This window comes from Paraburkholderia sp. J41, assembly GCF_905220235.1.
In the GTDB taxonomy this organism is placed as follows: Bacteria; Pseudomonadota; Gammaproteobacteria; order Burkholderiales; family Burkholderiaceae; genus Paraburkholderia.
Genome location: NZ_CAJMZE010000021.1, coordinates 1 through 56,977, shown reverse-complemented (window position 1 = coordinate 56,977; position 56,977 = coordinate 1). Strand labels below are relative to the sequence as shown.

49 protein-coding genes (1 of these 49 cut by a window edge) are annotated in these 56,977 nt (G+C 66.8%); 15 read left to right on the top strand and 34 right to left on the bottom strand.

The features are described from left to right. Positions 1 to 311, bottom strand: partial view of a pyrimidine 5'-nucleotidase gene (locus U5805_RS21250; RefSeq protein WP_322105467.1) — the 5' portion only. The gene continues 442 nt to the left of window position 1, outside the view; 311 of the gene's 753 nt are visible here — the first part of the coding sequence; the start codon lies at positions 309 to 311; its stop codon lies off the left edge, out of view. 187 nt (positions 312 to 498) lie between these two features. Further along, on the bottom strand, positions 499 to 1,398 hold the full coding sequence (argB, locus tag U5805_RS21245) for an acetylglutamate kinase (protein ID WP_028203194.1): 900 nt from the start codon (positions 1,396 to 1,398) through the stop codon (positions 499 to 501). Positions 1,399 to 1,977: 579 nt separating this feature from the next. On the opposite strand from argB, the gene U5805_RS21240 reads away from it, so the two are divergent. Further along, on the top strand, positions 1,978 to 2,205 hold the full coding sequence (locus U5805_RS21240; protein WP_322105466.1) for a cysteine-rich CWC family protein: 228 nt from the start codon (positions 1,978 to 1,980) through the stop codon (positions 2,203 to 2,205). Between the two features lie 40 nt (positions 2,206 to 2,245). Here U5805_RS21240 and U5805_RS21235 read toward each other — a convergent pair whose 3' ends face one another. Next, complete coding sequence (locus U5805_RS21235) at positions 2,246 to 3,889, bottom strand: hypothetical protein (RefSeq protein WP_322105465.1); 1,644 nt, start codon at positions 3,887 to 3,889, stop codon at positions 2,246 to 2,248. Positions 3,890 to 4,008: 119 nt separating this feature from the next. Between U5805_RS21235 and U5805_RS21230 the strand changes: the two genes are divergently transcribed. Both U5805_RS21230 and U5805_RS21225 read left to right on the top strand, forming a co-directional pair. Then, positions 4,009 to 5,448, top strand: a complete 1,440-nt coding sequence (locus tag U5805_RS21230) for an ATP-binding protein (protein ID WP_322105464.1) — start codon at positions 4,009 to 4,011, stop codon at positions 5,446 to 5,448. Between the two features lie 18 nt (positions 5,449 to 5,466). Next, a complete protein-coding gene (locus U5805_RS21225) occupies positions 5,467 to 6,009 on the top strand; it encodes a response regulator transcription factor (protein ID WP_322105463.1) in 543 nt (180 codons plus the stop codon). 161 nt (positions 6,010 to 6,170) lie between these two features. Here U5805_RS21225 and hslU read toward each other — a convergent pair whose 3' ends face one another. The 9 genes from hslU to U5805_RS21180 form a co-directional block, all read right to left on the bottom strand. Beyond that, a complete protein-coding gene (hslU, locus tag U5805_RS21220; protein WP_322105462.1) occupies positions 6,171 to 7,514 on the bottom strand; it encodes an ATP-dependent protease ATPase subunit HslU in 1,344 nt (447 codons plus the stop codon). Positions 7,515 to 7,544: 30 nt separating this feature from the next. Next, the gene (gene hslV, locus U5805_RS21215) at positions 7,545 to 8,081 is read right to left on the bottom strand and encodes an ATP-dependent protease subunit HslV (protein WP_322105461.1); all 537 of its coding nucleotides are present in this window, start codon (positions 8,079 to 8,081) and stop codon (positions 7,545 to 7,547) included. 383 nt (positions 8,082 to 8,464) lie between these two features. Then, complete coding sequence (gene dksA / locus U5805_RS21210) at positions 8,465 to 8,884, bottom strand: RNA polymerase-binding protein DksA (RefSeq protein ID WP_027815854.1); 420 nt, start codon at positions 8,882 to 8,884, stop codon at positions 8,465 to 8,467. 606 nt (positions 8,885 to 9,490) lie between these two features. After that, positions 9,491 to 10,591 (bottom strand): GTP-binding protein, encoded by a 1,101-nt coding sequence (locus U5805_RS21205; RefSeq protein WP_322105460.1) that lies wholly within the window; start codon positions 10,589 to 10,591, stop codon positions 9,491 to 9,493. 232 nt (positions 10,592 to 10,823) lie between these two features. Then, on the bottom strand, positions 10,824 to 12,026 hold the full coding sequence (locus tag U5805_RS21200; RefSeq protein ID WP_322105459.1) for a class I SAM-dependent rRNA methyltransferase: 1,203 nt from the start codon (positions 12,024 to 12,026) through the stop codon (positions 10,824 to 10,826). Between the two features lie 68 nt (positions 12,027 to 12,094). After that, entirely contained in the window at positions 12,095 to 13,015 is a 921-nt protein-coding gene (gene xerC, locus U5805_RS21195) for a tyrosine recombinase XerC (protein WP_322105507.1), read from the bottom strand. A gap of 109 nt (positions 13,016 to 13,124) precedes the next feature. Then, positions 13,125 to 13,820 carry a DUF484 family protein gene (locus U5805_RS21190; RefSeq protein WP_322105458.1) on the bottom strand — a complete coding sequence of 232 codons (696 nt, stop codon included), beginning with the start codon at positions 13,818 to 13,820 and terminating at the stop codon, positions 13,125 to 13,127. Positions 13,821 to 14,018: 198 nt separating this feature from the next. After that, a complete protein-coding gene (gene dapF, locus U5805_RS21185; protein ID WP_322105457.1) occupies positions 14,019 to 14,885 on the bottom strand; it encodes a diaminopimelate epimerase in 867 nt (288 codons plus the stop codon). Between the two features lie 39 nt (positions 14,886 to 14,924). Further along, entirely contained in the window at positions 14,925 to 15,809 is an 885-nt protein-coding gene (locus tag U5805_RS21180) for a lipid A biosynthesis lauroyl acyltransferase (RefSeq protein WP_322105456.1), read from the bottom strand. Positions 15,810 to 16,080: 271 nt separating this feature from the next. On the opposite strand from U5805_RS21180, the gene metK reads away from it, so the two are divergent. Next, positions 16,081 to 17,268, top strand: a complete 1,188-nt coding sequence (gene metK / locus U5805_RS21175; RefSeq protein WP_322105455.1) for a methionine adenosyltransferase — start codon at positions 16,081 to 16,083, stop codon at positions 17,266 to 17,268. Positions 17,269 to 17,400: 132 nt separating this feature from the next. Here the strand turns inward: metK and U5805_RS31850 are convergent, their stop codons facing one another. Then, positions 17,401 to 18,255, bottom strand: a complete 855-nt coding sequence (locus U5805_RS31850) for a hypothetical protein (protein WP_415914640.1) — start codon at positions 18,253 to 18,255, stop codon at positions 17,401 to 17,403. A 109-nt stretch (positions 18,256 to 18,364) separates the two neighbouring features. Between U5805_RS31850 and U5805_RS21165 the strand changes: the two genes are divergently transcribed. Then, positions 18,365 to 19,126 (top strand): phytanoyl-CoA dioxygenase family protein, encoded by a 762-nt coding sequence (locus tag U5805_RS21165; RefSeq protein ID WP_322105454.1) that lies wholly within the window; start codon positions 18,365 to 18,367, stop codon positions 19,124 to 19,126. Between the two features lie 235 nt (positions 19,127 to 19,361). Here the strand turns inward: U5805_RS21165 and U5805_RS21160 are convergent, their stop codons facing one another. Continuing rightward, positions 19,362 to 19,568 (bottom strand): DUF3185 family protein, encoded by a 207-nt coding sequence (locus U5805_RS21160; RefSeq protein WP_322105453.1) that lies wholly within the window; start codon positions 19,566 to 19,568, stop codon positions 19,362 to 19,364. A gap of 386 nt (positions 19,569 to 19,954) precedes the next feature. On the opposite strand from U5805_RS21160, the gene mgrA reads away from it, so the two are divergent. Both mgrA and U5805_RS21150 read left to right on the top strand, forming a co-directional pair. Further along, entirely contained in the window at positions 19,955 to 20,998 is a 1,044-nt protein-coding gene (gene mgrA / locus U5805_RS21155; RefSeq protein WP_322105452.1) for an L-glyceraldehyde 3-phosphate reductase, read from the top strand. A gap of 233 nt (positions 20,999 to 21,231) precedes the next feature. Then, positions 21,232 to 21,609, top strand: a complete 378-nt coding sequence (locus U5805_RS21150; protein ID WP_322105451.1) for a hypothetical protein — start codon at positions 21,232 to 21,234, stop codon at positions 21,607 to 21,609. Positions 21,610 to 21,752: 143 nt separating this feature from the next. Here U5805_RS21150 and U5805_RS21145 read toward each other — a convergent pair whose 3' ends face one another. The 5 genes from U5805_RS21145 to U5805_RS21125 form a co-directional block, all read right to left on the bottom strand. After that, positions 21,753 to 21,938 carry a hypothetical protein gene (locus U5805_RS21145; RefSeq protein WP_322105450.1) on the bottom strand — a complete coding sequence of 62 codons (186 nt, stop codon included), beginning with the start codon at positions 21,936 to 21,938 and terminating at the stop codon, positions 21,753 to 21,755. A gap of 384 nt (positions 21,939 to 22,322) precedes the next feature. Next, on the bottom strand, positions 22,323 to 23,573 hold the full coding sequence (locus U5805_RS21140; RefSeq protein WP_322105449.1) for an MFS transporter: 1,251 nt from the start codon (positions 23,571 to 23,573) through the stop codon (positions 22,323 to 22,325). 307 nt (positions 23,574 to 23,880) lie between these two features. Next, positions 23,881 to 25,380, bottom strand: a complete 1,500-nt coding sequence (locus tag U5805_RS21135; protein WP_322105448.1) for an efflux transporter outer membrane subunit — start codon at positions 25,378 to 25,380, stop codon at positions 23,881 to 23,883. Beyond that, a complete protein-coding gene (locus U5805_RS21130) occupies positions 25,377 to 26,690 on the bottom strand; it encodes an efflux RND transporter periplasmic adaptor subunit (protein WP_322105447.1) in 1,314 nt (437 codons plus the stop codon). The genes U5805_RS21135 and U5805_RS21130 overlap by 4 nt, the downstream gene beginning before the upstream one ends. Positions 26,691 to 26,717: 27 nt before the next feature. Further along, positions 26,718 to 29,897 (bottom strand): efflux RND transporter permease subunit, encoded by a 3,180-nt coding sequence (locus U5805_RS21125; RefSeq protein ID WP_322105446.1) that lies wholly within the window; start codon positions 29,895 to 29,897, stop codon positions 26,718 to 26,720. A 647-nt stretch (positions 29,898 to 30,544) separates the two neighbouring features. Here U5805_RS21125 and U5805_RS21120 point away from each other — a divergent pair. Further along, positions 30,545 to 30,757 carry a hypothetical protein gene (locus tag U5805_RS21120; RefSeq protein ID WP_322105445.1) on the top strand — a complete coding sequence of 71 codons (213 nt, stop codon included), beginning with the start codon at positions 30,545 to 30,547 and terminating at the stop codon, positions 30,755 to 30,757. Between the two features lie 270 nt (positions 30,758 to 31,027). Further along, positions 31,028 to 32,068 (top strand): serine/threonine protein kinase, encoded by a 1,041-nt coding sequence (locus U5805_RS21115; protein WP_322105444.1) that lies wholly within the window; start codon positions 31,028 to 31,030, stop codon positions 32,066 to 32,068. Between the two features lie 111 nt (positions 32,069 to 32,179). Here the strand turns inward: U5805_RS21115 and U5805_RS21110 are convergent, their stop codons facing one another. After that, positions 32,180 to 34,111 (bottom strand): DUF3857 and transglutaminase domain-containing protein, encoded by a 1,932-nt coding sequence (locus U5805_RS21110; protein ID WP_322105443.1) that lies wholly within the window; start codon positions 34,109 to 34,111, stop codon positions 32,180 to 32,182. 758 nt (positions 34,112 to 34,869) lie between these two features. Between U5805_RS21110 and U5805_RS21105 the strand changes: the two genes are divergently transcribed. From U5805_RS21105 to U5805_RS21095, 3 genes are all read left to right on the top strand, one after another. Further along, positions 34,870 to 36,270 carry an OFA family MFS transporter gene (locus tag U5805_RS21105; protein WP_322105442.1) on the top strand — a complete coding sequence of 467 codons (1,401 nt, stop codon included), beginning with the start codon at positions 34,870 to 34,872 and terminating at the stop codon, positions 36,268 to 36,270. A 12-nt stretch (positions 36,271 to 36,282) separates the two neighbouring features. After that, positions 36,283 to 36,408: an MFS transporter small subunit gene (locus tag U5805_RS21100; RefSeq protein ID WP_322105441.1), complete on the top strand. Its 126-nt coding sequence runs from the start codon at positions 36,283 to 36,285 to the stop codon at positions 36,406 to 36,408. Between the two features lie 195 nt (positions 36,409 to 36,603). Continuing rightward, the gene (locus U5805_RS21095) at positions 36,604 to 38,025 is read left to right on the top strand and encodes a DUF308 domain-containing protein (RefSeq protein ID WP_322105440.1); all 1,422 of its coding nucleotides are present in this window, start codon (positions 36,604 to 36,606) and stop codon (positions 38,023 to 38,025) included. 24 nt (positions 38,026 to 38,049) lie between these two features. Here U5805_RS21095 and U5805_RS21090 read toward each other — a convergent pair whose 3' ends face one another. The 14 genes from U5805_RS21090 to U5805_RS21025 form a co-directional block, all read right to left on the bottom strand. Beyond that, complete coding sequence (locus tag U5805_RS21090; protein ID WP_322105439.1) at positions 38,050 to 39,072, bottom strand: XdhC family protein; 1,023 nt, start codon at positions 39,070 to 39,072, stop codon at positions 38,050 to 38,052. Further along, positions 39,045 to 39,641, bottom strand: a complete 597-nt coding sequence (locus tag U5805_RS21085) for a carbon monoxide dehydrogenase subunit G (RefSeq protein ID WP_322105438.1) — start codon at positions 39,639 to 39,641, stop codon at positions 39,045 to 39,047. The genes U5805_RS21090 and U5805_RS21085 overlap by 28 nt, the downstream gene beginning before the upstream one ends. Continuing rightward, positions 39,632 to 40,876 (bottom strand): VWA domain-containing protein, encoded by a 1,245-nt coding sequence (locus tag U5805_RS21080; protein WP_322105505.1) that lies wholly within the window; start codon positions 40,874 to 40,876, stop codon positions 39,632 to 39,634. Before U5805_RS21080 ends, U5805_RS21085 begins: the two co-directional genes overlap by 10 nt. 68 nt (positions 40,877 to 40,944) lie before the next feature. Further along, on the bottom strand, positions 40,945 to 41,835 hold the full coding sequence (locus U5805_RS21075; RefSeq protein ID WP_322105437.1) for a MoxR family ATPase: 891 nt from the start codon (positions 41,833 to 41,835) through the stop codon (positions 40,945 to 40,947). A gap of 53 nt (positions 41,836 to 41,888) precedes the next feature. After that, a complete protein-coding gene (locus tag U5805_RS21070) occupies positions 41,889 to 42,701 on the bottom strand; it encodes a xanthine dehydrogenase family protein subunit M (protein ID WP_322105436.1) in 813 nt (270 codons plus the stop codon). 14 nt (positions 42,702 to 42,715) lie between these two features. Beyond that, positions 42,716 to 45,106 carry a xanthine dehydrogenase family protein molybdopterin-binding subunit gene (locus U5805_RS21065; protein ID WP_322105435.1) on the bottom strand — a complete coding sequence of 797 codons (2,391 nt, stop codon included), beginning with the start codon at positions 45,104 to 45,106 and terminating at the stop codon, positions 42,716 to 42,718. Positions 45,107 to 45,120: 14 nt separating this feature from the next. After that, a complete protein-coding gene (locus U5805_RS21060; protein ID WP_322105434.1) occupies positions 45,121 to 45,636 on the bottom strand; it encodes a (2Fe-2S)-binding protein in 516 nt (171 codons plus the stop codon). Positions 45,637 to 46,259: 623 nt separating this feature from the next. After that, entirely contained in the window at positions 46,260 to 47,666 is a 1,407-nt protein-coding gene (locus tag U5805_RS21055; protein WP_322105433.1) for an amino acid permease, read from the bottom strand. Positions 47,667 to 48,069: 403 nt separating this feature from the next. Continuing rightward, entirely contained in the window at positions 48,070 to 48,726 is a 657-nt protein-coding gene (rqpR, locus tag U5805_RS21050) for a response regulator transcription factor RqpR (protein ID WP_322105432.1), read from the bottom strand. Then, positions 48,723 to 49,577, bottom strand: coding sequence for a sensor histidine kinase (locus U5805_RS21045; RefSeq protein WP_415914642.1), 855 nt, complete (start codon positions 49,575 to 49,577; stop codon positions 48,723 to 48,725). The genes rqpR and U5805_RS21045 overlap by 4 nt, the downstream gene beginning before the upstream one ends. Before the next feature lie 571 nt (positions 49,578 to 50,148). Next, entirely contained in the window at positions 50,149 to 50,919 is a 771-nt protein-coding gene (locus U5805_RS21040) for a ferredoxin--NADP reductase (RefSeq protein WP_322105430.1), read from the bottom strand. 1,018 nt (positions 50,920 to 51,937) lie between these two features. Then, a complete protein-coding gene (locus U5805_RS21035; RefSeq protein WP_322105429.1) occupies positions 51,938 to 52,579 on the bottom strand; it encodes a LysE family translocator in 642 nt (213 codons plus the stop codon). 544 nt (positions 52,580 to 53,123) lie between these two features. After that, positions 53,124 to 53,921 carry an endonuclease/exonuclease/phosphatase family protein gene (locus tag U5805_RS21030; RefSeq protein WP_322105428.1) on the bottom strand — a complete coding sequence of 266 codons (798 nt, stop codon included), beginning with the start codon at positions 53,919 to 53,921 and terminating at the stop codon, positions 53,124 to 53,126. Positions 53,922 to 53,974: 53 nt separating this feature from the next. After that, positions 53,975 to 54,583: a hypothetical protein gene (locus U5805_RS21025; RefSeq protein WP_415914641.1), complete on the bottom strand. Its 609-nt coding sequence runs from the start codon at positions 54,581 to 54,583 to the stop codon at positions 53,975 to 53,977. Between the two features lie 464 nt (positions 54,584 to 55,047). Between U5805_RS21025 and U5805_RS21020 the strand changes: the two genes are divergently transcribed. From U5805_RS21020 to U5805_RS21010, 3 genes are all read left to right on the top strand, one after another. Beyond that, positions 55,048 to 56,172: an NAD(P)/FAD-dependent oxidoreductase gene (locus U5805_RS21020; RefSeq protein ID WP_322105427.1), complete on the top strand. Its 1,125-nt coding sequence runs from the start codon at positions 55,048 to 55,050 to the stop codon at positions 56,170 to 56,172. After that, on the top strand, positions 56,135 to 56,491 hold the full coding sequence (locus U5805_RS21015) for a hypothetical protein (protein ID WP_322105426.1): 357 nt from the start codon (positions 56,135 to 56,137) through the stop codon (positions 56,489 to 56,491). Before U5805_RS21020 ends, U5805_RS21015 begins: the two co-directional genes overlap by 38 nt. A 91-nt stretch (positions 56,492 to 56,582) precedes the next feature. Beyond that, entirely contained in the window at positions 56,583 to 56,894 is a 312-nt protein-coding gene (locus U5805_RS21010) for a high-potential iron-sulfur protein (protein WP_322105425.1), read from the top strand. Positions 56,895 to 56,977: the final 83 nt, after the last annotated feature.

Genomic DNA, 56,977 nt, shown 5'->3' with positions numbered 1-56,977 from the left:
TCGAAGGTATGCACGTACTTGAGGAAGTCGTGCGGATCGACGGGATGATGGCGCGCGAGGCCCAGAAGCGTCGCGCCGTAGCGGCGCGTGTAGCTCGTGCGCAGGTGATCGGCGTGTTCGCGCGAGACGCCCAGCGCGTCCATGATGTACTGCGTCATGCCCGCGTTGATGGCGGGAAAGATCGCGCGCGACGCGCCGTGCAGCGTGTTGTCGAGATCGAACAGCCAGACCGGCGTGCGCTGGCCGGGCGCGCCGGCCGCATGGGCGACGCGCCGGGGCCTGCGCCGGAGGATCGGGCGTGAGACGGTCATGGTGCGTCGGGAACGTGGGCGGCGCGGGCTGCGGGTTCTGCCGGCTCGCGCGTCGCGCGTTGAAGAAGGCGGCCGGACGGCGGCCGCAGACCGGCAGGACGACGGCGCCGGGCGCTCAATGGCGCGATCCGGTGCGCACGGCCGCTGCTCGCAGCTTCGCGAAAAACCGCCGCGCCTGCCGCGTCGCTCAATGCGAGCGGATCATCGTGCCGAACGGCTGCTCGGTCAGGATTTCGAGCAGCACCGAATGCTCGATGCGGCCGTCGATGATGTGTACCGAGCGCACGCCGCTCTTGGCCGCGTCGAGCGCCGACGAAATTTTCGGCAGCATGCCGCCCGAGATCGTGCCGTCCTCGAACAGCGCGTCGATCTCGCGCGCGGAAAGATCGGTGAGCAGATTGCCCGCCTTGTCCATCACGCCGGGAATGTTCGTCATCATGACGAGCTTTTCGGCGTTCAGCACGACCGCGAGCTTGCCCGCCACGAGGTCGGCGTTGATGTTGTACGAGAGGCCGTCTTCGCCGAAGCCGATCGGCGAGATCACCGGAATGAACGCGTCGTCCTGGAGCGCCTTCACGACCGCCGGGTTGATCGCCTCGACTTCGCCGACCTGGCCGATGTCGATGTACTGACCGGGGTTGTCGCGGTCCGGCATCATCAGCTTGCGCGCGTGAATCAGGCCGCCGTCCTTGCCGGTCAGGCCGACCGCGTGGCCGCCGAAATGATTGATGAGCGTGACGATGTCCTGTTGCACCTCGCCGCCGAGCACCCACTCGACGACTTCCATGGTTTCTTCGTCGGTGACGCGCATGCCCTGGATGAAGGTGCCTTGCTTGCCGATCTTCTTGAGCGCCGTGTCGATCTGCGGGCCGCCGCCGTGCACGATGACCGGGTTGATGCCGACGAGCTTGAGCAGGATCACGTCGCGCGCGAAGCCCTGCTTGAGCCGTTCTTCGGTCATGGCGTTGCCGCCGTATTTGATGACGACGGTCTTGCCGTGGTACTGACGGATATACGGCAGCGCTTCGGCCAGAATTTCGGCTTTCAGGGTGGGCGCGATCTGCGAAAGGTCGATAGGCTCGGACATGGCGGCGGGGCTAGCGAAAACGGACGAAGGGCGGACGAAACTCGCGCGCGCACTCGCGGACTGGAGTGGCGAAAGAAAAGCGCGGGCGAAAACCGTTGAAACAGGCCGGATTGTACAGGACTGTCGCGGCGCAGCAGGAAAAGCGCCGCGCGGCGAAGCGCGGGCGCAACAGGCGCGTTCGCGCGGCGGCGAGGGCGCTGCGAAGGCCGCGAATACGCGAGGGAATGTGACGAAAACGAGACGAAAACGGCGGCGTGTGGAGGCGGCGGCAAGCGGGAATTCGTGGCGGATTTGATGGCTCCGATTCGGCGGCCCGATTCGGCGGCTCGATTCGACGGCCCAATTCAACGGCCCAATTCAACGGCCCAATTCAACGGCCCAATTCAACGGCCCAATTCAACGGCCCAATTCGACGGCCCGATTCGAAGGTTCGATTCGACGGCCCAATTCGTCGCTGATTCAACGCCCCGATCCATCGCCCTAAATCGACGGCGCAAGCCGCGCCGCCCTGCGGCCGGACGGGCGCGGCATCGCCCCTGTGGCATCATTTCCGCATATCGTCTCGTTCACGAGCACGCCATGACGGCTCCCCGCACTTCCGCCGACGCCCTGAAAAGCGTTCGTTGCCCGCGCTGCGGCGCCGCGTTCGACTGCGGCCGCCTCACCGAACCCTTCGACTGCTGGTGCAAGGCGCTGCCCGCGTTACCCGCGAACCGGCTGGACCCGCGCGGGCGCTGCCTGTGCCCCGAGTGCCTCGCCGAAGCCGCCGCGCCCGCGGCCGACGCCGCGCCGCCGCGCCGGGTCTGATTCGTCCCCATTTCGACCGTCAAGGCGCCTGCAACGCGGCCTAGGCCGCGCGATGCGCCTGCGCGAGCGCGGCGAGATCGGCGCCCGCACGCGCGAGCACCGGATCCCACTTGCGGAACGTTTCCTGCCGATACAGCGTGGTGTTCGGATACCACGGGCTATCGGCGCGTTCGAGCTGCCAGACCCAATGCGGATTCACGTCGAGCAGCACCCACGTCCGCTTGCCGATCGCGCCCGCGAGATGCGCCATCGACGTACACACCGAAATCACCAGATCGAGCGACTCGACGAACGCCGCCGATTCGTCGAAAGTGCGCCATTCCGCGCTGAAATCCGCCACCTCGAAACCCGCCGCGCGCGCGGCCGCGACATCGGCTTCGGCACCCGGTTGCAGCGAATAGAACGCCACGTCTCCCAGCGCGCCGAAATGCTTCGCGTAGGCATCCAGCCCGACGCGCCGGAACGGATTGCGCTTGTGCGCGAGACTGCCCGTCCACGCGAGCCCGACCTTCAGCCGCTTTTCGCCGGCAAGCCGTTCGCGCCAGCGTGCCGCCGCCTGCGCATCGGGTTGGAGATAGCCGGCGGGACCCGGAATTGTCGCGTCCACGGTGCCGAACAGCAGCGGCAGGCTCAGCAGCGAGATTTCGCAGTCGTAGGGCGGCAGGGACTCGACGGGACCGCCCGCGCAGTAGAGATCGCAATGGCCGCCGAGGCTGCGCGAAAGCAGCGCGCCCATCTGCGGAAACGAATTCCAGACCAGCCGGCCGCCCTCGCGATGCACGCGCTCCGCGAGCATCGGCACATAGCGGGCGAACTGCAACAGGTCGCCCATGCCCTGCTCGCCCCACAAGAGCAGCGTGCGGCCCGCGAGCGGCTCGCCGCGCCACTCGGGCTTGGGGAACACTGGCCGCCCCGAGGCCAGCTCGCTCGAGCCGAGCCAGCGCATTTCGTGACCCGCCCAGCCTTCGGCATAGTTGCCGTGTATGAGTTGAGTCATCGCCAGGTTCACGCGCTGCGAGGCATCGTTGGGGGCATACTGGCAGGCGAGACGGGCGGCGCGCTCGGCTTCGTCCCACAACTGCGCTTCCTTGCAGACCAGCGCGTGGTTGTTGAGCGCCAGCGGGCTGTTCGGCTCCAGCGCAAGCGCGCGGCGCGACGCCTCGAGCGGCCGCGCGATGTCGGTGTCGACGGGTTGCACACGCGCAAGATTGATCCACGCGTTAGCATTGCCCGGTTCCTCGGCGACGGTTTCGTTCAGCAATGCCAGGGTTTCATTGCCATCTGATTTGATTTGTATCAAAGCAGTAGCGAGATTGTTTCGCAGATTAGGAAACTTTCGAGCGATGGCGAGCGCGCGGCGGTAAGGTTGCACGGCGTCCGCGTGCCGGTTGGCGAATTGCAGCGCAAGACCGGCGGCGAACCACGCGGCGGCGCGCTCCGGCGCGAGGCGCGTCACGGCGGCGGTGATGCGAATGGCCTCGTCGGCCAGCGTGCTTTGCCGCGCATTCGAAGCGATCAGCGCGAGCGTGTCGTCGTCGAGCGCGCGCAGCGCGGCGCGCACACGGTCCGGCATGGAGCGCGCGGCGTCGGCGCAATGCGTTGAAGCTTCGTCGGCGGCGTCGTCGATGAAATCGAGAAAGAGCGCATGGATGGGCGCGAGCGCTTCGTGCGAGGACGGGAACATGGAGTCTTCAGCCTTTGTCAGAAAATGCCGCGTTCTATGTAGTTAGCGGATGACCTAGATTGAAGCAAAGCTTTTCAAGATGATGAATCAGACAAGTCTTAACCGGTAAACTGACCCTCATGCATCGAATAACCGTGAGTGCTCGCGTTAATCTGAGCCATTTGTTCTGGCTGCGCAGCCTCGCCATCATCGGCCAGCTCTGCACGATCGCCTTCGTGCAGCTCTTTATCGGCGTGCAGTTGCCGTTGCCCGCCATGCTGTTCGTGATCGCCATGGAAGTAGCGTTCAACGGCGTCACCTGGCTGCGCGTCACGCAGGACCGCCCCGAATCCAATCTCGAACTGTTCGGCCAGCTTTGGGTCGATCTGGGCGCGCTTTCCGCGCTGCTGTTTCTCTCGGGCGGCACGACCAATCCGTTCGTCTCGCTCTATTTGCCTTCGCTCGCGATCGCGGCGGCGGTGCTGCCGTGGTATCTCACCGCGTGGCTCGCCACCTTCGCCGTGGCCTGCTACGTGCTGCTCGGCTTCGACAGCGTGCCGCTCAATCTCGACAATCCCGCGAACCTGTTCGACTACTACCGCGCCGGCATGTGGGTGAACTTCATGGTGAGCGTGGGCCTGATCGTGTGGTTCGTGGCGCGCATGTCGCGCGCGCTGCGTCAACGTGACACAGCGCTCGGCGACGCCCAGCAGCGCCTGTTGCGCGACGAGCGCGCGGTGGCGCTGGGCGTGCAGGCGGCCACGGTCGCGCACGAGATCGGCACGCCGCTTTCGACCATCGCGATGCTCACCGAGGAACTGCGCGACGTCGCGCTCACCGACAAGGGCCTCGCGCCCTACGGCGCCGACCTCGAACTGCTCGACAAGCAGATCACGCTTTGCACCTCGGCGCTCGCGCGCCTGCGCAGCCGCGCGTCGTCGGCGGGCAGCCGCCAGGGCGTGCGCGAATGGCTCGGGCCGTTCGTCGAACAATGGCGCCTGCGCCATCCTCACGTCAAATTCGAACTGCTGGACGAACCGCCCGCCGACTTGAGCCTCGACGACACCGTGGCCGTCGGCCAGATCCTCACGATCCTGCTCGACAACGCCGCGCGCGCGAGCCGCGACTTCGTTACGTTGCGTGCGTTCGCGTCGCCGCGCGCGGGCAATCTGGACTTCGAAGTTTGCGATGCGGGGCCCGGCATTCCGGCTTCGCTGCGCGCCTCGCTGGGCGCCGCGCCCGTGGACAGCACCCAGGGCGGTCACGGCGTGGGGCTGTACCTCGCGTTTTCGTCGGCGGCGCGGCTGGGCGGCTCGATCGAGCTGGCCGATGTCGCGGGCGAGAGCGACGCGGGCGCGGAGAGCGCGGCGAACCCGCCGGGCGCGCCGAACCCGGCGAGCGGCGCGGCGGCGCGAGCGCGCAAGCCGCGCGGCACGCGCGCGGTGCTGCGCGTACCGGCGAAGCCGCTCGAGGCGAGCGCACAGGAAACGAATGGGGCGAACGCGGCGCCGCGCGAAAGCGTGGCCGCCGGTTCGGGAATGAGATCGGGCGAGGGGCCGGCTCGGCCCGATGCCGCCTAACAACACGGAGCAACAGGCATGAGCGACATGAGTTTTCTGGTTATCGACGACGACGAGGTGTTTTCCGACATCCTGGCGCGCGGCCTCACGCGGCGCGGCTTTCAGGTGCAGCAGGCCCACAACGCCGACGAGGCGATCCGCTTCGCGAACCAGCAGAAGTTCGCGCAGATCACGGTGGATCTGCATCTGGGCAACGACTCGGGCCTTTCGCTCATCGCGCCGCTGCGCGATCTTCAGCCCGACGCGCGCATGCTGGTGCTGACGGGCTACGCGAGCATCGCCACGGCGGTGCAGGCGGTGAAGGACGGCGCCGACAACTATCTCGCCAAGCCCGCGAACGTCGAAATGATTCTCTCGGCGCTGCAAAGCGACGCGAGCTCGCTCCAGGCCGAAGAGGCCATCGAGCATCCGGCGCCGCTTTCCGTCGCGCGGCTCGAATGGGAGCACATTCAGCGCGTGCTCGCCGAACACAACGGCAACATCTCGGCCACGGCGCGCGCGCTCAACATGCATCGGCGCACCTTGCAGCGCAAGCTCGCGAAGCGGCCCGTGCGGCAGTGAGCCATGCAGTGAGGCGGCAGTGAGCCGGCAATGAGCCGGCAATGAGCCGCGCCCCGGAACGCTTCGGCGCGCGCGCGATCGCCGCTGCGGCATGAACGAAAAAGGAAACGAAAAAGGGACCCGCGCGGGTCCCTTTCTTCATGCGGCGGCAAGCTCGCGCGTTAGAGCACGTAACGCGACATATCCTCGTCCTGCGCGACTTCGCCCAGCGCGCGGTCGACGTAGGCGGCGTTCACAGTCACGCTCTGGCCCGCGTGATTGCCGGCCGCGAACGACACGTCCTCGAGCAGCTTTTCGATCACCGTGTAAAGACGGCGCGCGCCGATATTCTCGGTCTTTTCGTTCACGGAAAAGGCAATTTCCGCGAGACGTCGAATGCCGTCGTCGGCGAAATCGAGCTGCACGTCCTCGGTCGCGAGCAGCGCCTGATACTGCTTCACGAGGCTTGCGTCGGTGGCGACCAGAATGGCTTCGAAGTCGTTCACGGAGAGCGAGTCGAGTTCGACGCGAATCGGGAAACGGCCTTGCAGTTCGGGAATCAGATCGCTGGGCTTGGAAAGATGGAACGCGCCGCTCGCGATGAAGAGGATATGGTCGGTCTTGACCATGCCGTACTTCGTGTTGATGGTGGTGCCTTCCACGAGCGGCAGCAGATCGCGCTGCACGCCCTGGCGCGAGACTTCGCCGCCGCTGCCTTCGTTGTTGCGCGAGGCGATCTTGTCGATTTCGTCGAGAAACACGATGCCGTTCTGTTCGACGTTCTGCACGGCCTTCTGCTTGACCTCTTCGTCGTTGAGCATCTTCGCGGCTTCCTCGTCGGTGAGGAGCTTGAGCGCTTCCTTCACCTTCACCTTGCGGCGCGTTTTCTTGCCGCCGCCGAGGTTCGCGAACATCGAGCGGATCTGCTCGGTCATGTCTTCCATGCCCGGCGGCCCCATGATGTCCATGCCCGCTTGCGGCAGTTCGACGTCGAGTTCGATTTCCTTATCGTCGAGCTGGCCTTCGCGCAGGCGCTTGCGGAAGGTCTGACGCGTGGTGTTGTCGCTGTCCGCGGCGCTCGCGTCGGACGAACTGAAACCCACGGCGCGCGCGCTCGGCAGCAGGATGTCGAGAATGCGGTCCTCGGCCTGGTCGGTGGCCTTGCTGCGGACCTTGCGCATTTCCGTTTCGCGCGTCTGCTTCACCGAAATCTCGATGAGATCGCGCACGATGCTGTCGACATCGCGGCCCACGTAGCCCACTTCGGTGAACTTGGTCGCCTCGATCTTGATGAACGGCGCGTCGGCGAGCTTGGCAAGACGCCGCGCGATCTCGGTCTTGCCGACGCCCGTCGGCCCGATCATGAGAATGTTCTTCGGCGTGATTTCCTGGCGCAGCGGCTCCGCGACCTGCTGGCGGCGCCAGCGGTTGCGCAGCGCGACGGCCACGGCCTTCTTCGCCTTCGCCTGGCCGATGATGTGCTTGTCGAGTTCCGAGACGATCTCGGCGGGAGTCATGGTGCTCATCGTGAGTCCTTGTAGTCGGTGGCGAGGCCGTTACTCGATGGTTTCGATCACGCGGTTGTGATTCGTGTAGATGCACATGTCGCCCGCGATTTCGAGCGACTTTTCGACGATCTCGCGCGGCGAGAGGTCGGTGTTTTCGACCAGCGCGCGCGCCGCCGCCTGCGCGTACGAGCCGCCCGAGCCGATCGCGCAGATGCCGCCTTCGGGGTCGAGCACGTCGCCGTTGCCGGTGATGACGAGCGTGGTGTGCTCGTCGGCGGCGATCAGCATGGCTTCGAGACGGCGCAGCATGCGGTCGGTGCGCCAGTCCTTCGCGAGTTCGACGGCCGAGCGCGTGAGATTGCCCTGATGCTTTTCGAGCTTGGCTTCGAAGCGGTCGAGCAGCGAGAACGCGTCGGCGGTGCCCCCCGCGAAACCGACCATGACCTTGCCGTTGTAGATGCGCCGGACCTTCTTCGCGCCGCCCTTCATGACGATGTTGCCGAGCGTGACCTGGCCGTCGCCGCCGAGCGCGACCTTGTCGCCGCGCCGCACGGATACGATCGTCGTGCCGTGAAATTGCTCCATGTGCGTTCCTTTTTGCGTTGATGCCGCGCGAGGCGAAGGCGATGCCTGCCGCTCCCGGCGCGATGGGCGCTGGTGGTTGAGGCGGCGGCGCGGACATCGACTTGCGCCGCCGGCTCGAATCCGGCCGCGTCGCGCCTGCGATACGGCTTGTCAGGCGCGTTGCGCGCGTATCGGTTCAAGTTTAGGGCGGCGTGGGACAGTTCAAGGGCTGGATGCGCAGAAAACAGGCCGCGCGAGCGCCCGGAAGGCCGCGGCCCGGCGCGGCCGGAAGGCGTCGCGGCCGCAGCGCCGGAAGCGAAAACGCAAAGAAAAAAGCGCACGGGACACCCGTGCGCTTCTCGAGGAAGGCTGCGTGCGCCGCGAAAGGTTCGCGGCGGCGAGTCTCAGTCGCCGAACAGCTTCTGGCGCAGTTCGCGTCGCTCCTGCGCTTCGAGCGAAAGCGTGGCGGTGGGGCGCGCGAGCAGACGCGGAATGCCGATCGGCTCGCCCGTTTCCTCGCACCAGCCGTAATCGCCCGATTCGATGCGCGCGATGGACTGCTGCACCTTCTTCAGCAGCTTGCGTTCGCGGTCGCGCGTGCGCAGTTCGAGCGCATGCTCTTCCTCGATCGTCGCGCGGTCGGCCGGATCGGGAACGATCACGGTTTCGCGCAGATTTTCGGTGGTCTGGCCCGCATTGCGGAGAATTTCCGCCTGCAACTGTTCGAGCCGGTTCTTGAAGAAGGCGAGCTGATCCTCGTTCATGTAATCCTTGTCGCTCATCTTCAGGATTTCGGCTTCGGTCAAGAGTCGTTTCGTCGTCATCTGGCTTGCTTCTTCAATGAGTGGGGCAAAACTGGCACATCTTGCCTGCACTTTTGTGTTGCCCGCAGTGGCCGCACTGGTCTTACCCAATGACCGCTTTGCCAGGCGCTTGTACCGCGCCGTGATGCGCGCTGGCGGGCACGGACGATGATTTGTCGTGACGCCGAAAGCGCCGCTGCGGGGCCGAACCCCTCTGGAAACCGGACTTCAAGTGCTTCTGAGGCATATTTCGTACCGGCAGCGCGCTGCGACGCGATGCGCTGACGGCGGGGCGACCTTCGGAATCGCAGATTCCGGGGTGCCGCTCTTCCAGTGGGGCCGTATTGTAACCGAACCGCAAACTCGCGCCGCAAGCGGGAATTTCCCGCCGCAGCCCGGTTTTCGCTCACCCGTTTGCGAACCGGACGATATCCAGAAAATATAACGCGCCAATCGTGAAAAAGCGATGGTCGGGTACGTTATTTGGAGCGGTGGGCCGCGAAACGGCGTATTGCGAGGTTCGAAAAAGCCCGTCAGGACGTGTTGGACGGAGCGGGCTCGCGTGGACGCAAAAGAAAACGCCCGGTCGAGCGAACCGGGCGTTGCGGGCAGGCGCCGTGCCGGAAATCAGGCGAGGCAGGCGTCCAGGCCGTCGGTGATGAGATCCTGCGGCAGTTCGATGCCGATGAACACCATCTTGCTGTTCTTCTTTTCGATCGGCAGCCACTTGGCGGCGAGGTCGCTGCCCATCATCTGGTGTACGCCCTGGAACACCACCTTGCGATCGACGCCCTTCATGTAGAGCACGCCCTTGTAGCGCAGGAGGCGTTCGCCGTAGATCTGGAGGATGCCGCCGAGGAAGTCTTCGAGACGGTTCGGGTCGAACGGGCGGTCGCTGCGGTAGACGAACGACTTGATCTTGTCGTCGTGATGCGCGTGATGGTGATGATGGCCGTGATCGTGACCTTCGTGCGCGCACTTGCCGTGGTCGTGGTCGCAATCGGCGTGATCGTGCGCGTGGTCGTGGCCATGATCGTGATGATCGTGCGCGTGGTCGTGCTCGTCCTCGGCGAGGAAATCGGGGTCGATTTCGAGCTTGGCGTTCAGGTTGAAGCCGCGCAGATCGAACACTTCCTTGATGTCGGCTTCGCCAAAATTCACCTGGCGGACTTGCGCCTTCGGGTTCATGTGCAGCACGCGGTGGCGCAGGCCGGCGAGTTCCTTTTCGTCGACGAGATCGGCCTTCGTGATGAAGATGCGATCGGCGAAACCGACCTGGCGCTGCACCACTTCGTGCTCGTCGAGCTGATGGTTGCCGTGCTTGGCGTCCACGAGCGTGATGATCGCGTCGAGCAGGAAGGTGTCGGCGATCTCGTTGTCCATGAAGAAGGTTTGCGCGACCGGGCCCGGATTCGCGAGCCCCGTGGTTTCGATCACCACGCGCTCGAAGTCGAGCTTGCCGTCGCGCTTTTGCTGCGCGAGATCGCCCAGCACGCGCGCGAGGTCGCCGCGAATCGTGCAGCAGATGCAGCCGTTGCTCATCTGGATGATCTGCTCGTTGGCGTCCTGCACGAGAATTTCGTTGTCGATGTTCTCTTCGCCGAATTCGTTCTCGATCACGGCGATCTTCATGCCGTGCTTTTCGTTGAGGATGCGCTTGAGCAGCGTGGTTTTGCCGCTGCCGAGGAAGCCGGTCAGGATGGTGACGGGAATCATGCTGGTTGCCATGCTGTCTGCCTGGAGAGTGTGCGTTCGGGAGCGGTCCGGCGCGCCGCCGGGCCGTCAGTGTTACAACATAACTTCCTATTGAAACATATCTGCGCCGCGCCCGCAGGAGGCGCTCCGACGCGCCGGTTCCGGCGCGTTCGTGCGCCGTTGCGGCCGTTTCGGCGCGTTCGTGCGCCGGCCGTCGAAACGAGCCGAATACGGCGAGCGGAACAAGGCGGCAGATAGGGCCGCGTCAGCCGATTTGCAACAGCAGGCCCTTCAGGTATTCGCCTTCGGGAAACGCCGTGAGCAGGGGATGATCGACGCCCGCGCCGAGCCGCTTGAGGATGCGCGCGTCCACGCGGGCGTCGGCGGCGGCGCCCGCGACGATCTTCTGGAACAGCGCCGAATCGATCGCGCCCGAGCACGAATACGTGAACAGCAAGCCGCCCGGACGCAACAGCTTGAAGCCGGTCAGATTGATGTCCTTGTAGGCGCGCGCGGCGCGGTCCACATGCTCGCGCGAGGCCGCGAACTTGGGCGGATCGAGCACCACGAGGTCGAAGCGCTCGCCTTCTTCGTGCAGGCGGCGCAGCGTCTTGAAGGCGTCGGCGTCGAGCCAGGTCGCGCGTTCGGCGTCGAAACCGTTGGCTTCGACGTTCTTGCGCGCCGTGGCGAGCGCTTCGCCCGACGAGTCGATCGACACCACGCGCGTGGCGCCGCCCTTCATCGCCGCGAGCGAGAAGCCGCCTGTGTAGCAGAAGCAGTTGAGCACTTCGCGCTCGCGCGAGCAGGTCTGCACGAGCGCGCGATTGTCGCGCTGATCGACGTAAAAGCCGGTCTTGTGGCCGTTGCGCACGTCCACGTGATAGCGCACGCCGTTCTCGTTCGTCACGATCGTTTCGGGCGGTTCGTCGCCGGCGAGCCGGCCCGTGGTTTGTTCGAGCCCTTCCTTTTCGCGGATCGAAACGTCCGAGCGCTCGTAGACGTTCGGGCAGCCCGTGACCTGCGTGAGCGCCGCGACGATCGCTTCCTTCCACGCTTCCACGCCCGCCGCCATGAACTGGCTGACGAGTTGCTGGCGCGCACCGGCGTCGTCGGCGACGTAGTGATCGACGATCAGGCCCGGCAGGCCGTCCGCCTCGCCGAAGATCAGGCGCACGGCGCCGGTGTTCGCGACCATCGCGCGGCGCTCGGCCAGCGCGCGCTGCACGCGGCGCTTGAAGAATGCATGGTCGATCGGCTCGTTTTCGTCGAAGCTCCAGATGCGCGCGCGGATCTGCGAATGCGGGCTGTACGCGGCGCGGCCGAGAAAGCGCCCGTCCGCCGCGCGCACGATGACGGTCGCGCCGGGCGCGGGCTTGCCCTCCACGCGATCAATCGCGTTGGCGTAGACCCACGGATGGCGGCGCAGCAGGGATTTTTCTTTCGACGGCTTGAGAGTGACGATATTCATGATGGATTCGATGCTGCTGATGCGGGCGCGTTGCTGACGAAACCGGCGTGAATGCCGGCCGCCGCCATTCAGTCGCGCTTTTTTGCGCGCGGGTGCGCGGTGTCGTAGACCTTCGCGAGATGCTGAAAGTCCAGCGACGTGTAGACCTGCGTGGCCGCGATGCTCGCGTGCCCGAGCAGCTCCTGCACGGCGCGCAGGTCGCCGCTCGATTGCAGCAAATGCGTCGCGAACGAGTGGCGCAGCACGTGCGGATGCACGTTGGCCGGAATGCCCGCGGCAATGGCGGCGCGCTTCACGCGCTCGCGCACCACGCCCGGCGCCATGCGGTTGCCGCGCACGGAGAGAAAGAGCGGCGCGTCGTCGTGCTTCACGAACGCGCCACGCGCGGCGAGCCACGCGTCGAGCGCGTCGAGCGCCTTGGTCCCTACCGGCACCATGCGATGCCGGTTGCCCTTGCCGTGGACTTCCACTTCGGCGGCGTCGCGCTTGAGCCAGCCCGCCGATTCGTAGCCGTCGCGCTTCACGTAGCGCACGTCGAGCCCGACCAGTTCGGCCAGCCGCAAACCCGACGAGTAGAACAGTTCGAGCATCGCGCGGTCGCGCAACGCTTCGGGGCCGTTTTCGTCGGCGCCGCCGATCGCGGGCGCGTTCATGAGCTGCGCGGCATCGTCGACGGAAAGCGCCTTCGGCAGCGTTTTCGCGCCTTTGGGCGCACGCACGGCGGCCACGGGATTCGCTTCGAGTTCCACGCGCCCCGCGAGCCAGCGATAGAACGCGCGCCACGCCGAAAGCCGGTGCGCGATCGAGCGCGCGGACAACCCGCCCGCATGCGCGCGCGCCACGGCGCCGCGCACGTCGGCGGGCGCGAGCGCCGTGAGCGGGCGGCCGTTGGCGAGCTTCTGGAGTTCGCTGAGTTCGTGCGTGTAGCCGCGCAGCGTATGCGCCGAAAGCCGCCGCTCGTGTTCGAGGCTCGCGAGGTAAGCCGCGATATGGGTGTCGACGGGAGCGTCGGCAGGAGCGCGCGTATCGGTGTTGGCGCGGGCGTTGGCGCGGGCGTCGGTCGGATTGGGCGCGTTCACGATCGGGCGGCTCGGCGAGTCAATGCGGGAGCAGACGCGTGAGCGCCGCGCTCGCGAGGGCGCCGATCTGCGTGAGGAAATCGGTGGCCATGCCTTCGTGGAAGCGGCGCGGGTCGGGCGAGCCCATCACGAGCAGGCCGAACGCGCCGGCTTGCGCGGCGCCGTCGGGCGTGGCGACCTGGGTTGGCGGCAGCGCGCGCAGCGCGATGATCGCCACCGACTGCGCGGCGCCTTCGCTCGAATCGAGCCATTGCGCGGCTTCGAAACCGGAGTTCGCGCCGCAATACGGCGTGTCGAGGCTGTTGGCGAAGAGGCGCACTTCCTCGCCCGTGTGGCGCGCGAAATCGGCTTCGGCATAGGCGGGCGCGACGTCCCAGATGCGCAGCGCGGCCTGCGGCACGTCGAACACGTCGCGCAGGTTGTGGGCGATGGTGCGCGGCAGCGCATACGGATCGCGCTCGGCGATCACGCGCGTGGTCCAGCGGCCGAACTTCGTCGCGATCGAATCGTTTTCGTGGCCGTAGCGCAGCAGCTCCGAAAGACGCCGTTCGAGATGCTTGTTCTTCTCGCGCAGCATTTCCATCTGGCGTTCCTGCAACGACACGGCTGCCTTGCCGTGCGGATTGCCGAGCTTGATCGACGAGAGCAATTCGGCATGCTCGACGAAGAAGTCGGGATGGGTGAGCAGGTAGTCGGCGACTTCGCGATCGTTCATGTTGTTGGTGCCGTTGATACGTTGCAAACGTGTTGCAAGAGCGCGCGCGACTTCGCCGGAGGGCAGCGTCACGCGCGCGAACAGGAGGAAACCGTCGCGCGGTTCGACGGGCGGTTCGTCGAAAAGCGATGCGACGAAAAGCGGTTCGTCGAAAAGCGGTTCGTCGAAAAGCGGCGCGGCGGCATGCGGTTCGCCACGTTAATCCGCGAACTCGATCTCGCCTTCGAACACGGTCGCGGCCGGGCCCGCCATGCTGAGCGCGGCCGCTTCGTCGCGCGCGCCGTCCCAGCCGATGGTGAGCGTGCCGCCGTGCGTGCGCACCTTGACGGGCGTGTCGAGCAGCCCGCGCCGGATACCCGCCGCCACCGCCGCGCACGCGCCCGTGCCGCACGCGAGCGTTTCGCCCGCGCCGCGCTCGAACACGCGCAGCCGCACTTCGTGGCGCGAAACGATTTCCATGAAGCCCGCGTTCACCTTGTTCGGAAAGCGCGCATGAGTTTCGATCAGCGCGCCTTCCGCCTTCACCGGGTACGCCTCGACGTTGTCCACGACCTGCACCGCATGCGGATTGCCCATCGACACGGCCGAAATCCAGCGTGTTTCACCGTTCACGTCGAGCGGCCACAGCGTGTCGTTGCCTTCGCGGCGGCCTTCGAGACCGCTCGCGTCGAACGGCACGCGCGCCGGTTCGAAATCGGGCTGGCCCATGTCGACCACGACTTCGCCGTTCTCCTGCATCACGAGCGTGATGGTGCCTTTTTGCACTTGCACGCGAATGCGGTTCGACGCGGTGAGCTTCTGGTCGCGCACGAATTTGACGAAGCAGCGCGCGCCGTTGCCGCAATGCTCGACCTCGCCGCCGTCGCAATTGAAGATGCGATAGCGGAAATCCACGCCCTCGACCGTAGGCTTTTCGACCAGCAGCAGTTGGTCCGCGCCCACGCCGAAATGGCGGTCGGCGAGCGCGCGCACGCGTTCGGGCGTGAGCGCCAGCGGCCGGCTGTAGCCGTCGAGCACGACGAAGTCGTTGCCCGCGCCGTGCATCTTGGTGAATTTGAGTTTCATGCCGTCATTGTAAGCGACGCCCGCGCTCGGCATGCCGCGTCAGTAGACGCTCGGCTCGCCGGGCGGACGCGTCTTGAAGCGCTTGTGTACCCAGTAATACTGCTCCGGCAGATGCGGAATCTGCTCTTCGAGAAAGGCGTTCATGCGGCGCGCGTCGAGTTCGTCGTCGCCGGTCGGGTAGTTGTCCCAAGGCTTGAAGACCTTCAGCCGATAACCCTTGTAATCGGGCAGCACTTCGCCGATGAACGGCACGACCTGCGCATGGCCCACCTTGGCGAGACGCCCGACGGCGGTGAGCGTGCAAGCCGGCACGCCGAAGAAGGGCACGAACGCCGAGTTGCGCATGCCGTAATCCATGTCGGCGCCCAGCATCACCGGCTTTTTGTCGCGCAGCCAGCGCAGCACGGCGCGCGCGCTGTCGGCGCGGCTCACCATTTCCGCGCCGAAGCGGCTGCGCCCCGCCTTCGCCGCGGCTTCGAATTCCGGGTTCGAGAACGGTTGATAGAGCGAGCCGCACGGCCGGTGCAGCGAGTAGTTCAGGAACATCGAGCCCGCTTCGATACCCACGAAGTGCAGGCCGAGAAAGAGCGTGGGCGGCAGGTCCGGATCGGTGAGATCAATGGCGCTGTCGAGCTGCACGAGCTTTTCGAGCTTCTTCGCCGAGCCGAACCATTGGACGCTGCGCTCCATGTAGCTGCGAATGGCGTGGCGAAAATGCAGGCCCGCGATTTCCTCGCGCTTCTCGTCGCTCCATTCGGGAAAGCACAGGCGCAGGTTGGTGTGGACGACGCGCTTGCGGCGGCTCGGAATCTGGTAGAGCAGCCAGCCGAGGCCGTCGCCCAGGCGCGCAACGAAGCCATAGGGTAGGATCGCGAACAGCTTGAGCAAGCCGATTGCGAAGCGGGAGCCGAGTTTGCCTAGCATGCGGCGGCTCCAGCGCGGAGTACCGCAGGCGTGAACGAGGAGAAGGATGCGACTGACAGCACGCGGCGTAACTCTGCGACGAATTAGGGAAGTCGCTATAATAAGGGCTTCGCCGAGTTAATAGACAACTTGCGGGGCGAAGCCGGTTTATCTCGTCCGATCAGGTCGGACACGGGAAGCCGGGCAGCAAATCCGCTAAAGCGTCGCCGCTTCAAGGCATCCGAAGCTGGCTACGTGAACTCAACCGTCACCAGCTACAGGAGCCAGAAACGTGGCAAACGACTATTTCTTCACCTCCGAATCCGTTTCCGAAGGCCATCCCGACAAGGTCGCCGACCAGATCTCGGACGCGATTCTCGACGCCATCCTCACGCAAGACAAATACTCGCGCGTTGCAGCGGAAACGCTGTGCAACACGGGTCTCGTCGTGCTTGCCGGTGAAATCACCACCACGGCCAACGTCGATTACATCCAGGTCGCGCGCGACACGATCAAGCGCATCGGCTACGACAACACGGATTACGGCATCGACTACCGCGGCTGCGCGGTGCTCGTCGCCTACGACAAGCAGTCGCCGGACATCGCGCAAGGCGTGGACCGCGCGCACGACAACAATCTCGATCAAGGCGCCGGCGACCAGGGCCTGATGTTCGGCTATGCGTGCGACGAAACGCCCGAACTGATGCCGCTGCCGATCCACCTTTCGCACCGTCTGGTCGAGCGCCAGTCGAACCTGCGCCGCGACGGCCGCCTGCCCTGGCTGCGCCCCGACGCGAAGTCGCAGGTCACGGTGCGCTACGTCGACGGCAAGCCGCACGCCATCGACACGGTCGTGCTCTCCACGCAGCATTCGCCGGACATCGACCTCGGCACGCTGCGCGAAGCCGTGATCGAGGAAGTCATCAAGCCGGTGCTCCCGGCCGACCTCATCAAGGGCGACATCAAGTTCCTCGTGAACCCGACCGGCCGCTTCGTGATTGGCGGCCCGCAAGGCGATTGCGGTCTCACGGGCCGCAAGATCATCGTCGATACCTACGGCGGCGCGGCCCCGCACGGCGGCGGCGCGTTCTCGGGCAAGGACCCGTCGAAGGTGGACCGCTCGGCGGCCTACGCGGGCCGTTACGTGGCGAAGAACCTCGTGGCCGCCGGCCTCGCGTCGCGCTGCCTGATCCAGGTGTCGTACGCGATCGGCGTGGCGGAACCCACGTCGGTCATGGTCAACACGTTCGGCACCGGCAAGGTGTCGGACGCGACCATCACGAAGCTCGTGCGCGAGCACTTCGACCTGCGTCCGAAGGGCATCATCCAGATGCTCGACCTGCTGCGTCCGATCTACGAAAAGACCGCCGCTTACGGCCACTTCGGCCGCGAGGAGCCGGAATTCTCGTGGGAAGCCACCGACCGCGCGCTCGCGCTGGCCGAAGCCGCCGGCACGGAGCCGGTCGTCGAACTGGCCTGAGCCGTTCGCTCGCGCGCTGGCGGCAACGCCGCGCGCGCGATGAAACAAACCCCGCAGGGCGCACGCCCATGCGGGGTTTTTTATTTTCGGCGCGAGAAAAGGCGGACGCGAACGCGGGCGGTTCGCGCGCGCTCAGCGCATCGCGAATCCGAACCAGCCCGTGCTGCTCGCGCCCATGCGGCGCGGGCGGCGCGTGTTGCGCGCGGCGTGGACCGTGGCGGGCGCGGCGAGCGAGCGCAGCGGCGCGTTCGGGCGATAGAGCAGCGTGCGCAGCGAAAAGTGGCGCGCGCCGGCGCGCAGGCGCAGCACGGAGAAGAACGAGTGGAACCACGTTCGCATGCTGTCGACCGGCTTCACGTCGCGCACCATGGCGCCGAGCGCGCGGGTGCGGGCCGCGTGGTGGCGCAGCGCGCGGGTCGCATGGCGGGCGGGACGCGCGGCCTTGAGGGCGGCGCGGGACAAGCTGCGGCTGTTGAAAAGGGTATGCATGGCCTGGGTTGATGCGGTTTCGGAATGCGCCTCGCGCGACGCAGGGCGTCGAGCAGCAAGTGTGCCTGTCATGGTTTCGTCACGATGAAGGGAGGGCGAACGACAGGCCGGCGGGCGCGGCAACACATGCGACGTGACAAGGATGCCGCCGCGAGCGCGCCGTGCGGCGAGCGTTTGCGGCAATTCGTCCGTGCGATGCCTTTTTTCTGAGATGGAACGACATGCGCGCAGACTACACGCGAAAGATGACGCCCGAAAGTCGGTTAATACCCGGCCCCGCCCGATTTCGATGCAGCCGATCGCGCCCTTTCTCGCCATCGCGGTGCGCGTGCGCCGTTTGCGTGCGGCGAAGCGAAATCGCGGTTTTTCAGCGCAATTCAGGCAGCGATGATTGCGATTGGTACCCGATTGCGCCGCCGGTCCGGCATCGGCGAAAACCGCCCGCGCGCACCGGTGCGCCGCGATGCGGGCCAGCGGCGCCGCCGGCCGTTCGCGCACGCTTTACAATCGCAGGATCGGCATGCGCCGACGCCGCGCCCGAGGTGACGAAAGACGCGTCACGCGCCGCGGTCCTTGCAGGCATCGAGATCGCATCAACGGAAGTCCCATGTCAGTCCAGTCAAAGAAAGAACAGGTGCGGACGCTGCGCGAGCGCGGCTTCGTGGTCGTGCCGGGGCTCGTCGCGCCCGAGCGTTGCGCGGCGATCAAGCGCGCGGCCGAGGCGCAACTGCTCGCGGCCGCCGCGCCGCTCGAATTCGAAGCCGATTTGCGATACCCCGGCGCGCCCCAATCGAAAGACGCGCCGGGCGGCCACACGGTGCGGCGTCTGCTCGACGCGTATTCGCGGCACCAGCTCTTTCGCGAATGGGCCGTGTCGCCGGAAATCGCGGGATGGATGGAAGTGTATTTCGGCGAGGAGCCGGTGCTTTCGCGCGCGCACCACAACTGCATGATGACGAAGCATCCCGCCTACGGCAGCCTGACCGGCTGGCATCGCGACGTGCGCTACTGGTCGTTCGAGCGCGACGATCTGGTTTCGGTGTGGCTCGCGCTCGGACCGGAGACGAAGGAGAACGGCGGCCTGTGGTTCGTGCCGGGCTCGCACGACGCGCCGTTCACTTCGGAGCGCTTCGACGGCGCGAAATTCTTCCGCACCGATCTGCCCGAGAACCAGGCGTGGATCGACCGCGCTCTCGCGCCCACGCTCGCGGCCGGCGACGTGGTGTTCTTCCACTGCAACACGCTGCATTCGGCGGGACAAAACCAGAGCGACGACGTGAAGTTCTCGCTCGTTTATACGTACCACGGCGCGAGCAACGTGCCGCTGCCCGGCACGCGCTCGGCGGCGACGCCCGAAGTCAGGCTCTGAGGCCGCGGCGCCGGGCGGCGCGACGAAGCGAGTGCCGCGCGACGCAATTTTTTAGCGGCTTTCGATGCTCGATGGCGAACTGTGACGCTTTACGTGCGCGATGCGCAGTCGAGCGCGTAGTCGAGTGCGTAGTCAAGTGCGATAGGGCTTCAGGCGCGCGATACGGTTCGAGCGAGGCGCGGCCTGGCGAGGCGCGGCTTCCCGCGCGCCGCACGGAATCACGCGCGCGCCGCACTCATCGCCGCCGTCCCGAGAGCGCGAGACCGGTGATGCCGGCGAGCGTGGCGGCCGCGCCGGCCACGATCAGCAGGATCGTGCGATTGGTCGGCGCGCCCGTGAAGAGGCGCGACATGTCGTTCGAGAACGAGTGAAACGACTGACCGCCGAAGTACAGCAGAACCACGCCGCAGGCGATCAGCGCGATGGAAGCCACTTTGGCCATGAACCACCTCCCGCATAGGAACGAGGCCGCAGTGTAGGCGAGCGCTGGGCGGGCGTCCACCGCGCGCCGCCGGCGCGGAACGTGAAGGCCGAACACTTCGTCCCGCATACTGGGCCTCTGCACGCCGCGCGCGGATTGGCTAACATAGCGGCCTCACCCGATCGAGACACGGCGTATCGAAACACGATCGAGGCGCGGTCGAAACACGGTCGAAACACGGTCGAAACACGGTCGAGGCACGATGGACGCACGATCGAGGCGCGGTAAATACGGCGTGACGAGACCGGCGCGCGATTGCCGCTACACCCTGGCGGAGACGACATCGGCGGCAGCGCCCGCCATCGCCTTTCCGCTTTTTCCCAACGTTTTTGCCGAGGAACCAGACCATGGCCTACGAAGCCGCTTCTGAACGCTATTCAGACATGCAGTACCGCTTTTGCGGCAAGTCGGGGCTCAAGCTGCCCGCGTTGTCGCTCGGCCTGTGGCACAACTTCGGCGACACCACGCCGATCTCGACTCAACGCGAGATTCTGCGCACCGCGTTCGATCTCGGCATCACGCACTTCGACCTCGCGAACAACTACGGGCCGCCGTACGGCAGCGCGGAAACCAACTTCGGCCGCATTTTCGCCGACGACTTCCGCCCGTATCGCGACGAACTGCTGATCTCGTCGAAGGCGGGCTGGGACATGTGGCCGGGTCCGTACGGCCAGGGCGGCGGCTCCCGCAAATACGTGCTCGCAAGCCTCGACCAGAGCCTGAAGCGCATGGGCCTCGATTACGTCGACATCTTCTATTCGCACCGCTTCGACGTGGACACGCCGCTCGAGGAAACCGCGGGCGCGCTCGCCACGGCCGTGCAGCAGGGCAAGGCGCTGTACGTGGGCATTTCGTCGTATTCGCCGCAGAAAACGCGCGAAATGGCCGCGCTGCTTGCCGAGCACAAGGTGCCGCTGCTGATCCACCAGCCGTCGTACAACATGCTCAACCGCTGGATCGAGCAAGGCTTGCTCGACACGCTCGACGAAGTGGGCGCGGGCAGCATCGCGTTTACGCCGCTCGCGCAAGGGCTGCTCACGAACAAGTATCTGAACGGCGTGCCGGACGACGCGCGCGTGAATCGCCCGGGCGGCGGCTCGCTCAAGGGCGAGCATCTGAGCGCGCAGAATCTCGATCACGTGCGCAAGCTCAACGAGATCGCGCAGCGCCGCGGTCAAAGCCTCGCGCAGATGGCGATCGCGTGGACGCTGCGCGGCGGCCGCGTGACTTCGGCGCTGATCGGCGCGAGCCGCGCGGAGCAGGTGCGCGAGAACGTCGCCGCGCTGAAGAACCTGGAATTCTCGAAGGAAGAACTGGCCGAGATCGACCGGTTCGCGACCGAAGGCGGCGTCAATCTCTGGGAAAAGCCTTCGACGGATCAGCACATCTGAGTCGCTACGCGTGCTTCACGTCACGCGATGCATCGTTGCGACGCCTCTTGCGCTCGCATCGTGAATCGCGATCGAAACCGCCTCTTTGCGAGGCGGTTTTTTTGTGCGTTCGGTGTGCGAAACAAGCGGGAATCAAGCGGGAATCAGGCGGGAATACGCCGTAACGGGCCGTTCTTCGCGCTGTCATGCGTCGCTGCTAACGTCGCGGCAACCTGAGCCGCGAGGAACCCGCGATGGAGTCGACGAGCGCCGAAACGCCCGTGTTTGCCGCACCTGCCGAATGCACCGAATGTGTAGAACGCGCCCAACGTAAAGAACGCACCGAACGTAAAGAACGCACCGAACGCCACGCGGCCGCGCGCGTCAATCCCTTGCTGATCGCGCTCGCGTGCGCGGCGCTCGTCTACGAACTCGCGGCCTTGCCGCTGCTGCTGCGTGCGCCGCACGTGGCGCTGCTCACGCTCACGCTTTTTCCGGTGGTGCTCGTCACGCCCATTCACTGGGGACTCGTGCATGAAGGCATTCACGGCCAGTTGTTTCGCGCGCGCGGCGCGAACGAGCGCGTCGCGCGTGCGCTCGCGATCGGCCTTGCGTTGCCGTTCGACGCTTGATCAACGCGCTTGGATCAACGCGCCTTGATCGACGCGCCTTGATCGACGCGCCTTGATCGACACGCTTCAAGCAACGCGCTTTGATCAACGCACTTTGATCAACGCGCCTCGAACGACGCTCCCGGCTCGCGCAGCGAAGCGCGCTACATGAGCGCCGGCAACGCCTCGACGAGCACCACGGCCACCATCGCACCGATCAACGCGCCCACGACGCGCAACGTGTTGTGCCGGAATTCGGTGGCGCAGGGCAGCGCGCCGAGAAAGAGCGCGCCCGCGAGCGCCATCGGGATGATCATTACGAAATCGCCGACAGTGAAATAGCCTTGCATGCTCGTCTCCTTGTTTATCGGCGGCGAAGTCGCACCAATTCGTGTGCTTGTGGTCGTCATGCGTGCGGCATCGCGCGCAGGACGCAGCGGCTTCGGGCCTGAATCGAGTATAGGTGAGGGTTTCGAGCGTGGCGGCGCGCGGCGATGCGGCATGCGTGAACGCCCTGTTCCCCGCGCCGCCGCCAGGCCTTGAGCCACGCGCCTGTGCGGCAGACGACGGGTGTCGTCACCCCTTCTCCACTCTTACGGCGCCGGCTTTCTCAGGATTACGAAGTGCTTTCGATTGCGAATGCCGGCGCTTGGGAAACGATGCAGCATGCGGCGTGCCGATGTCGATGCATGCCGATGCGTGCCGGTGCATCGGGCACGCGCGTTGTCGTTGTCTCACGCCGCCGCGGCGCGCTCGCGCGCACGCAACACGAACGCGCCCGCGAGGCCCGCGACGAGCAGCGCGATCACGAGTCCGGCCACGCCGCCCCAGCCCATCGACGTCCAGAAGTGGCCGCCCGCCGAACCCATGACGCTCGATCCGAGGTAGTACGCGAGCAGATAGAGCGCGGCGGCCTGGCCCTTCGCTTCGCGCGCGAGCCGGCCGACCCAGCCGCTCGCGACCGAGTGCCCGGCGAAGAAGCCGATCGTGAGGCAGGCGATGCCCGCCGCAATCGCGCCGATCGGCGTGCAGAGCGTGAGCGCGACGCCGAGCAGCATCGTCAGCAGCGCGCCGATCAGCACGCGGCCGCGCCCGAACATGTCGGCCATGCGGCCCGACCACGGCGACGCCACCACGCCCGTGAGATAAACGAGAAAGATCGCGCCGATCTCGGCCTGGCTCATGCGATACGGCGGCGCGATCAGCCGGTAGCCGATGTAGTTGTAGAGCGTGACGAAGCTGCCCATCAGCACGAAACCCATCGCGAACAGCACGGGCAGGCCGGGCCGCGCGAAGGTGCGCGCGAGCGCCGCGCGATGGTGCGCGAAGCCGAGTCCGCGCCGGGGCGCGAAATGGCGCGACGGCGGCAGCAGCGAGCGGAACGCGAACATCGAAGCGAGGCCCAGCACGCCGATGGTGGCCACGGCCACGCGCCAGCCCAGCAGATCCGTGACGACGCCGGTAATCACGCGCCCGGCCATGCCGCCGATGGCGGTGCCGCCCACGTACAAGCCCATCGAAAGGCCGAGCCCTTCGGGATGCATTTCCTCGGCGAGCCACGCCATGGCGACGGCGGGCACGCCGCCGAGCGCGATGCCTTCGAGCGTGCGCAGCACGAGCAGCTCGTGCCAGTGCGGCACGCAGGCGGCGGCGAGCGTGAGCAGCGAGGACGCGCAGAGCGAGGCCGTCATCATGCCGCGCCGGCTCCAGCCTTCGGAGACGAAGCCCGCGACGAAAATGGCGATGGCGAGCGCGGCGGTGCTGAACGAGAGCGCGAGGCTCGACTGCGCGGGGCTCACGCCGAAGGTTTCGGAGAACGCGGGCAGCAGCGGCTGCACGCAGTAGAGCAGCGAGAACGTGGCGTAACCGGCGAACAGCAGCGCGAGGCTCGCGCGCCAGAAAGCGGGCGTGCCGCGCTCGATATACGGGACGGCGGCGGTCGAGGGCGCGGCGTGATGGCGGTCGGCGCCCGGTGAAACAGTCACGACGGAAACTCCAGGATTAGGGGAAAACCCTGAACGATACGCCTGTTGCGCATTCGATGCGGCGAACGTCGCGGCTTGGGGCGGTTTTGCGGCGTTCGCGTCGATGAATTCCCGCCGATGGATTTCCGCCGATGGATTCCCGTCGATAAATTCCCGTCGATGGATTCCCGCCGACAGATTCCCGCCGTTGGATTCCCGCCGACAAATTCCCGCCGACAAATTCCCGCCGACAAATTCCCGCCGACAAATTCCCGCCGACAAATCCCCGCCGACAACTTCCGCCGATAAGCCGCCGCGTTGCGCCTCCTCAGCCTGGCGCGCTGGCGGGCGCGGCCGCGCCTGCCTTGCCGGGATGCACCAACGCGTCGTCCGAAGGCAGATCGCTCGCGCTCCAGCCGCCGCCCAGCGCCTTCACGAGCGCGACGCTCGCCGCCATGCGCCGCCGCGCGATGGCCACCGCCTGCCGTTCGTTGGCGAGCGCCGTGGTTTGCGCGACCACGACGTCGAGATACGTGATCGCGCCGCTCTGATAGCGGCTTTGCACCGTGGCGAGCGTGCGCTGCGCGGCCGTCACGGCGCGGTCCTGCGCCGCCGCTTCCTGTTCGAGCACACGCAGCGTCGCGAGGTTGTCCTCGACTTCGCCGAACGCGTCGAGCACGGTTTCGCGATACTGCGCCACGCTCTCGTCGTACTGCGCGCGCGCCGCCTCGCGCACCGCCTCGCGGCCGCCGAAATCGAGCAGCGTGCCCGCGAGCGCCGGCCCGAGCGACCAGAAGCGCGCGGGCGCCATGAGCCACTGGCCGTAGTTGGTCGCTTCCACGCCGCCCGTGACCGCGAGCATGAGGCTCGGGAAGAACGCCGCCGTCGCCACGCCCACTTCGGCGTTCGCGGCGGCCACGCGGCGCTCGGCGGCGGCGATGTCGGGGCGCCGTTCGAGCAGCGTGGACGGCACGCCCGGCGGGCTCGCGACGGCGCGCACGCTGTACGCCGCCTCGGGCGCGACGGGCAGCGAGAACGTGGAGGGCGACTGGCCGATCAGGATGCCGATCGCGTGTTCGAGCTGCGCGCGTTGCACGCCGAGATCAATAGCCTGCGCCTGGGTCGTTTGCAGTTGCGTCTGCGCCTGGCCCACGTCGGCGTCGGTGGCAATGCCGCCCTCGTAGCGATGCTGCGTGAGATCGAGCGAGTCGCCGTAAGCCGCGATGGCGTCGTCGATCAACTGGCGCTCGCGGTCGATGCCGCGCAGCTCGAAGTAGTCGGTCGCGAGTTCGGCCTGCATCGAAAGCAGCACGGCCTGCATGTCGGCGGCGCTCGCCTGCGCGTTGGCCTTGGCGGCTTCCACGCTGCGCGCGACGCGGCCCCACAGATCGGGCTCCCAGGTGGCATCGAGGCCCGCCGAATAGTCGTTGATCGTATGCCCGGCCTTCGCGGTGTAAAGCACGTTCTGCGAGGTGCGCGCGCGCGAGAAGTCGCCGCTCGCCGTCACGACCGGAAAGAACTGCGAGCGCTGCTGCGCCACGTTGGCGCGCGCCGCGCGAAAGTGCGCCTGCGCCGCGAGCACGTTCTGGTTCGCGCCCGCCACCTTCGCTTCGAGCGCGTTCAGCGCGGCGTCGCCGTAGATCGTCCACCACGCGCCGCGCGAGGCCTGGTCGGCGGGTTGGGCGAGCGTCCAGCCGGTGCCCTCGAGTTCCTTGTAGGTTGCCGCGACAGGCAGCGCCGGGCGCCGGTAGTCGGGGCCCGGCGCGCAGCCGCCAAGCGTGGCGAGCGCGGTGGCGAGCGCGATCAGGCGAGCCGGGCCGCGCTTCATGACGCCGGCTTCCGTTGCTGAACGGCGGCGCCCGCCGCGCTCGCGCCGTGCGTCGAAGCGGCTTCGGCGCCGGCTTGCTGGCCGCCGTTCGCGCCATTCGCGCCGTTCGCGCCGTTCGCACCGTTCGCGCCATGCGGCGCGACGATGCGCACCGGCGTGCCGTCGACGATCGAATCCTGCGGATTGACGATCACGCGCTCGCTGCCCGCGAGGCCGGCGGCCACGGCCACGCGCGTGCCGTAGTCGGTGCCGAGCGTGACGTCGACGAGCTTCACGCGGTTGTTCGCATCGACGGTTGCGACTTTCACGCCGCTCGGGCGGAACAGGAACGCGTTGCCCGGCAGCGTGAGCGGCGTGGCCGAGCCGTCGAGCGCGAAATGCACCTGCGCGTAAGCGCCCGGCAGCAGATCGCCCGCGCGGTTGTCCACGGCCACTTCCACGAGCATCGTGCGCTGCGTGGGATCGACCGCGCCCGCCGTGCGCGCGATCGTGCCGGGATAATGCCTGCCCTGGGTTTCGTTGAGCGTGAGGAACGCCGGCTGGCCCGCGCGAATCTGCTGCGCGTACGCCTGCGGCACGTTCGCGTAGACGCGCAGCTTGTCGGCCTGCGCCACATGGAACAGTTCCTTTTGCGAAGTGCCGCCGTTGCCCGCGTCGATCAGCGCGCCCACGTCCACGTTGCGCGCCGTCACGATGCCGTCGAACGGCGCCGTCACCTTCTCGTACGACTGCAACTGCGCGAGCCGCGAAACGTTGAAGCGCGCGGCGTCGAGCGTCGCTTGCCTCGCGAGCATGTTGCCGACTTTTTCGTCGGTGTCCTGCTTCGAGACCGAGCGGTTTTGCAACATCTGCTGCCAGCGTTCGGCCGTGGTTTTCGCGAGCGTGTAGTTCGCCTGGGCGTTGGCGAGATCGGCGCGCGCGGCGCGCAGTTGATCGTCCACTTCGGGCGCGTCGATTTCGGCGAGCAACTGGCCCGCCTTCACGTGCGCGCCGATGTCGAAGTACCACTTGCGCAGATAGCCGCTCGTGCGCGCGTAGATCGGCGTGTCGAGAAACGCCTGCACGTTGCCGGGCAGCACGAGGTCGAGCGCGCGCGCCGAGCGCTGCGGCTTGACCACCTGCACCGAGAGCGTGCTCGCGGCCTGCGCGTCGCGTTCGAGCGCCGCATGCGCGCTGTGGCGCGACCAGATGCCCTGCGCGGCGAGGCCGATCACCACGAGCGCGGCGACCACGAGCGGCCAGCGCCGCGGCTTGCGCGGAGTTCGTCCGTCTGGCTCGTGCGGTTCGGGCGTGGGGGTTGAAGTCGTCATGACGAAGTAAGGCGAATGGACGCGAAGTTACGATTTAGGCACGACGTTCTCGAGCACGCGGCGGCGGCGTTCGCCGAGCTTGCGATAGACGAGCGAGAACACCACGGGCACGAAGATCAAGGTGGCGAGCGTGCCGACGGCCAGGCCGCCGATCACGGCGCGCCCGAGCGGCGCGTTCTGCTCGCCGCCTTCGCCAAGGCCGATCGCCATCGGCACCATGCCGATCACCATTGCGAGCGCGGTCATCAGCACGGGGCGAAAACGCGTATAGCCCGCCTCGATCGCGGCGCGCGCCGCGTCGCCGTGCTCGCGCAACTGCTCGCGCGCGAAGCTGATGACGAGAATCGAGTTGGCCGTGGCAATGCCGATACACATGATCGCGCCCGTGAGCGCCGGAATGGAGAGCGTGGTGTGCGTGAGGAACAGCATCCAGACGATGCCCGCGAGCGCGCCCGGCAGCGCCGTGATGATGATGAACGGATCGAGCCACGACTGGAAGTTCACGACGATCAGCAGATACACGAGCACGATCGCGAACACGAGCCCCACGAGCAGGCCGGAAAACGAATCGTTCATGGTCTGCACCTGGCCGCGCAGTTCGATCGTCGAGCCCTTGGGCAATTGCGCGCGGCTTTCGTCGATGATTTTCGCGATGTCGTCGGAAACCGCGCCCAGATCGCGGCCGTCGGCGGTGCCGTAAATGTCGATGGTGGTTTGCGCGTTGTAGTGCGTGACCACGGCGTTGCCGGCCACGCGCTGCATGCTCGCGAGCGAGCCGAGAATGTTGCTGCGGCCGTTCGCGGTGAGCGGAATGTTGGCGAGCGATTGCAGCGAATCCATCGTGTATTGCGGCGCTTCCGTCACCACGTTGTAGCTCACGCCGTTGCGCGGATTGAGCCAGAACGTGGGCGTGGTCTGCTGGCTGCCCGAAAGCGTGATGAGCAGATCGCTCGCCACGTCCTTCTGCGTGAAGCCCGCTTGCTGCGCGCGCGTGCGGTCGACATCGATGAAGATGCGCGGCAGGTCGGCGGGCTGCTGGATGCGCGCGTCGGCGAAACCGGGCACGCCGCGCAGGCGCGCGAGCAGCTTCGCGGCGAACGCCCGATTGCCCGCCACGTCGCGGCCCACCACTTGCACGTCGATGGGCGAGGGCATGCCGAAGTTGAGCGTCTGGCTCACGATGTCGGCGGGCAGGAAGGCGAACTGCACGCCGGGGAATTCGGCGTTGAGCGTGCGGCGCAGCGTGCGCACGTAGCCGGCGCTCGCGTGGTGGTCCTCGTTGAGCGTGATGAGCACGTCCGCGTCCGAAGTGCCGATGGTGCCCGTATTGCTGTACGAGAGGTTGATGCCCGAGACCGGCAGGCCGATGTTGTCGATGATCGAATGCAGCTCGGCTTTCGGAATCAGCTCGCGTATGCGCTTGTCCACGCGGTCGGTGAGCACGGCGGTTTCTTCCACGCGCATGCCGGTTTTCGCGCGCAGGTGCAGCGCGATCGTGCCCGCGTCCACTTGCGGAAAGAAGTCGCGGCCGAGAAACGGCATGAGCAGCATCGAAGCGCCGCAGCAGCCCAGAAAGATCGCCACGAACCAGACGGGATGCCTCACGCGCGCTTCCAGAAAGCCGCGATAACGCCCGCGCAGCCGCTCGAATCCGCGCTCGAACGCGAGATGCACGCGCATGAACGGATTGCGCGACCGCGCGTTCGCATGCAGGTCGGCGGGCTTGTGGTGATGGCGCATCAAATACATCGCGAGCGTGGGCACGAGCGTACGCGAGAAGAAGTACGACGCGAGCATCGCGAACACCACGGCTTCGGCGAGCGGAATGAAGAGGTAGTGCGCCACGCCCGTGAGCAGGAACATCGGCACGAACACGATGCAGATGGAGAGCGTGGAGACGAGCGTGGGAATGGCGATCTGATGCGCGCCGTCGAGAATCGCCTGTTCGAGCGTCTTGCCCTGCTCGAGCTGCTGGCTGATGTTTTCGATCGCGACCGTGGCGTCGTCCACCAGAATGCCCACGGCGAGCGCGAGCCCGCCGAGCGTCATGATGTTGATGGTTTCGCCGAGCGCGGAAAGCGCGATCAGCGAGGTGATCATCGAAAGCGGAATCGACACCGCGATGATGAGCGTCGCGCGCCAGTTGCCGAGAAAGAGCAGGATCATCAGCGCCGTGAGCGCGGCCGCGATGAGCGCCTCGCGCAGCACGCCCTGCACGGAGGCGCGCACGAACAGCGATTGATCGGCGACGGGGTCGATGTTGAGCGAAGGCGGCACGAGATTGCGCAGCGTGGGCATCATCGACTTGATGCGATCGACGATGTCGAGCGTGGACGTGTTGCCGGTCTTGTTGATCGACAGCATGGAGGCGCGCTGGCCGTCCACGCGCACGATGTTGGTTTGCGGCACGAAGCCGTCGCGCACGTGCGCGATGTCGCGAATGTAGATCGTGCCGTTCGCCGTGGTTTTCACCGGAATATCGTTCAAGCCTTCTATGCTGGCGGGGCTTGCGTTCATCGTCACCGAATACTCGGTCGCGCCGATCTTTGCGGTGCCCGAAGGCAGGATGAGGTTTTGCGCGCTGATCGCGTTGACCACGTCGCTCGGCGCGAGGTTGTGCTGCTGCAACGCGCGCTGGTCGATGTCCACCATGATCTGCCGCTGCTTGCCGCCATAAGGCAGCGGCGCGGAGGCGCCCGGCACCGTGGCCAGTTGCGTCTTGAGGAAGTTGTTGCCGTAGTCGAACAGTTCCTGTTCCGTGAGTTGCGGCGAGGAAAGCGAAAGCCGCAGGATCGGCACCGTGGACGCGTTGTAGCGCAGGATGTTCGGCGGCGTGATGCCCGGCGGCAACTGGCGCAATTGCGTTTGCGAGAGCGAGGTGACTTCGGCGAGCGCCTCCTGAATGTTCGCGTGCGGCTGGAAGAAGATCTTCACGACGGCAATGCCGTTGAGCGAAGTCGATTCGGTGTGCTCGATATCGTTGACCGCCGTGGAAAGGCCGCGCTCGTAATTGAGCACGATGCGCCGTTCCATTTCGTCGGCGGGCAGGCCCGTGTAAGACCAGATCACCGAAAGCACCGGAATGTCGATGTTCGGGAAGATGTCGGTGGGCGTGCGCAGGATCGTCAGCGGCCCGACGATCATCAGCAGCAACGCGAGCACGACGAACGTGTACGGGCGCTTGAGCGCGAGTCGAACAATCCACATGGAACGGCAGGTCCCTTCGCTGATGTCGGCGTGGTTTTTGCGCGGCTCTGCGGCCGCATGCGCAAACGCACAGGTTGTCGGTCTCGTGGGGCCGGTTGCGGCCGGCGGGCGCATCGCGCGCTTTGCGTTCGCGACGAAAGCGCGGGCAAATCGCCTGAAAAATGCGCGCGAAAAATGCGGCCGCGGATTTGCTACGGTGTGCGATGCAATGCCGGCGCCCCGGTTGATGGGACAGGACTATAGCGCCTGTGCGCGGCACTTAGCGTACTTTTTGCGACGGGCCGCCTGCAAGAGCGCGTAATGTGGGGTTTACCATCTGTTACAGTGAGCGCTGCGTTGTTGCCGTGGATGTAAAAATGCGACGCCGAACTTATGGCCAGGCGACGTTTTTTATGAGGCGGTGCGCGCGCAAAGTGCGCAACGGGCACGGCGCGTGAATAACGCTCCCCTATTATTTCGCTTTGCTCAGGCGCTCAAACAGGCAACAATAGGTTGACCGACGGGTCGACCGGCGGTCTCGCAGGCCAGCACCGCGGCGAGTCGAAGGGGAATTGGATGCGCGCGCAACCGACGGTGCGCATCGGTTTTTGTCAGCATACCGACCGGCTTTCTTTCGAGGGCGCCGGCAAAGGTAACGGGGAAACATCATGCAAATCGGTTCTATCGTCCGCTCCGTTCATATCGCCGTGCCGCAAGGCGCGCGCGGCATCGTCATGCGTCTTCTCGGCGACATGGCCATGGTGACCTGGTACGCCGGGGAGCCTGGCGCGTCCGCGCAGCTCAATACCGAGCCCTTCTTTCTCGAAGACCTGATCGACACGGGCGAGCAGGTGATGCCCGCCGGCGCGCAGATTCATTGACGGTGCCCGTTTCGAGTCGCGTCTGACTCGTATTTGATTCCGTGACGCGCACCCCGCGCGTCACGCGTACCGATACCGCACGGCCTGCGGGCTGCGCCGTGGCCGCGCGCGCCTACGTTTTGCGCCAACGCTCCGCGCCAATGTTCCGCGCCTGCCGTCGCGCCGAGCGAGCGCCAACGTCCCGCTGAACGCTCGCAAGCTCACAAGCCAACGCTCGACGCGCACACGCCGATTCGCCCGGCCGGCCCGCAAAGAGGCACAATTGCGGGCATGAGCCTCGAACCTTCCTCCTTTTCTCACGAGCCCGGCGACGCCGGCGAGCGCGTTGCACCCTACGCGCGCCTTACGCCCGAGTGCGTGCTCGACGCGCTGGACAGCGTGCTGATACCCGCGAACCGCCGCACCGACGGCCGCATGCTCGCGCTCAACAGCTACGAGAACCGCGTGTATCAGGTCGGCGTGGAAGACGGGCCGCCGCTCGTCGCCAAGTTCTATCGCCCCGAACGCTGGAGCGACGAGGCGATTCTCGAAGAGCACGCCTTCGTGGCCGAACTCGCCGCGCGCGAGATTCCGGCCGTGCCCGCGCTCGCGTTCGAAGGCCGCACGCTGCATACGTATGAAGGTTTCCGCTTCGCGCTGTTCGAGCGGCGCGGCGGCCGCGCACCCGATCTCGACCGCAGCGACACGCTCGAATGGCTCGGCCGCTTTATCGGCCGCATTCATGCCGTGGGCGCGACCGAAGCGTATCGCGCGCGCCCGGCCATCGACATCGAAACCTTCGGCCGCGAGCCGCGCGCGTATCTGCTCGAACACGGTTTCGTGCCGCGCGATTTGCGCGAGGCGTGGCAAACCGTGGCCGATCTCGCGCTCGAAGGCGTGCAGGCCGCGTTCGAGCGCGCCGGCACGTTGCGTTCCTTGCGCCTGCACGGCGACTGTCACCCGAGCAACGTGCTCTGGACCGACGCAGGCCCGCATTTCGTCGATTTCGACGACAGCCGCATGGGCCCCGCGATTCAGGATCTCTGGCTGCTCCTGCCCGGCGACCGCGCGGGCGCCTCCAGCGCGCTTGCCGATCTGCTTGCCGGTTACGAGGACTTCTGCGAGTTCGAGCCGCGCGAGCTGCATCTCGTCGAAGCGCTGCGCACGCTGCGGCTCATTCACTATTCGGCGTGGCTCGCGCGCCGCTGGCACGACCCCGCGTTTCCCGCCGCGTTTCCGTGGTTCAACACGCAACGCTATTGGGAAGAGCGCATTCTCGAATTGCGCGAGCAGATCGGCGCGATGCAGGAAGGGCCGCTCTGGCCGGTGTGAAGCGCAGGCGTCGTCGCTTTTTCGAGCTTGGCGTCGCGGCGCGCTTGCCGCGACTCGCCTCGCCGCGATCGACCATGATCGACCGCGACTGACCGCGACCCGCCGCGGCATTCACTGCGCGCTCGGCGCGAGGCCGGGCGCGGACGTCAGCGCCGAAGGCTTCACGATCAACTGCGCGCGCAGATCGCGCGCCATCGTCTCGAACGCGGGCCGCATCTGCGTGAAATCGTCGGGGCTGCACACGTCGCTCGCGAAATGCGTGTGGCCCGTGCGCGTCACGCTCAGCACGTTGGCGGCGGAATCGAGCGCATAGTGCGAGCGGAAATCGATCCAGCGATTGTCGGCATGCTGCGGGATGGGCACGTCGAGCACCCGCATGCCGGCCGGCAGCGCGATGCGCGCGCGCTCGGTCACCACCACGTTGCGGCACATGAACGGCTGCGTGCGGCGCGGCTCGCCGAGCCAGTAGCGCAGCGAAGCGTCGAGCCCGCCCACGAAGCTCGTGAGCGTGGGCACGGGCGTGGTCATCTCCGGGTCGACAAAGCCGTCGAAGGTGCCCGTGAGCGTGAGCACGAGCGGGCCGCCGGTGGCGTCGAGCGAACTTGACGCGAGCGTGGCGCTGCCGCGCAGGTTCGCGTTGCGCAACTCCCATTGCAGCGATTCCTCGCGCTGCGCGGGCGTTTGCAGACGCAGCACGCTGCGCGTCTGTTCCGCCGACCAGCCTTGCGCCTGCAAGCGATAAACGAAGCGCGCGCTGCCGTCGGCGGCCACGGTGATGTCGAGATCGCTGTCGCGCGTGGTGGTGGCCGTGGCGGGCGTGCGCAACTGCGTGCCGTCGCCGGCGAGCACGGCCGCGCGGTCCATGTCCGTCGAAGGCAGATAGCCGAACTCGATGTTGCTGGCCGTCGAATCCGCGAATATCTGCAAGTCCGGCAGCCAGGTGATGACGTGATTGATCACGCCGAAGCCGGGCACGGCGGGCAGCGTGTAGACGGTGCCGCTGTTGATGAGCGCGGGGGTGTTGCGCACGCCCACGGCGTCGAGCAGCGCGCCGTAGAGCGCGACGTGGTCCTTGCAGTCGCCGTAGCGGTTCGCGAGCACTTCGCTCGCGCGATGCGGCACGATCTCGCCGCGCCCCACGTTGATCGCCACATAGCGGATATTGCGGCGCACCCAGTCGTAGAGCGTTTGCGCTTTCGCGCGCGGCGTGCCGTCGCGGGCCGTGAGCGTTTGCGCGAGCCGGACGATGCGCGCGTCGCGCGTGGTGGCGTCGGCGGAGGCTTCGCGATAGACCGTCGCGAACGCGGCGTAGTCGGGGAACGTGGAAACCATCAGCCGGTCGCCGTAACTTACGTAGGCCACCGAACCATATTCGAGGCGCCCGAAATTCGCCTTGTCGTAGCGATATTCGTAACGCGTGCGGCCATGCTGCGTGACGGGCGCGAGCGCCGCGAAGCCGCGCGCATCGGCATAGAGCGGCACGCTCGCGGGCAGGTCGTAGATCACGCGAAAGTTGCGCGTGGGCGCGAGATCGGGCGGCGTGAAGTCGCTGAACCAGCCCGGCACGAACGGCACGCGCTGGGTTCTGCGCCAGGTGAGATGCACGCGCGCGCCGGGCTCGACGGCCGGAAACACGATCACCTTGTCCTGCACGTCCTGGAACATCGGCGCATCGAACGAACGCACTTCCTGCACGTCGCGAATCTGCTCGGGACGCACGTCGTGACGGCCGCCCGACGGGTCTTCCGTCCATGCTTCGAGAATGTCGACGTGCGCCATCTCGCGGTTGAACCACACGTAATACTGGCCGGCGCGCGCGACGCCCGCTTCGGTATTGATGCGCAGCGTGAGCGTGTCGAGTTTCGTGTACGAGCCGTCGGTGTTGACGGTGAAGGTCTGCGTTTCGCCTTCGTTCGTGTAAGGCGCCTGGGCGGCTTCCAGGCTCGTGCCTCGGCCCGCGTTTGCGTTTGCGTTGGCGGTTGCGGCGAGGGGCGCGGCGCTCGGCGGCATGTCCGCGGCGCGCGCCGGCGCGAGCGAGGCCATGACCGCGAGCGCGGCCGCAAGCAGCGCAAGGCGGGGCGCCGGAAGATGCGCCGGAAGATGGGCCGGAAGATGGGCCGCGAAGCGCGCCCGGAATCGCCCGAGAAAGCGCCTTAGGAAGCGCGCCGGGAATCGCTCCAGGAATCGCCCCACGAATCGCGTAAAGAAAGGCGCAAGGAAAGGCGCAAAGCACGGCGCGACGAGAAAGGCAGCGCGAGGGACAACGAGGGCGAGGCGCATGAGAGGCTCGGCGAATGTCGGGTCACGAAAACGTCACGGGCTACGTTTGTGACTTAAAAACGGGTCGAATTCGTTGTCAAGCGGGTGGGCCGCACAGCGCGCGAGGTCGGCGCGGCGCGGGCAAAATCCGGCGCGCGCACGGCTCTTTCCGGTCCCGGCGATGACAATCGTTCGCAACTGCGACGCTCGACGGCCTCTCTCCGGGGCGTCGTCGCGCAGCACCCAAATATCGGTGTGCCAGGCGTTTTCCCGTATGTGTTTGTCCCGCGCTTATCCCGTTAAACAGATTGCTGCGCTGGCAGCATGAATGGGCGCGGCCGATCGGATTTGTGCATATGCATAGCTGTCTCATATTGCCAAGCGCGCGCCGTGGCACTAACGTTCGGGCTGCCGTATCCGGCACAACGGTTTTCGGCGTCCACCGGCGCCAGAAACGCGAGAGACCACGCCTACCACCCGCCATCTGGCAAGGGACCGGCACCAGGGAAAACGCCCTGGCGCCGGCCGCCATAGGAGACCCCATGAGCAGCGTTGCTGATTCGACGCGCGGTGCGCAAAGCGCACCATTCTTTTCCAAGGAGGCGACTGTCGCGCCGCCCGGCTTTTCGCGCTGGATGGTGCCGCCCGCCGCGCTCGCGGTGCATTTGTGCATCGGCCAGGCGTATGCCTTTTCCGTCTTTAACGCGCCGCTCACGAAGGTGATCGGCGTCACGCAATCGGCGGCGGGCGACTGGTCGCTCACCACGCTCGGCTGGATTTTCTCGCTGGCAATCGTGTTTCTGGGCCTGTCCGCCGCGTTCGGCGGCAAGTGGCTCGAGCGCGTCGGTCCGCGCCGCACGATGTTCACGGCGGCCTGCTGTTTCGGCGGCGGTTTCCTCGTGTCCGCGCTCGGCGTGTATCTGCACCAGATCGTGCTGCTGTATCTCGGCTATGGCGTGATCGGCGGCATCGGGCTCGGGCTCGGCTACGTCTCGCCGGTTTCGACGCTGATCCGCTGGTTCCCGGACCGCCGCGGCATGGCCACGGGCCTCGCCATCATGGGCTTCGGCGGCGGCGCGATGATCGCCGCACCGCTTTCCGTGATGCTGATGAAGCACTTCGCGAGCGACACGAGCGTGGGCGTCGCGCAAACCTTCGTCGTGCTGGGCGTCGCGTACTTCATCTCGATGACGATCGGCTCGATCGCGATCCGCGTGCCCGCGCCCGACTGGAAGCCGGCCGGCTGGACGCCGCCCGTGGTCGCGAAGAAGCTCGTGTCGAGCAAGCACGTGCATATCGACGAAGCGCTCAAGACGCCGCAGTTCTACCTGATCTGGCTCGTGCTGTTCCTCAACGTGACGGCCGGTATCGGCGTGCTCAGCCAGGCTTCGGTGATGATCCAGGAAAGTTTCAAGGACACCGTGACGGCGGGCGCGGCGGCGGGCTTCGTCGGTCTGCTCTCGTTGTTCAACATGGGCGGCCGTTTCCTGTGGGCGTCGGCATCGGACTGGGTCGGCCGCAAGAACACGTACTTCATCTTCTTCGTGCTCGGCGCGGTGCTGTACTACGCGGTGCCGCAGTTCGCGCAGAGCGGCAACATCGTGCTGTTCGTGCTCGCGTTCTGCCTGATCCTGTCGATGTACGGCGGCGGCTTCGCAACCGTGCCCGCGTATCTCGCGGACATGTTCGGCACGGCGTTCGTCGGCGGCATTCACGGCCGTCTGCTCACGGCGTGGGCGGCGGCGGGCGTGGCGGGCCCCGTGCTCGTGAACTACGTGCGCGCGTATCAGGTCGCGCACGGCGTCGCCAAGGCCGACGCATACACGATGACGGTACACATCATGGCGCTGCTGCTCGTGGTGGGCTTCGTCTGCAACCTGCTCGTGCGCCGCGTGGACGAGAAGCATCACATGAGCGAGACGCAGCTCGCCGCCGGCAAGTAAGGAGAACGAACGATGAACGCTGTTGCCCCGAAATCCTCGAACAAGGCGCTGATGGCCGTGTTCTGGCTTTACGTGCTCGTGCCGCTGGTCTGGGGCGTGACGAACACGCTCGCGCAGGCGATGAAGCTGTTCGGCTGACGCCGCGCCGCCTTCGCGCAAAGCCGCATTCCACGCGGGCCGCCGACGCAAGTCGCGGCCCGCGTTTCTTTTTGGGGCGCGAGCCGCGCGCGGCGGCTTCGGCACGCGAATGCGCACCTTCGTAACGGCCGCACGCCGCGCGGGCGTACGATGCGCTTCACGGCATTGATGCAGCGTACAAAGCGGAGGCGGGCGATGGTGCGGCTCATGATGATCCTGCTGGGCGTCGATTATTTGCGCGCGCGCTGGCGCGGCGTGCTGACCGTGGGCGCGCTGAGCGCGTTCGTCGGCGCGGGGCTTTTCATCGACGCGCTCGACGGCGTGCTGCGCTTTCGCATCGCGCCGTTCGCGTGGCTGTTGCTGGTGGAAGGTCTCGCGACGCTGGCCGTGGCGTGGACCGGCATGGGCGGCCAGCGCACGCTGCGCTATGTGAAGGGCGCGAGTTTCGTCGCCACGGCGGCGCTGATTCTCTCGGGTTATCACAACGCGTCGTTTATCCTGTCGATGGTGTTCGCGACGCTCTTTCTCGCCGACGGCCTCTTGCAGATCGCTTCGGCGTGGGTCGTGCGCTATCGCACCTGGCGGCTCGCGGTGGCGGGCGGCGCGGTCGAGATTGTCATCGCCGTCTTTCTCTATCAGCCGTATCCGACGCATTACAAGGGCACGGTGCCTTACTGTCTCGGCCTCGTGCTGTTTTTCGCGGGCTGGAATTTGATGCTGCTCGCCTCGCGCGCGCGGCGCCTCGCCGTGAATCCGGCCGCGGCGCAAGGCGGCGTGGCGGCGCTGGCCGCGAGCGCCGCGGGCCTCGCCAATGCGTCGGCGAACCGCCCGGCGCTCGCACGCAAAGTGTTCGACGGGCCGCCCGCCCCACAGGAAAACGCGCTCACGGTCCACGTCTGGACACCCGTCGGCACCTCGAAAAGCGAGGCGCGGCGGCAACCCGTGATCGACCGCTATATCGCGGCCGTCGACCGCGACGGCGTGATCTCCACCGGCCACGCGGCGCTCGAATCGCCGGAGCGCATCTATATCAGCCTCTATCCGGCCGCGGAAATTGATCGGAATCCTGACGAATTCGCGCGGCTGTTGCGCGCCACGCAGGAAAACGACGTGCCCGGCGTATTCCAGCCCGACTACGCCACCGAGTCGAAGGCATGGTGCCCGTCCACGCGCCAGGTGCGCATCCGCAATTACGATCCGCTGCGTTTGGCGCGCTTCTGGCAGCACTATCGCGAGAACACCACCTACAACCTCACGCATCGCAATTGTTCGAGCACGGTTGCGCAGGCGCTCGAAGCGGCGCTCGAAGGCGCGACGCCGCGCGTGTGGGGCAATGGCTGGCTTGCGTTCGCGCGCATGCTGGCGACGCCGGAGATGTGGGTGGCCGCGCAGGTGCGCAAGCGCGGTCAGACGATGGCGTGGACGCCCGGTCTCACGCTCGACTATGCGCGCGCGCTTTCGATGCTGGCCGACCCGCGGCCGTCGGGCTGGACGCGCATGGGGCGCCTGCTGCGCGCCAGGCTGTTGCGCGAGCAACGGGCGCGTTCTCGCGAAGCCGCGACGAACGCCACGCTGCACGACGATACCGACGAAAGCGGCCGGCAGCGCGAAGCGTGAGCCGCAAGCCCATGCTTCGCGGGTTCAGACGCCGCAGGTCGATCCCGCGCCCGCCGCCACCTCGCGCGCGGCCTTCGCGCCTTCCACTTGCAGGATCGTCGGCAGCGAGACGCCGTTTTTCGCCGCGGTGACTTCCGCGAGGATCGACACGGCAATCTCGGGCGGCGTGCGGCTGCCGATGTAGATGCCCACCGGCCCGTGCAGGCGAGCCAGTTCGGATTCCGAAAGATCGAATTCCTTCAGACGCTCGCGCCGCGCCGCGTTGTTGCGCCGCGAGCCGAGCGCGCCCACGTAGAACGCGGGCGTCTTGAGCGCCTCCATCAGCGCGAGGTCGTCGAGCTTCGGGTCGTGCGTGAGCGCGATCACGGCGCAGCGTTCGTCGAGTTTCATGTCGAGCACGGTGTCGTCGGGCATCGTGTGGACGAGCGTCGTGCCGGGCACGTCCCAGGTTTCGGTGTACTCCTCGCGGGGGTCGCACACCGTCACCTGATAATCGAGCCCGGCCGCGATCTGGCAGAGGTAGCGCGACAACTGTCCCGCGCCGATCACGAGCATGCGATAACGCGGGCCGTGGATCGTGAGCAGACGCTCGCCGTCGAAATGCACGCCGTCGGTGGCGCTCGCGGGGCCGAGCGTGGCGATGCCGCTCGCCATGTCGAGCGTGCGCGCGACCAGTTCGCCGCGCTCCACGGTGTCGAGCAGCGCGCGCATGCGCGACGCCGTGCCGAGCGGCTCCAGCACGAGCTGGATGGTGCCGCCGCACGGCAGGCCGAAGCGGTGCGCCTCTTCGGCCGTGATGCCGTATTTCACGGCTTCGGGCGTTTGCTGCAAGACGCCTTCGCGGCGCACGCGCTCGATCAGGTCGTCTTCGATGCAGCCGCCGGAGACCGAGCCGACCACGAGGCCGTCGTCGCGCACCACGAGCATCGCGCCTTCGGGGCGCGGCGACGAGCCCCAGGTTTTCACCACCGTGACGAGCAGCGCGCGATGGCCCGCGTCGAGCCAGCGCACGCTGGACTTCAGGACTTCGAGATCCACGCTGTCCATGATCGTTTCCTTTGTTGCGTTGCGTCGGCGCCGCCGGTTTCGTCCGGGCCTCGCGCCGCTTGTTCCGAAGCAGCCGAAGCCGCCGAAGCCTCGCGATCGGCGCCGGTTTCCGCTTCGGCGGGCGCGCCGCCGCCCAGTTGCTCGCCGAAGCGCTTGAAGAATTCCGCGGCGATCTTGCGCGCGGCGCCGTCCACGAGCCGCGAGCCGATCTGCGCGAGCTTGCCTCCCACCTGCGCGCGCGCCGTGTAGGTGAGCGTGGCGGCGTCGTCGCCGGCCGATTCTAGCGTGACCTGCGCGTCGCCCTTGCCGAACCCGGCGGCGCCGCCCTGGCCTTCGAACACGATTCGATAGCTGCGCGGCGCGTCGATGTCGGCGAGTTCCATGCGGCCCTTGAAGCGCGCCTTCACCGGGCCGACCGCCGCCGTCAGCGCGACCGCGTAGGCGTTATCGCCGTCGGCTTCGATGCTTTCGCAGCCCGGTATGCACGCTTTCAGCATGGCCGTGTCGTTGAGCGCTTCCCACGCGCGCTGCTGCGAAACCGGCAACGTGTGGCTTTCGGTCAGCTCCATCGTGCTTCTCCTTGTGAGTGGCTGTGCAACGCGCGTGCCGCCGGCGCCGCGGCCGCGTGCGGCGCGCCGCTCAGGCCGCGCGCGAACGCTTCGAGGCTTTCGAGGTTGTGAACGGGAAAATGCGCGTCGACGTGCGGCAGCATTGCCTGCACGCCGCGTGCCTTCGGCGCGAACTCGCGGTAACGCAGGAGCGGATTGAGCCACACCACGCGATGCGCGAAGCGATGCAGGCGCGCCATTTCCTCGCCGAGCGCGCCGCTCGCGTCGTGGTCGAGGCCGTCCGTGACGATCAGCACCGTGGCGCGGGCGCCGAGCATGCGCCGCGCCCAGCGCCGGTTGAATTCCGCGAGCGTCGCGCCGATACGCGTGCCGCCGGACCAGTCGGCGACCTGGGCGGCAAGCTGCGCGAGCGCGACGTCGGGATCGCGCTCGCGCAGCGCGCGCATGGCGTGCGTGAGGCGCGTGCCGAACAGGAACACCTGAAGCCGCTCGCGCGATTGCAGCAGCGCATGGCAAAAGTACAGCACGGCACGCGAATAACTGCTCATCGACCCGGAAATGTCGAGCAGCAGCACGAGCGGCAGCTTGCGCTCCACGGGCGCGCGAAACTTCCACTGCGTCCAGTCGCCGCCCGCGCGCACGGCCTCGCGCGCGCTCGCGCGCAAATCGGCATGCGTGCCGCGCGACGCGGCCTTCAGCCGCCGCGTGCGCTCGGTCGCGAGCGGCAACGGGGACCAGCGCCGCGCGCGGATCAGGTGCCGCAGCGCGCGCCATTCGCCGGCGCTCAAGGTGTCGAAATCGCGCTGGCGCAGGCGTTCTTCCGCGCTGAAGGTCGCGTGCGCGCGCAACTCGTGCTGATCGCGCGGATCGTGTTGATCGCGCTCGGGCGGCGGCTTCGCCTGCGCGCGTTCGCCCGCGCGCGCGGCGAGCGCGTCGGCGAGCCGGTTGTTGCGGCGCGGCGGCGGCACGCCGCCTTGCACCTTCGGCAAGAGCAGCGCGCGCAGCTTGCCTTCGAAGTCGGGGTCGCGCCAGAAGAGGTCGAACGCGGCGTCGAAAATCTCGCGTTCGTCGGGCGCGCTCGTGAGCATCGCGGCCAGCGCGGCCTGCACGTCGTCGCGGCGCGCGATGTCGATATGGCGCAGCGCTTCCAGCGCATCCACGGCGCGCGCGGGCGACATCGGCAAACCCGCGCCGCGCAGCACGCGCACGAAATGCACGACGTTGCGCGCGAACATCGGCGCTTCGCTCGTCGCCGCCGCTGCCGCTGCCGCCGATGTCGATGCCGATGTCGATGTCGTTTCGATCATGTCGATTCCGCGAGCGCGAGCGTTTGCGCGATCCGCTCGCCGTCGAGTTGCGCGAGATCGTCCTGATACTTGAGCAGCACGCCGAGCGTGTCCTGCACGGATTGCGGATCGAGTTCCGTCACGCTCAGCGCGGCGAGCGCGCGGCACCAGTCGATCGTCTCCGCAATGCCGGGCGCCTTGAACAGATCCAGGGTGCGCAGCCGATGCACGAACGCCACGGCGCGGCGCTGCAATTCGGCGCTCGTCTGCGGCGCGCGCGCGGCCACGATGGCGAGTTCGCGCTCGCGGTCGGGATAGCCGAGCCATTGATACAGGCAGCGGCGCTTCAACGCATCGTGGACTTCGCGCGTGCGGTTCGAAGTGATGACGACGAGCGGCGGCACGCTCGCGCGCACCGTGCCGTACTCGGGAATGGATACCTGGAAGTCCGAAAGAAGTTCGAGGAGGAACGCTTCGAACGGCTCGTCGGCGCGGTCGATTTCGTCGATCAGCAGCACGCGGCGCGTGCCCGCGCGCGCCGGATCGGCTTGCAGTGCTTGCAGCAGCGGGCGCTTCAAAAGGAATTCGTCGCGATAGAGCGTGTCGTTGCGCGGTTTCTCGCCGGCCGCCTCGGCCAGCCGCAGCGCCATGATCTGACGCGGGTAGTCCCATTCGTAGAGCGCGCTCGCGGTGTCGAGTCCTTCGTAGCATTGCAGCCGCAGCAGCTCGGTGCCGACCATCTGCGCGGCGGCTTTCGCCAGCTCCGTTTTGCCGACGCCGGGCTCGCCTTCCAGAAAGAGCGGGCGCTCCATTTTCAGCGCGAGAAACAGCGCCGTGGCGAGCGCGCGGCTCGCGAAGTAGCCGCGCGCTTCGAGTTGCGCGAGGGTGTCGTCGATCGAATCGGGCATGACGCGAATCCATGACGGCAAGCGCGCGCGGGCGCGCTCGCCTTGCGAGAACGTCAGGCGACGGCCTTCGCCACCGCGCGCGCCGCGAGCACCGGAATCAGGTGCGCGCGATACGCCGCGCTCGCGTGCAGGTCGGTGTTGAGGTTGTCGGGCGCGATGCTCACGGCGCGCGCGGCCTCGGGCGCGAAGTGCGTGTTCAGCGCGGCTTCGAGCGCGCTCGCGCGAAACACCGAGGACGCCGCGCCCGTCACCGCCACGCGCACCGGACTGCCCGCCGCATCGTCGGCGTACTGCGCGACGAACACGCCCGTCAACGCGAAATGCGAAGCGGGGTTGCGAAACTTCTCGTAGGCCGCGCGCCGGGGCACTTCGAATTCCACGGCGACGATCAGCTCGTCGGGTTCGAGCGCCGTCTCGTACATGCCCACGAAGAAGTCGTCGGCCGCGATGCGCCGCCGGTCCGTCACCACCGTGGCCCTGAGCGCGAGCACGGCGGCGGGATAATCGGCGGCGGGGTCGTCGTTGGCGATCGAGCCGCCGAGCGTGCCGAGCGCGCGCACCTGCGGGTCGCCGATCATGCCCGCGAGTTGCGCGAGCGCGGGCAGCGCGTTGCGGATCTGCGCGTTTTCGGCGACATCCGCATGGCTCACGGCCGCGCCCACTTTCACGATGTTGCCGTTCACCGCGACGGCTTTCAGCTCGGGAATGCGCGTGACGTCCACGAGCGTGGACGGCTGCGCGAGCCGCAGCTTCATGGCCGCGAGCAGGCTTTGGCCGCCCGCGAGGTATTTCGCTTCGGTGTCGGCGGCGAGCGTTTTCACGGCGCCTTGCGCGTCGTTCGCGCGCTGGTAGTCGAATGCGTACATGGTTGCGCCTCCGCTCAAGGTTGACGGGCGGCTTGCGCCGCGCGCATGGCTTCCCACACGCGGTGCGGCGTGGCCGGCATCTGCATGTCCTTCACGCCGAGCGGCGCCAGCGCATCCAGAATGGCGTTGATGACGGCGGGCGGCGAGCCGATCGCGCCCGCTTCGCCGCAACCCTTCACGCCGAGCGGATTGTGCGTGCATGGCGTGCCCCTAGCGGTTTCCACCGTGAAGGACGGCATGTCGGACGCGTGCGGCATCGCGTAGTCCATGTACGAGCCGGAGAGCAACTGGCCGCTTTCGTTGTCGTACACGCAGCGCTCCAGCATCGCCTGGCCGATGCCCTGGCCCAGGCCGCCGTGAACCTGGCCTTCGACGATCATCGGATTGATGACGTTGCCGAAGTCGTCCACGGCGGTGAAGCGCTCGATGCGCGTTTCGCCGGTGTCGGGGTCGATTTCGACTTCACAGAGATACGCGCCCGACGGATAGGTGAAGTTGGTGGGATCGTAGAACGCGCTTTCGTCGAGGCCCGGTTCGAGCGTTTCGAGCGGATAGTTGTGCGGCACGTAGGCCGCGAGCGAGATTTCGGCGAAGCTTTTGGTGCGGTCGGTGCCCGCGACGCGGAACACGCCGTTGGCGAACTCGATGTCCTCCACGCCCGCTTCGAGCATGTGCGCGGCGATCTTCTTCGCTTTCGCCTCGATCTTGTCGAGCGCCTTCATGATCGCGGAGCCGCCCACGGCGATCGAGCGCGAGCCGTAGGTGCCCATGCCGAACGGAATGCGGCCCGTGTCGCCGTGAACGATCTCGATCTGTTCGATCGGGACGCCTAAGCGATCGGCGACCACCTGCGCGAAGGTGGTTTCGTGGCCTTGGCCGTGGCTGTGCGAGCCGGTGAACACGGTGACGGAGCCGGTCGGGTTCACGCGAATCTCGCCCGCTTCGAACAGGCCCGCGCGCGCGCCGAGCGCGCCCGCGATGTTCGACGGCGCGAGGCCGCACGCCTCGATGTAGCACGAGTAGCCGAGGCCGCGCAGCCGTCCGCGCGCCTTCGAGGCGTCGCGGCGCGCGGCGAAACCCTTGACGTCGGCGAGTTCGAGCGCGCGCGAGAGGCACGCTTCGTAGTCGCCGGTGTCGTAGGTGAGGCCAACGGGCGTGGCGTACGGGAACGCGGTGATGAAGTTGCGGCGGCGCAGTTCGGCGGGGTCGACGTTCAGCTCGCGCGCGGCGGTTTCCACGAGACGCTCGACCACGTAGGTCGCTTCGGGACGGCCCGCGCCGCGATACGCATCGACGGGAACGGTGTTCGTGAACACGGCCTTCACTTCGGCGTAGATGGCGGGCGTGGTGTACTGGCCCGCGAGCAGCGTGGCGTAGAGGATCGTCGGCACGCTGGAGGCGAACGTCGAAAGATACGCGCCCATGTTCGCCGTGGTGTGTACGCGCATGGCGAGGAACTTGCCGTTTTCGTCGAGCGCGAGTTCGGCCCTCGTGACGTGATCGCGGCCGTGCGCGTCCGATATGAAGGATTCCGAACGTTCGGCGGTCCATTTCACCGGGCGGCGGATTTTCTTCGATGCCCACGTGAGCGCGACGTCTTCGGCATAGAGAAAAATCTTCGAGCCGAAGCCGCCGCCCACGTCCGGCGCGACGACGCGCAGCTTCGTTTCCGGCAGCCCGAGCACGAACGCGGCCATCAGCAGGCGCTCGACGTGCGGGTTCTGGTTCGCCACGTACACGGTGTAGCTGTCGTCGTGCGGCGAGTAGCTCGCGTTCACGGCGCGCGGCTCGATGGCATTGGGCACGAGCCGGTTGTTGACGATATCGAGCGTGGTGACGTGCGCGGCTTTCGCGAACGCGGCGTCGGTGGCGGCCTTGTCGCCGTGACCCCAGGTGTAGCAGGTGTTGTCGGGCACGCTGTCGTGGACGCGCGGCTGGTTCGGGGCCGCCGCCGTGGCGGTGTCCACGGCGGCGGCCAGCACTTCGTAATCGACGTCGATCAATTCGGCGGCGTCTTTTGCCGCTTTCATCGACTCGGCGATCACGAGCGCGACCTGGTCGCCCACGTGCAGCGCTTTTTCGTGCGCGATGACGGGATGCGGCGGCTCGTGCATCGGCGTGCCGTTGATGCTGTGGATCAGCCAGCCGCACGGGAGGCCGCCCACGTTTTCGGCGGCGAGGTCGGCGCCGGTGAACACGGCCACCACGCCGGGCGCGGCTTTGGCGGCGGCCGTGTCGATGTTCTTGATGCGCGCGTGCGCATGCGGCGAGCGCACGAACACGGCCCACGTTTGCGCGGGCAGCGTGACGTCGTCGGTGTACTGGCCGGCGCCGGTGAGAAAGCGGAAGTCTTCCTTGCGCTTCACGGACGCGCCGATCATGCGGGCGGTTTCGGGGGCGTTCATGGCGGCTCTCCCGGTTACGCGGCGGTGGCGGCCGGCGCGGCCGGGGTCGCGGCGCCGGCGTCGGCGCGCATGTGCTGCGCCCCCGTCATCACGGCGCGAACGATGTTGTGATAACCCGTGCAGCGGCACAGGTTGCCGTCGAGGCCGTGACGCACGTCGGCTTCGCTGAGGTCCGGCCTGGCGGCGGCGAGCGCCGTGGCGCACATCACCATGCCGGGCGTGCAGAAGCCGCATTGCAGGCCGTGGCATTCGCGAAACGCGGCCTGCATCGGATGCAGCGCGCCGCCGTTCGCGAGTCCTTCGATGGTCGTGACTTCCATGCCGTCGCATTGCACCGCGAGCTGGTTGCACGACTTGATCGCGCGGCCGTTCAAATGCACGGTGCATGCGCCGCACTGAGCGGTGTCGCAGCCGACGTGCGTGCCGCTCAGGCGCAACTGTTCGCGCAGGAACTGGACGAGGAGCGTGTGAGGTTCGATTTCGGCGGTCACGGGTGCGCCGTTGACCGTGAGGTGGAGGGTGATCGGCATCGAGTTGTCTCCTGTGTCGACCAGAGTTGGCGTGTCGGCTAACGCACTCGCTCCGATCGCACGAACATGAAGGTGAGAGACCAGTCAGAACCTTTCCAACCACCTGCTGCTGCGCCGCCGCCCGCCAAAAGACTCGCCCGTGCTACGCATTGCGCGTGAGCCTGCCGCGCGCAACGCACCTCGTTTTGCTTGCATGCGAAACGATTCGGGCGAAGCGGATAGAGCGGAATCTGGGGTCCGGCTGGTGCCTTGCGGTGAAACCGTGGGGTGACGCCTCGCCAGTAAAGCACAATTTTTTCATTTGCGCTGCGCGGGTTTACCGGCTCGCCTCCCGCGTATTGCCCGCTTTCACCGTGCCGGATATCCGGCTTGTTACGTCGCTTTTACGCCGCTTTTTACGTCGCTTTTTACTCCGCTTATTACGTCGCTTGTTACGCCGCTTTTTACGCCGCTTGTTGCTCCGTTTTTACGCCGCTTGTTACGCCGCCCGACAACTTCGCCGATAACCGCTCGCGAGCCGTTCGCGAACCGTTGACCGTGCGAAAGAAAACGGCCCGCGCCGATCGAATCGGAGCGGGCCGGGAGGCGGACGTTTTCGCTGCGGTGCAGCGTTTTTTATCGGCTCAATGCTCGTGCGGCGTATGCGCGAGACGCGAATGGCGGCGCGAATAGCCGAAGTAAATCGCCATGCCGATCAAGAGCCATACCACGAACGCGAGCCATGTGAGCGCCGCGAGATTCACCATCAGAAAGAGGCACGAGGCGACCGCGAGCACCGGCACCACGGGCACGCCGGGGCAGCGGAACGCGCGCGGCAGATCGGGATGCGTGCGGCGCAGGATCAGCACGGCGATCGACACCATCGAAAACGCCGCGAGCGTGCCGATGTTGATGAGTTCCGCGAGCACGTTGAGCGGCACCAGCGCGCCGATCAGCCCGAAGAAAATGCCGACGAGCCAGGTGGTGAAGAACGGCGTGGAATAGCGCGGGTGAACTTTCGAAAGCCGGGCGGGCAACAGGCCGTCGCGCGACATCGCGAAGATGATGCGGGTCTGGCCGTAGCTCATCACGAGAATCACGGTGAGCATGCCGAGCACGGCGCCCAGATCAATGAAGCCCGCCACCCACTTCTGGCCCGCCACCTGAAGCGCGTACGAAACCGGGTGGCCGATGTTGGCGAACTGCGCGGAAGGCACGATGCCCGTCACGACCGCGGCCACGGCCACGTAAAGCACGGCGCACACCGCGAGCGAGGCGATGATGCCGATCGGCAGGTCGCGCTTCGGGTTCTTCACTTCCTCCGCCGCCGACGACACCGAATCGAAGCCGATGAACGCGAAGAACATCACGGCCGCCGCGCCGAACACCCCGCTCCAGCCGTTCGGCATGAACGGGTGCCAGTTCGCGGGCGTCACATGAAACACGCCCACGACGATCACGAGCACCACCACCGTCACCTTGATCGCGACCATCACGTTGTTGATGCGCGTGGATTCGCGCACGCCGATGGAAAGCAGCGCCGTGATCGCCATCATCACGAGGAATGCGGGCAGGTTGAACAGCGTATGCACGCCGGGCAGCGCGCCGGGCGCGGCCGTGAGCGCGGCGGGCAGCGTCACGCCGAAACCGGCGAGCAGCGATTGTAGATAACCCGACCAGCCGACCGAAACCGCCGAGGTCGCGAGCCCGTATTCGAGCATCAAATCCCAGCCGATGATCCACGCGGCCAGCTCGCCGAGCGTGGCGTACGAGTAGGTGTAGATCGAGCCGGCGACGGGAATCGTCGAGGCGAATTCGGCGTAGGCGAGCGCGGCGAAGCAGCAGGCCACGGCGGCGATGAGGAAGGCGACCATCAGCGCCGGCCCGGCTTGCACGGCGCCCGTGCCGGTCAGCACGAAAATGCCGGTGCCGATGATCGCGCCGATGCCGAGGAAGGTCAGATCGAGCGCGCCGAGCGCTTTCTTGAGCCCGGCGCCCTGGGCGCTGGCTTGCAACATGTGCTCGATGTTTTTCTTGCGAAAGAGGGACATTTGGCGGGAACTCCACGTAAAACGCGCGAGCGCGGCCGGCGCGCTGTCGTGCCGCCGGCCGAAGGCATCGCGTGCCGGATGTCTTGGGGAAACCTGAAATTTTAGCGGATGTCGCACCCGAGACCGGGCTAGCCGGGTCGGAGCGGGCAATGTGTCGCGGCGGATTCGGCCGGAAAACGCGGGGTGCGCGCGCGGTCCTTGCCCGAAGCCGCGCAATCGGCGAAATTCATTTCGGGATCGCGGCGTTATGGCGAGAAGGCCGCCTCGATGGCGCAAGCTTGATGTGCCGCCATCCGCGAGCCGCCAGCCGCAATCGCACCGCCGGGATCAGCGCGATTCGAGCCGCGTGCTCAGGCCGGATTCAAGCGGATTCGAGCGGATTCAAGCCCGATTCAAGCCCGATTCAAGCGGCGAGGGCGGGCGAGAGATCGACGAGCCGGTTGCTCATCACGTAGAAGGTCAGTTCGGCGTTGTTGCTGAGCTTCATTTTTTCGAGCAGGCGCGTGCGGTAGACGCTCACGGTTTTCACCGAAAGCGAGAGCGCGTGCGCGATGTCGGTCAGGCGCTTGCCCGAGGCCAGCATGCAGAGTGTCTGGTATTCGCGGTCGGAGAGCTTTTCGTGCGGCAACTGCTCGCCGTCGACCAGCACGTAGTCGGCGAGCGCCTCGGCCATTGCCGGGCTCACGTACTTGCGGCCCGCTGCGACCTGCTGGATCGCGCCGATCATCTGCGCGGCGTCGACCGTTTTCGAGAGATAGCCCGCCGCGCCGGCCTTGAGCGCGCGCACCGCGTACTGGTCTTCGCGATACATCGAGAACATCAGCACGGGCACGCGCGGCGCTTTTTTCCTCGCACGCTTGAGCACTTCGACGCCGTTCATGTCGGGCAGCGAAATGTCGAGCAGCGCCACGTCGAACACATGCCGGGCGATGGCGGCGAGCGCTTCCGCGCCGGTTTGCGCCTCGATCACTTCGTTCGCGATGCCGCGGTCGAGCAGAAGCTGGCGGACGCCCTGGCGCACGACCGCGTGGTCGTCGACGAGCAGGATGCGGTGGGTCATGACTGAGCGCCTCGTGGCGGGATGGTGGGCGCGGCGGCCGCCGTGCCGAGCAGCGCGTCCCACGCGAAACGGGCGCGCAGCGTCGTGCCGCGTAGCGACGCGTTTTCGGCGGCCTCGGAAAGGGGCGAAGGCGTTGCCGTGGAGCTTGCCGGATGCGTGGCCGTGACGCGCAGCGAGCCGCCGAAGGCGGCGCAGCGCTCGCGCATGCCCTTGAGCCCGTAATGCCCGGCCGCGCGGCCGGAAGCGGCGCTCAAGCCGATGCCGTCGTCGGCAATGGTTAGCGTGAGATGGCGCGCCGTGCTGTCGAGCCGCACTTCGGCGCGCGAGGCGCGCGCGTGGCGCGCGACGTTGACGAGCGCTTCCTGCGCCACGCGGAACACGGCGAGCGCGGCTTCGGCGGGCAGGCACGCGAGACGGGCGTCGTCGCTCGCGCGCGCGAGGTGCGCGGGCAAGCCGCTGCGCGCCGCGAAGTCGCGCACCCAGTCGCGCAGCGCGATCGGGAGGCCGGCGTCGAGCTGCGGCGCATGAAGGCCGTCGAGCACGCCGCGAATCGCGCCCGTGGCCGCATCGAGCGAGCGCGCGACCAGCGCCAGCGCCTCGGCGCACTGCGAAGGCGCGTCGGCGGGCAGCCAGGTGTGGACGTTGGCCAGCGCGAAGCGCGTGGCCGCGAGTTCGGCGCCCACGCTGTCGTGCAGTTCGCGCGCGAGGCGCTGGCGCGCGGCTTCGTCGGCGTGAATCTGCGCGGCGGCGGGGCGTCCGGCGGCCGGGCGGCGCGCGGGCGCTGCCTTGCCGTCGCGCCTCGCGGGGAGCTTGCGTGACAGCGTCGCGCCGAGCTGGCGTTGCGTGTGCATGAGATGTTCGAGTGTGGCGATGGTCGCCGCCTCGGTGGCGGCCGCGTGAGCGAAGAAGGCGAGGCCATCGCCGGCGCGTGCGGCGTCGCCCTCCGGCGTGCGCGCGTTCAGCGCGCCGAATCTCGACTCATCCATCATGTTCCCCGTTTGCGAACCGGTTCCGGCCTCTGGTCTTGCCGCTGCGAATTCGCCTTGGCGCAGCGGCAAAATGGCACGGCGCAGCGTAACGAAATTTACATCCGGTAACAACCTGGCTACGGCCCGGAGTTCGTTACGGCGTATTGTTTGCTGCGTCGCGATAATATCTCAAAAAAAGAAAAACTACAGTGCTAACAAGGGTTAGCAGCCGAACTTCAGGTGCAGCATGAAGTCGCGGCGGGTTTGTCATGTAGGAAAAACACCGACAGTCAAACTACCGGCTTTCTGTGACATCTGTAACCGCGCCGAAGCATGATGCAATGCGCAATCCGCAGAAGAAAGCGGACAAAAAAAGCGGACGAAAAAAAACCGGAGCGCCGGGCTCCGGTTTTTCATGGCGGCGGCGCGAATGCCGCGGCGGGCGACGCGGGATTTAGCCGACGAACGCCTTTTCGACGACGTAATGGCCCGGCTTGTTGTTGCTGCCTTCTTCCAGACCGGCCTTTTCCAGCAGTTCGACCGTGTCGCGCAGCATGTGCGTGCTGCCGCAGAGCATGATGCGGTCGCGCTCGGGCGAAAATGCGGGCAGGTCGAGGTCCTCGAAAAGCTTGCCCGTGTCGATCAGTTCGGTGATGCGGCCGCGGTTCTCGAAGGTTTCGCGCGTGACCGTGGGGTAGTAAACCAGCTTTTCGCGCACGATCTCGCCCAGATATTCGTGCTCGCGCAATTCTTCGGTAATGAACTCCTTGTACGCGAGTTCGTCGACGAAACGGCAGGTGTGCGTGAGGACGATCTTCTCGTAGCGGTCGTAAATGTCCGGGTCCTTGATGATCGACATGAACGGCGCGAGGCCCGTGCCGGTCGAGAGGAGCCACAGCACCTTGCCGGGCAGCAGGTTGTCGGCCACGAGCGTGCCGACGGGCTTCTTGCCGATCAGCACCTTGTCGCCGACCTTCAGATGCTGGAGGCGCGAGGTGAGCGGGCCGTCCTGCACCTTGATGCTCAGGAATTCGAGATGTTCCTCGTAGTTCGCGCTCGCGAGCGAGTAGGCGCGCATCAGCGGCTTGCCGTCGACTTCGAGGCCGACCATCGTGAACTGGCCGTTGTCGAAACGCAGGGCCGGATCGCGCGTGCAGGTGAAGCTGAAAAGCGTGTCGGTCCAGTGATGGACGCTCAAGACGGTTTCTTCGGTGTTTTTGCTCATGGTTCCTGAAGGTGCGAAACAAGGACCGCCGGACTGCGGCGATCCTGCCGGCCTGCTGTCCCGTACAGCGTAGCTTGACGTTTTTGCGCGCCGGTTTTTGCACGCGCGCGGCTTCCGACGAAGCGCAATCCGCCATTTTACCGCGCTCGCGCCGGGTGGGCGCCATGCGCTTCAAGGGGAGGATGGCGCGCGTCGTGCGCGGCGGCCGGCTCCCGCACGCATGAGGTGCGGACAACGCTGGCGGCGGCTGGCGTCGGGTTGCGGCATGCGCGCGCACTGTTGGGCGGCGCGCGGGCGAGAACGGGTTCCCTGCCGCTGGCGGCGCGCACCGCTATGACCGATGCGCGCGTACGAAATTTCGGCTAAATGATACCGGAAGCGCTGACAGATCGCAGCATTGACCCTGCTGCCCGGGTTGATTCCGCGCGGGTTTTATGTGCGATGACGGGGGGATCGAAGCGAAAGCCGGCAAGTTCGCGTCGATGCGGCGCGCCGGCGCACTGCGCCGTGATCGGACGCGCGGGTTGTGCGGGACTGCTTCGCAATGCCTGGCGCTTGGCGCATTCCGGTGGCGGGACTTCGATGCTAGAGGGGCAACCGGTCGATTTTCGATCGGCGACTTTCAATCTTCAATCGTCGACCTTCGACGGGCGACTTTCAATCGTCGACATTCAAACACTCGACCGCCGACCACCGATCTTCAACCCGCGACCGTCAGCCCGCGACCTTCAGCCGACGACCTTCGACGGGCGACCTTCAATCGTCGACATTCAAACACTCGACCGCCGACCACCGATCTTCAGCCCGCGACCGTCAGCCCCTCGACCGTCAGCCCTCGACCATCAACCAACGACCATCAACCAACGACCTGCAACCAACGACCTGCAACCAACGACCTGCAACCCGCGACCGTCAGCCCCTCGACCTTCAACCGACGCCCCTCGCCCCTCGCCCCTCGCCCCTCGCCCCTCGACCCTCGACCCTCGACCCTCGACCCTCGACCCTCGACCCTCGACCCTCAACGATCGGCGGCCAGCTTCACGCCTAGACCGATGAGCGCCGCGCCGCAGAACGCGTCGATCGGGCGGCGGATACGCTTGTAGCCGCGCTGCGTGCGGTCGTCGGCGAACAGGAAGGCGAGGCTGCAATGCCAGCCGAACGACATCGCGGCGACCGTCGCGAGCGCGACGCCGTAGAACCACAGCGGCGGATGCGCCGGAAACACGGCCGCGAACACGCTGGTCCAGAACACGCACGACTTGGGATTCGTGAGGCAGGTGATGAGGCCCGCGCGCCAGGTGCGCAGCCACGCGCGGCGGTCGGCGGGCGGCGGCGCGGCGGGAACCTGCGCGGCGGCGGCGATCTCGCGGCGCACTCCCGAGCGCAGCAGCTTGAGGCCGAACCACACCAGATAGAGCGCGCCCGCCACGCGCACGCCGTTGTAGAGCCAGCCGATATGTTGCAGCACGGCCGCGAAGCCGAGCATGGCGAGCGCGGCCCACAGCGTCGACCCCACGCCCACGCCCGCCGCCGAAGCCACGCCCAGCCCGCGACGTCCGGCGAGCGAAAGCTGCGTCACCATGAAGAAGTTGGGACCGGGGCTGATGAGCGCGAACAGATAAACGACGGCGATCTGCAACAGCGTGGCGAAATAGTGCATCCGGGACACCTGGCGAAAGGCGCGCCGCATGCAGGCGATGAAAGCCGACGAAAGCGCGCAAAAGGAGAACGAAGGAAAGCGCAACATGGTAGCGCGAGTTGCGCGCGCGGCCGGGGCTTTTTCGCGTATTCGTGTCGTGCCTGGGTCGCGTTTATCGCTGCGCGTGTCGCGCTTGATTTGGCGCCTGATTTTGCGCTTTGGTGGGCGCCGTAGTGGGTGGCGTATTGGGTGCACTTTAATCGGTGCCCAATTTCGCGAGTGCTCGCGTCGCGCCTTGTTTCGAGTACGGTTTTATCGTCCGGCGCTCGCCTGGTTCGCGCCTGTTTCCAGCCACGTCGCGCTTGGGCCACACGGCCCGTCTCGCGCACGCCGCGCTTGTCTCGTGCTTTTCTCTCGCCCCGCGCGCCTGGTTCGCGCTTGCCGCATCGCATGCGCTTCGCCGATGCCCTCGATCCGATGCCATCGTCGGCGTATCGGCTTCGTTCGCGCCACGCCGGATTCAACCGACACCAGCCGAATCGCCAACCCCGCTCCGCGACAAAACTCAGTCCAGCCGCAGCCGCGCCATATACGGCAGATGATCCGAAAGCCAAGCCGTTTCCTGCGCGGGCTGGATCAGCTCGACGGGTTTCAGGCCGCGCACGAACATCTTGTCGAGCGCGAGCGCCGGCGAAAATGCGGGGAACGTGCGCGCCGGTTCGCCGAGCAGCGTCGCCACTTCCTGCAAGCCGTGTTCGCCGAACAGCGGCACGGAGTCGTTGCGCCAGTCGTTGAAGTCGCCCGCCAGCACGAGCGGGCCTTGCGGCGCTTCCTTGGCGATCCAGTGCGCGATCCAGTGCATTTGCCGCAGCCGAGCGCTGCGCGTGAGCGCGAGGTGAGCGCAAAGCAGCGTGACCGACTGGCCCGCCACGCTCGCGCGCGCGACCAGCAGCCCGCGCCGCTCGAAGCGGTGCGCGGAGATGTCCCAGCGTCCGCCCAGATCGAGCGGATGCGGCGAGAGAATCGCGTTGCCGTGCCGCCACGACGGCTTGAACACGTTCGGCCCGAGCGCGATCTGCAATTCGAGCGCATGGGCGATTTCGGTGGCCTGGCACTGCCAGACGTCTTCGGAGGGATCGGCGAGCGGCGCGCCGAAACTCGACGCCAGCATCGGCTGCGGCAAGCGGCGCGCCATCGCTTCCTGGAGAAACCAGGCGTCGGCGTGCGTGGACTGCACCCAGCGCCGCATGGCTTCCCACGCCTCGAAACCGAGCGGCGAGCGGCCCTTGTGCAGGTTCCAGCTCACCGCAACGAAGTCCTTGGCGTGCTCCGGGTCGATCAGCGGTTCTTCGGGATTTCGCATGCGTTGTTCTGTCGGGTTGAGCGCCGCGGGTCGTGGGCACGTTGATCGGTGCGTCACTGGGCCGGCTGCGGCGCGACGCTCGCACTGATGCGGTACACGAGCGACGGGTCTTTGTCGACGATCTGCCAGCTTGCCGTTTGCCCCGGCGGCACGACGAGGCCCGGATGGCTGGCGCCCACCTGGCGCGGCTGCGGCGGCAGCTTGCAGCCTTGCGCCGTGGCAGGCGCGGGCGCGGCGGCGTTTTCGAGCGTTTCCTGCGCGTCGATGGCAAAAATCACGCCGCTCGAATCCACCCGCAACGGCGACACGGTGATCGTGCGCGAAAGGTCGATGCTGCCCGCCGGCTGGTCCTTGCAGCCGACGTTGTGCGTGACGACCTTGTGATGCGTATCGGTGCGCGCCTGGCCGACGGTCGTCGTCGCGCTGAACGAATCGACCTGCTGCCCGTCCTCGATCACGTCGAGTTTCCACTGAACGGGAACGGGCGCGGCGGGCATCGCCGCAGCCTGTGCGGCCGTGGGCGCCGGCGTTGGCACCGGCGCTTGTCCGGCAGCGGGCGCGGCAGCCGATGCGGCGGCCGGTATGGCGGCCGGCGCGGCGGTTTGAGCGAACGCGGCGGCTGTCATGGTGAACAGCGCGAGCGCGAGGCAGGGTTTCCACAACGTCATAGGGACGACTCCGTGCGAGGGCGGCGGGTACGTTCTGACCATCGATCCTATACCGGGTTCGCAAACGCCGGACCAGAGCAGTGCATTCCAGATGGGGACGTCAGGCGAGCGCTTCAACGGCAAGATTGTTGCTTCATCGGCAAATAAAGTCGCGCCGATTGGCGTAATGGAGCGCCAGATTGTTGCCGCATCCGCAACGCGAGGCAGAGTTTATCGACCAAGTCATGCCGATAGTGCGCGTTTACACCGGCTTCCGCCTGGCTCACAGGGAATACGGATGTGCGCCGTCGGATGGCAGCCTTTGCAATGCGTGCCTGGCCGGTTTCCACGCGCTGTCAGTTGTGTTTCCTGACGCTCGTTCGTCGCTAACGCCTCGCAAGGCTCACGCACTGTGCGGCGTACAATTTTTGACATACGTCATGGCATGCGCGCGGGTATGCACGCTGGGAAGCGGGAACATGGATCAGATCGAATGCGTGGTGATCGGCGCGGGCGTGGTCGGGCTCGCCGTGGCGCGGGCGCTCGCCGCGCGCGGGCGCGAGGTGATCGTGCTCGAAGCCGCCGACGCCATCGGCACGAGCACGAGTTCGCGCAACAGCGAGGTGATTCACGCCGGGCTCTATTACCCGCGCGGCTCGCTCAAGGCGGCGCTGTGCGTGCGCGGCCGCGAGATGCTCTACGAATACTGCGCCGCGCGCCATGTTCCGCACGCGCGCTGCGGCAAGCTGCTGGTCGCGACGGCCGCGAACCAGATTCCGCAGCTCGATGCGATTCGCGCGCGCGGCAAGGAAAACGGCGTGTTCGACCTCACGCGCATCAGCGGCAGCGAGGCGCTCGCGCTCGAACCGGCGCTCGAATGCGTGGCGGCCGTGTACTCGCCGCAAACCGGCATTGTCGACAGCCATCAACTGATGCTCGCCCTGCAAGGCGACGCCGAGCGCGACGGCGCGGCGGTCGCGTTCAAGTCGCCGGTCGAGTCCATCGAGGCGCTCGGCAACGGGCGCAACGGTTTCGTCGTGCGCGTGGGCGACGCCGGTTCCCCCGAGCCGACGGCCCTACGCGCGTCGTGCGTCGTCAACAGCGCGGGGCTGTACGCGACGAAGCTCGCGAGGCGCATACGCGGGCTCGACGCGCGCTACGTGCCGCCGCTTTATCTCGCGCGCGGCAATTACTTCAGCGTGGCGGGGCGCGTGCCGTTTTCGCGTCTCATCTATCCGATGCCGAACGAGGCGGGACTCGGCGTGCATCTCACGCTCGATCTCGCGGGGCAGGCGCGCTTCGGTCCCGACGTGGAATGGATCGACACGATCGACTACGACGTCGATCCGCGGCGCGCCGACGCGTTTTACGCCGCGATCCGCAGCTATTGGCCCGCGCTGCCCGACGCGTCGCTTCAGCCGGCGTACGCGGGCATCCGGCCGAAACTCTCCGGCCCCGGCGAAAGCGCCGCCGACTTCCTGATCCAGGGCGCGGCCTCGCACGGCGTGCGCGGCCTCGTGAATCTCTTCGGCATCGAGTCGCCGGGCCTCACGGCGGCGCTCGCGATTGCGCAACGCGTTTGCGAGCTGGCGGGCAAGGCGTAATCACCGCCGCGCCCTTGCGGCGATTTCGGCATTCGTCGGTGTACGAACGGTAATCGGCGATGTCGGCGATGGCGACAAGGGCGACAAGGGCGACAAGGGCGACAAGGGCGACAAGGGCGACAAGGGCGACAAGAGCGACAAGAGCGACAAGAGCGACAAGAGCGGCAAGAGCGGCAAGAGCGGCAAGAGCGGCAAGAGCGACAAGAGCGGCGATGCGGACGATGCGGCCAATAACGGCGGCATCGTGCCGCGCCGCCGCGACAATGCGGCTCACTTATCTCCGGGATTGCAGACGCAATCGGGCGCGCTTCGTTGTTAAGCTTCTTCGCGACGCCGCCGCCAGAGCGGCGCGCACTCGATACCGATTACAACCCAGCGAAAAATCGCCCCTCAATACTGGAGTGAGTTTTATGAAATCGTCCCGCCGCAGCTTTCTGATCACGAGCATCGGCGTCGCCTCGACGCTCGCGCTCTCGCGCCAGGCGTTCGCCGACGCGCCCAAGGCCGCCGAGACCGATCCCACCGCGCAGGCGCTGGGCTACAAGCTCGACGCGAGCAAGGTGGACAAGGCCCGGTTCGCGAAGTACGCGGCCGGTCAGGATTGCAGCAACTGCACGTTCTACCAGGGCAAGGCCAGCGACGCCTTCGCGCCGTGCCCGATGTTCGGCGGCAAGCAGGTCGCGGGCAAGGGCTGGTGCAGCGCGTACAACAAGAAGGCTTGAGCGCGACGGCGGCCGCGCGGACGATGCGCGCCGCCAGTCCAAACGCAAACCGGAAAGACAAACAGGCGCGCCGGTCAGCGCGC

What these genes read in the sequence shown, in the direction of transcription:
- U5805_RS21035 (WP_322105429.1), bottom strand. Translation starts at nt 52,579, where the DNA reads ATGCACTATTTCGCCACGCTGTTGCAGATCGCCGTCGTTTATCTGTTC.
- U5805_RS21010 (WP_322105425.1), top strand. Translation starts at nt 56,583, where the DNA reads ATGAAATCGTCCCGCCGCAGCTTTCTGATCACGAGCATCGGCGTCGCC.
- U5805_RS21070 (WP_322105436.1), bottom strand. Translation starts at nt 42,701, where the DNA reads ATGTACGCATTCGACTACCAGCGCGCGAACGACGCGCAAGGCGCCGTG.
- U5805_RS21095 (WP_322105440.1), top strand. Translation starts at nt 36,604, where the DNA reads ATGGTGCGGCTCATGATGATCCTGCTGGGCGTCGATTATTTGCGCGCG.
- argB (WP_028203194.1), bottom strand. Translation starts at nt 1,398, where the DNA reads ATGTCCGAGCCTATCGACCTTTCGCAGATCGCGCCCACCCTGAAAGCC.
- U5805_RS21145 (WP_322105450.1), bottom strand. Translation starts at nt 21,938, where the DNA reads ATGCAAGGCTATTTCACTGTCGGCGATTTCGTAATGATCATCCCGATG.
- U5805_RS21225 (WP_322105463.1), top strand. Translation starts at nt 5,467, where the DNA reads ATGAGCGACATGAGTTTTCTGGTTATCGACGACGACGAGGTGTTTTCC.
- U5805_RS21030 (WP_322105428.1), bottom strand. Translation starts at nt 53,921, where the DNA reads ATGCGAAATCCCGAAGAACCGCTGATCGACCCGGAGCACGCCAAGGAC.
- U5805_RS21075 (WP_322105437.1), bottom strand. Translation starts at nt 41,835, where the DNA reads ATGCCCGATTCGATCGACGACACCCTCGCGCAACTCGAAGCGCGCGGC.
- U5805_RS21130 (WP_322105447.1), bottom strand. Translation starts at nt 26,690, where the DNA reads ATGACGACTTCAACCCCCACGCCCGAACCGCACGAGCCAGACGGACGA.
- hslV (WP_322105461.1), bottom strand. Translation starts at nt 8,081, where the DNA reads ATGGAGCAATTTCACGGCACGACGATCGTATCCGTGCGGCGCGGCGAC.
- dapF (WP_322105457.1), bottom strand. Translation starts at nt 14,885, where the DNA reads ATGAAACTCAAATTCACCAAGATGCACGGCGCGGGCAACGACTTCGTC.
- U5805_RS21090 (WP_322105439.1), bottom strand. Translation starts at nt 39,072, where the DNA reads ATGGACAGCGTGGATCTCGAAGTCCTGAAGTCCAGCGTGCGCTGGCTC.
- U5805_RS21150 (WP_322105451.1), top strand. Translation starts at nt 21,232, where the DNA reads ATGGAGTCGACGAGCGCCGAAACGCCCGTGTTTGCCGCACCTGCCGAA.
- U5805_RS21190 (WP_322105458.1), bottom strand. Translation starts at nt 13,820, where the DNA reads ATGAACGATCGCGAAGTCGCCGACTACCTGCTCACCCATCCCGACTTC.
- U5805_RS21020 (WP_322105427.1), top strand. Translation starts at nt 55,048, where the DNA reads ATGGATCAGATCGAATGCGTGGTGATCGGCGCGGGCGTGGTCGGGCTC.
- U5805_RS21205 (WP_322105460.1), bottom strand. Translation starts at nt 10,591, where the DNA reads ATGGCAACCAGCATGATTCCCGTCACCATCCTGACCGGCTTCCTCGGC.
- hslU (WP_322105462.1), bottom strand. Translation starts at nt 7,514, where the DNA reads ATGAGCACCATGACTCCCGCCGAGATCGTCTCGGAACTCGACAAGCAC.
- U5805_RS21105 (WP_322105442.1), top strand. Translation starts at nt 34,870, where the DNA reads ATGAGCAGCGTTGCTGATTCGACGCGCGGTGCGCAAAGCGCACCATTC.
- U5805_RS21115 (WP_322105444.1), top strand. Translation starts at nt 31,028, where the DNA reads ATGAGCCTCGAACCTTCCTCCTTTTCTCACGAGCCCGGCGACGCCGGC.
- U5805_RS21125 (WP_322105446.1), bottom strand. Translation starts at nt 29,897, where the DNA reads ATGTGGATTGTTCGACTCGCGCTCAAGCGCCCGTACACGTTCGTCGTG.
- U5805_RS21080 (WP_322105505.1), bottom strand. Translation starts at nt 40,876, where the DNA reads ATGTTCGCGCGCAACGTCGTGCATTTCGTGCGCGTGCTGCGCGGCGCG.
- U5805_RS21110 (WP_322105443.1), bottom strand. Translation starts at nt 34,111, where the DNA reads ATGGCCTCGCTCGCGCCGGCGCGCGCCGCGGACATGCCGCCGAGCGCC.
- U5805_RS21100 (WP_322105441.1), top strand. Translation starts at nt 36,283, where the DNA reads ATGAACGCTGTTGCCCCGAAATCCTCGAACAAGGCGCTGATGGCCGTG.
- U5805_RS21240 (WP_322105466.1), top strand. Translation starts at nt 1,978, where the DNA reads ATGACGGCTCCCCGCACTTCCGCCGACGCCCTGAAAAGCGTTCGTTGC.
- U5805_RS21180 (WP_322105456.1), bottom strand. Translation starts at nt 15,809, where the DNA reads ATGCTAGGCAAACTCGGCTCCCGCTTCGCAATCGGCTTGCTCAAGCTG.
- rqpR (WP_322105432.1), bottom strand. Translation starts at nt 48,726, where the DNA reads ATGACCCACCGCATCCTGCTCGTCGACGACCACGCGGTCGTGCGCCAG.
- dksA (WP_027815854.1), bottom strand. Translation starts at nt 8,884, where the DNA reads ATGACGACGAAACGACTCTTGACCGAAGCCGAAATCCTGAAGATGAGC.
- U5805_RS21135 (WP_322105448.1), bottom strand. Translation starts at nt 25,380, where the DNA reads ATGAAGCGCGGCCCGGCTCGCCTGATCGCGCTCGCCACCGCGCTCGCC.
- U5805_RS21165 (WP_322105454.1), top strand. Translation starts at nt 18,365, where the DNA reads ATGTCAGTCCAGTCAAAGAAAGAACAGGTGCGGACGCTGCGCGAGCGC.
- U5805_RS21235 (WP_322105465.1), bottom strand. Translation starts at nt 3,889, where the DNA reads ATGTTCCCGTCCTCGCACGAAGCGCTCGCGCCCATCCATGCGCTCTTT.
- U5805_RS21060 (WP_322105434.1), bottom strand. Translation starts at nt 45,636, where the DNA reads ATGCCGATCACCCTCCACCTCACGGTCAACGGCGCACCCGTGACCGCC.
- U5805_RS21045 (WP_415914642.1), bottom strand. Translation starts at nt 49,577, where the DNA reads ATGCACACGCAACGCCAGCTCGGCGCGACGCTGTCACGCAAGCTCCCC.
- U5805_RS21055 (WP_322105433.1), bottom strand. Translation starts at nt 47,666, where the DNA reads ATGTCCCTCTTTCGCAAGAAAAACATCGAGCACATGTTGCAAGCCAGC.
- U5805_RS21160 (WP_322105453.1), bottom strand. Translation starts at nt 19,568, where the DNA reads ATGGCCAAAGTGGCTTCCATCGCGCTGATCGCCTGCGGCGTGGTTCTG.
- U5805_RS21065 (WP_322105435.1), bottom strand. Translation starts at nt 45,106, where the DNA reads ATGAACGCCCCCGAAACCGCCCGCATGATCGGCGCGTCCGTGAAGCGC.
- U5805_RS21230 (WP_322105464.1), top strand. Translation starts at nt 4,009, where the DNA reads ATGCATCGAATAACCGTGAGTGCTCGCGTTAATCTGAGCCATTTGTTC.
- U5805_RS21120 (WP_322105445.1), top strand. Translation starts at nt 30,545, where the DNA reads ATGCAAATCGGTTCTATCGTCCGCTCCGTTCATATCGCCGTGCCGCAA.
- mgrA (WP_322105452.1), top strand. Translation starts at nt 19,955, where the DNA reads ATGGCCTACGAAGCCGCTTCTGAACGCTATTCAGACATGCAGTACCGC.
- U5805_RS21085 (WP_322105438.1), bottom strand. Translation starts at nt 39,641, where the DNA reads ATGGAGCTGACCGAAAGCCACACGTTGCCGGTTTCGCAGCAGCGCGCG.
- U5805_RS21200 (WP_322105459.1), bottom strand. Translation starts at nt 12,026, where the DNA reads ATGAATATCGTCACTCTCAAGCCGTCGAAAGAAAAATCCCTGCTGCGC.
- U5805_RS21040 (WP_322105430.1), bottom strand. Translation starts at nt 50,919, where the DNA reads ATGAGCAAAAACACCGAAGAAACCGTCTTGAGCGTCCATCACTGGACC.